47 protein-coding genes and 1 other RNA gene are annotated in these 52,400 nt (G+C 62.5%); 30 read left to right on the top strand and 18 right to left on the bottom strand.

Annotated elements, in window-relative coordinates; genetic code table 11:
- Window positions 1-308: 308 nt before the first annotated feature.
- Together ACTHNE_RS12850 and ACTHNE_RS12845 are read right to left on the bottom strand one after the other, a co-directional pair.
- A complete protein-coding gene (locus ACTHNE_RS12850) occupies window positions 309-1,439 on the bottom strand; it encodes a beta family protein (protein ID WP_440269448.1) in 1,131 nt (376 codons plus the stop codon).
- 2 nt (window positions 1,440-1,441) lie between these two features.
- On the bottom strand, window positions 1,442-2,680 hold the full coding sequence (locus tag ACTHNE_RS12845) for an ImmA/IrrE family metallo-endopeptidase (protein ID WP_440269447.1): 1,239 nt from the start codon (window positions 2,678-2,680) through the stop codon (window positions 1,442-1,444).
- Between the two features lie 1,345 nt (window positions 2,681-4,025).
- Here ACTHNE_RS12845 and ACTHNE_RS12840 point away from each other — a divergent pair.
- A complete protein-coding gene (locus ACTHNE_RS12840; protein WP_440269446.1) occupies window positions 4,026-6,908 on the top strand; it encodes a TonB-dependent receptor domain-containing protein in 2,883 nt (960 codons plus the stop codon).
- A 77-nt stretch (window positions 6,909-6,985) separates the two neighbouring features.
- On the opposite strand, the gene ACTHNE_RS12835 is transcribed toward ACTHNE_RS12840, so the two are convergent.
- The 7 genes from ACTHNE_RS12835 to ACTHNE_RS12805 form a co-directional block, all read right to left on the bottom strand.
- Window positions 6,986-7,129, bottom strand: a complete 144-nt coding sequence (locus ACTHNE_RS12835) for a hypothetical protein (RefSeq protein WP_324943693.1) — start codon at window positions 7,127-7,129, stop codon at window positions 6,986-6,988.
- Window positions 7,130-7,153: 24 nt separating this feature from the next.
- Window positions 7,154-7,795: a ribose-5-phosphate isomerase RpiA gene (gene rpiA, locus ACTHNE_RS12830; RefSeq protein WP_324943696.1), complete on the bottom strand. Its 642-nt coding sequence runs from the start codon at window positions 7,793-7,795 to the stop codon at window positions 7,154-7,156.
- A gap of 173 nt (window positions 7,796-7,968) precedes the next feature.
- A complete protein-coding gene (locus tag ACTHNE_RS12825) occupies window positions 7,969-8,421 on the bottom strand; it encodes an EVE domain-containing protein (RefSeq protein ID WP_440269445.1) in 453 nt (150 codons plus the stop codon).
- The gene (locus ACTHNE_RS12820) at window positions 8,418-9,035 is read right to left on the bottom strand and encodes a 5-formyltetrahydrofolate cyclo-ligase (protein WP_440269444.1); all 618 of its coding nucleotides are present in this window, start codon (window positions 9,033-9,035) and stop codon (window positions 8,418-8,420) included. Before ACTHNE_RS12820 ends, ACTHNE_RS12825 begins: the two co-directional genes overlap by 4 nt.
- 87 nt (window positions 9,036-9,122) lie before the next feature.
- Window positions 9,123-9,308: non-coding RNA, 6S RNA (gene ssrS / locus ACTHNE_RS12815), on the bottom strand.
- Between the two features lie 7 nt (window positions 9,309-9,315).
- Window positions 9,316-9,651 carry a cell division protein ZapA gene (locus ACTHNE_RS12810; RefSeq protein ID WP_324944711.1) on the bottom strand — a complete coding sequence of 112 codons (336 nt, stop codon included), beginning with the start codon at window positions 9,649-9,651 and terminating at the stop codon, window positions 9,316-9,318.
- Complete coding sequence (locus ACTHNE_RS12805; protein WP_324944730.1) at window positions 9,644-9,868, bottom strand: TIGR02449 family protein; 225 nt, start codon at window positions 9,866-9,868, stop codon at window positions 9,644-9,646. Before ACTHNE_RS12805 ends, ACTHNE_RS12810 begins: the two co-directional genes overlap by 8 nt.
- 100 nt (window positions 9,869-9,968) lie before the next feature.
- On the opposite strand from ACTHNE_RS12805, the gene ACTHNE_RS12800 reads away from it, so the two are divergent.
- From ACTHNE_RS12800 to ACTHNE_RS12785, 4 genes are all read left to right on the top strand, one after another.
- Window positions 9,969-10,532, top strand: coding sequence for a UPF0149 family protein (locus ACTHNE_RS12800; RefSeq protein WP_324944715.1), 564 nt, complete (start codon window positions 9,969-9,971; stop codon window positions 10,530-10,532).
- The gene (locus ACTHNE_RS12795) at window positions 10,490-11,839 is read left to right on the top strand and encodes an aminopeptidase P N-terminal domain-containing protein (protein WP_324944718.1); all 1,350 of its coding nucleotides are present in this window, start codon (window positions 10,490-10,492) and stop codon (window positions 11,837-11,839) included. The genes ACTHNE_RS12800 and ACTHNE_RS12795 overlap by 43 nt, the downstream gene beginning before the upstream one ends.
- A gap of 263 nt (window positions 11,840-12,102) precedes the next feature.
- A complete protein-coding gene (locus ACTHNE_RS12790; protein ID WP_440269443.1) occupies window positions 12,103-14,175 on the top strand; it encodes a phosphocholine-specific phospholipase C in 2,073 nt (690 codons plus the stop codon).
- Window positions 14,176-14,268: 93 nt separating this feature from the next.
- A complete protein-coding gene (locus ACTHNE_RS12785) occupies window positions 14,269-15,246 on the top strand; it encodes an alpha/beta fold hydrolase (RefSeq protein ID WP_324944724.1) in 978 nt (325 codons plus the stop codon).
- A 43-nt stretch (window positions 15,247-15,289) separates the two neighbouring features.
- On the opposite strand, the gene pepQ is transcribed toward ACTHNE_RS12785, so the two are convergent.
- The 6 genes from pepQ to rph form a co-directional block, all read right to left on the bottom strand.
- On the bottom strand, window positions 15,290-16,609 hold the full coding sequence (gene pepQ / locus ACTHNE_RS12780) for a Xaa-Pro dipeptidase (protein ID WP_440269442.1): 1,320 nt from the start codon (window positions 16,607-16,609) through the stop codon (window positions 15,290-15,292).
- Window positions 16,610-17,022: 413 nt separating this feature from the next.
- Window positions 17,023-17,355, bottom strand: coding sequence for a PilZ domain-containing protein (locus ACTHNE_RS12775; protein ID WP_324936887.1), 333 nt, complete (start codon window positions 17,353-17,355; stop codon window positions 17,023-17,025).
- Entirely contained in the window at window positions 17,352-19,697 is a 2,346-nt protein-coding gene (locus ACTHNE_RS12770) for a DUF1631 family protein (RefSeq protein ID WP_440269441.1), read from the bottom strand. Before ACTHNE_RS12770 ends, ACTHNE_RS12775 begins: the two co-directional genes overlap by 4 nt.
- A gap of 81 nt (window positions 19,698-19,778) precedes the next feature.
- Window positions 19,779-20,951 carry a radical SAM family heme chaperone HemW gene (hemW, locus tag ACTHNE_RS12765; protein ID WP_324936883.1) on the bottom strand — a complete coding sequence of 391 codons (1,173 nt, stop codon included), beginning with the start codon at window positions 20,949-20,951 and terminating at the stop codon, window positions 19,779-19,781.
- A 1-nt stretch (window position 20,952) separates the two neighbouring features.
- On the bottom strand, window positions 20,953-21,552 hold the full coding sequence (gene rdgB / locus ACTHNE_RS12760) for an RdgB/HAM1 family non-canonical purine NTP pyrophosphatase (protein ID WP_324936881.1): 600 nt from the start codon (window positions 21,550-21,552) through the stop codon (window positions 20,953-20,955).
- An 8-nt stretch (window positions 21,553-21,560) separates the two neighbouring features.
- Window positions 21,561-22,289: a ribonuclease PH gene (gene rph / locus ACTHNE_RS12755; RefSeq protein WP_440269440.1), complete on the bottom strand. Its 729-nt coding sequence runs from the start codon at window positions 22,287-22,289 to the stop codon at window positions 21,561-21,563.
- Between the two features lie 82 nt (window positions 22,290-22,371).
- On the opposite strand from rph, the gene ACTHNE_RS12750 reads away from it, so the two are divergent.
- From ACTHNE_RS12750 to ACTHNE_RS12720, 7 genes are all read left to right on the top strand, one after another.
- Entirely contained in the window at window positions 22,372-23,229 is an 858-nt protein-coding gene (locus ACTHNE_RS12750) for a YicC/YloC family endoribonuclease (RefSeq protein ID WP_324936877.1), read from the top strand.
- Complete coding sequence (gene gmk, locus ACTHNE_RS12745) at window positions 23,226-23,873, top strand: guanylate kinase (protein WP_440269439.1); 648 nt, start codon at window positions 23,226-23,228, stop codon at window positions 23,871-23,873. Before ACTHNE_RS12750 ends, gmk begins: the two co-directional genes overlap by 4 nt.
- Before the next feature lie 88 nt (window positions 23,874-23,961).
- A complete protein-coding gene (locus ACTHNE_RS12740) occupies window positions 23,962-24,798 on the top strand; it encodes an ABC transporter ATP-binding protein (protein ID WP_440269438.1) in 837 nt (278 codons plus the stop codon).
- Window positions 24,795-25,571 carry a lipid asymmetry maintenance ABC transporter permease subunit MlaE gene (mlaE, locus tag ACTHNE_RS12735; RefSeq protein ID WP_324936873.1) on the top strand — a complete coding sequence of 259 codons (777 nt, stop codon included), beginning with the start codon at window positions 24,795-24,797 and terminating at the stop codon, window positions 25,569-25,571. Before ACTHNE_RS12740 ends, mlaE begins: the two co-directional genes overlap by 4 nt.
- A gap of 37 nt (window positions 25,572-25,608) precedes the next feature.
- Window positions 25,609-26,481 carry an outer membrane lipid asymmetry maintenance protein MlaD gene (gene mlaD / locus ACTHNE_RS12730; protein WP_324936870.1) on the top strand — a complete coding sequence of 291 codons (873 nt, stop codon included), beginning with the start codon at window positions 25,609-25,611 and terminating at the stop codon, window positions 26,479-26,481.
- A gap of 23 nt (window positions 26,482-26,504) precedes the next feature.
- Window positions 26,505-27,197, top strand: coding sequence for an MlaC/ttg2D family ABC transporter substrate-binding protein (locus ACTHNE_RS12725; protein ID WP_324936868.1), 693 nt, complete (start codon window positions 26,505-26,507; stop codon window positions 27,195-27,197).
- Window positions 27,184-27,492, top strand: a complete 309-nt coding sequence (locus ACTHNE_RS12720; protein ID WP_324936866.1) for an STAS domain-containing protein — start codon at window positions 27,184-27,186, stop codon at window positions 27,490-27,492. The genes ACTHNE_RS12725 and ACTHNE_RS12720 overlap by 14 nt, the downstream gene beginning before the upstream one ends.
- Window positions 27,493-27,563: 71 nt before the next feature.
- On the opposite strand, the gene ACTHNE_RS12715 is transcribed toward ACTHNE_RS12720, so the two are convergent.
- Complete coding sequence (locus ACTHNE_RS12715; protein WP_324936864.1) at window positions 27,564-28,415, bottom strand: MlaA family lipoprotein; 852 nt, start codon at window positions 28,413-28,415, stop codon at window positions 27,564-27,566.
- Between the two features lie 211 nt (window positions 28,416-28,626).
- On the opposite strand from ACTHNE_RS12715, the gene rpoZ reads away from it, so the two are divergent.
- From rpoZ to ACTHNE_RS12680, 7 genes are all read left to right on the top strand, one after another.
- Window positions 28,627-28,917, top strand: coding sequence for a DNA-directed RNA polymerase subunit omega (rpoZ, locus tag ACTHNE_RS12710; RefSeq protein ID WP_284320151.1), 291 nt, complete (start codon window positions 28,627-28,629; stop codon window positions 28,915-28,917).
- 112 nt (window positions 28,918-29,029) lie between these two features.
- Window positions 29,030-31,219: a RelA/SpoT family protein gene (locus tag ACTHNE_RS12705; protein ID WP_440269449.1), complete on the top strand. Its 2,190-nt coding sequence runs from the start codon at window positions 29,030-29,032 to the stop codon at window positions 31,217-31,219.
- 37 nt (window positions 31,220-31,256) lie between these two features.
- Window positions 31,257-31,640 carry a RidA family protein gene (locus ACTHNE_RS12700; protein ID WP_324936858.1) on the top strand — a complete coding sequence of 128 codons (384 nt, stop codon included), beginning with the start codon at window positions 31,257-31,259 and terminating at the stop codon, window positions 31,638-31,640.
- Between the two features lie 80 nt (window positions 31,641-31,720).
- Window positions 31,721-33,835, top strand: a complete 2,115-nt coding sequence (gene recG, locus ACTHNE_RS12695) for an ATP-dependent DNA helicase RecG (RefSeq protein WP_324936889.1) — start codon at window positions 31,721-31,723, stop codon at window positions 33,833-33,835.
- 102 nt (window positions 33,836-33,937) lie between these two features.
- Window positions 33,938-34,879, top strand: a complete 942-nt coding sequence (locus ACTHNE_RS12690) for a nucleoside hydrolase (protein ID WP_324936856.1) — start codon at window positions 33,938-33,940, stop codon at window positions 34,877-34,879.
- 58 nt (window positions 34,880-34,937) lie between these two features.
- Window positions 34,938-35,183 carry a type B 50S ribosomal protein L31 gene (locus ACTHNE_RS12685; RefSeq protein ID WP_192676870.1) on the top strand — a complete coding sequence of 82 codons (246 nt, stop codon included), beginning with the start codon at window positions 34,938-34,940 and terminating at the stop codon, window positions 35,181-35,183.
- 241 nt (window positions 35,184-35,424) lie between these two features.
- A complete protein-coding gene (locus ACTHNE_RS12680) occupies window positions 35,425-36,720 on the top strand; it encodes a citrate synthase (protein WP_440269437.1) in 1,296 nt (431 codons plus the stop codon).
- A gap of 152 nt (window positions 36,721-36,872) precedes the next feature.
- On the opposite strand, the gene ACTHNE_RS12675 is transcribed toward ACTHNE_RS12680, so the two are convergent.
- Both ACTHNE_RS12675 and ACTHNE_RS12670 read right to left on the bottom strand, forming a co-directional pair.
- On the bottom strand, window positions 36,873-37,550 hold the full coding sequence (locus ACTHNE_RS12675; RefSeq protein ID WP_440269436.1) for a hypothetical protein: 678 nt from the start codon (window positions 37,548-37,550) through the stop codon (window positions 36,873-36,875).
- 48 nt (window positions 37,551-37,598) lie between these two features.
- Entirely contained in the window at window positions 37,599-40,127 is a 2,529-nt protein-coding gene (locus ACTHNE_RS12670) for a penicillin-binding protein 1A (RefSeq protein ID WP_440269435.1), read from the bottom strand.
- A gap of 252 nt (window positions 40,128-40,379) precedes the next feature.
- Here ACTHNE_RS12670 and ACTHNE_RS12665 point away from each other — a divergent pair, with 252 nt between their 5' ends.
- The 11 genes from ACTHNE_RS12665 to ACTHNE_RS12615 form a co-directional block, all read left to right on the top strand.
- Window positions 40,380-41,438 (top strand): pilus assembly protein PilM, encoded by a 1,059-nt coding sequence (locus ACTHNE_RS12665; RefSeq protein ID WP_440269434.1) that lies wholly within the window; start codon window positions 40,380-40,382, stop codon window positions 41,436-41,438.
- Window positions 41,438-42,148, top strand: coding sequence for a PilN domain-containing protein (locus tag ACTHNE_RS12660; RefSeq protein ID WP_324946901.1), 711 nt, complete (start codon window positions 41,438-41,440; stop codon window positions 42,146-42,148). Before ACTHNE_RS12665 ends, ACTHNE_RS12660 begins: the two co-directional genes overlap by 1 nt.
- Window positions 42,145-42,810, top strand: a complete 666-nt coding sequence (locus ACTHNE_RS12655) for a type 4a pilus biogenesis protein PilO (RefSeq protein ID WP_324946903.1) — start codon at window positions 42,145-42,147, stop codon at window positions 42,808-42,810. The genes ACTHNE_RS12660 and ACTHNE_RS12655 overlap by 4 nt, the downstream gene beginning before the upstream one ends.
- Window positions 42,807-43,331 (top strand): pilus assembly protein PilP, encoded by a 525-nt coding sequence (locus ACTHNE_RS12650; protein ID WP_324946905.1) that lies wholly within the window; start codon window positions 42,807-42,809, stop codon window positions 43,329-43,331. Before ACTHNE_RS12655 ends, ACTHNE_RS12650 begins: the two co-directional genes overlap by 4 nt.
- Before the next feature lie 55 nt (window positions 43,332-43,386).
- Entirely contained in the window at window positions 43,387-45,558 is a 2,172-nt protein-coding gene (pilQ, locus tag ACTHNE_RS12645; RefSeq protein WP_440269433.1) for a type IV pilus secretin PilQ, read from the top strand.
- A gap of 413 nt (window positions 45,559-45,971) precedes the next feature.
- Window positions 45,972-46,967, top strand: coding sequence for an AAA family ATPase (locus ACTHNE_RS12640; protein WP_324946909.1), 996 nt, complete (start codon window positions 45,972-45,974; stop codon window positions 46,965-46,967).
- The gene (locus ACTHNE_RS12635) at window positions 46,964-47,896 is read left to right on the top strand and encodes a DUF58 domain-containing protein (RefSeq protein ID WP_440269432.1); all 933 of its coding nucleotides are present in this window, start codon (window positions 46,964-46,966) and stop codon (window positions 47,894-47,896) included. The genes ACTHNE_RS12640 and ACTHNE_RS12635 overlap by 4 nt, the downstream gene beginning before the upstream one ends.
- Window positions 47,893-48,393 carry a DUF4381 family protein gene (locus tag ACTHNE_RS12630; RefSeq protein ID WP_324946913.1) on the top strand — a complete coding sequence of 167 codons (501 nt, stop codon included), beginning with the start codon at window positions 47,893-47,895 and terminating at the stop codon, window positions 48,391-48,393. The genes ACTHNE_RS12635 and ACTHNE_RS12630 overlap by 4 nt, the downstream gene beginning before the upstream one ends.
- Window positions 48,386-49,363 carry a VWA domain-containing protein gene (locus ACTHNE_RS12625; RefSeq protein WP_440269431.1) on the top strand — a complete coding sequence of 326 codons (978 nt, stop codon included), beginning with the start codon at window positions 48,386-48,388 and terminating at the stop codon, window positions 49,361-49,363. Before ACTHNE_RS12630 ends, ACTHNE_RS12625 begins: the two co-directional genes overlap by 8 nt.
- The gene (locus ACTHNE_RS12620) at window positions 49,360-51,291 is read left to right on the top strand and encodes a tetratricopeptide repeat protein (protein WP_440269430.1); all 1,932 of its coding nucleotides are present in this window, start codon (window positions 49,360-49,362) and stop codon (window positions 51,289-51,291) included. Before ACTHNE_RS12625 ends, ACTHNE_RS12620 begins: the two co-directional genes overlap by 4 nt.
- 3 nt (window positions 51,292-51,294) lie before the next feature.
- Window positions 51,295-52,400, top strand: a 1,106-nt coding sequence (locus ACTHNE_RS12615; RefSeq protein ID WP_440269429.1) for a BatD family protein, incomplete at its 3' end; no start/stop codon positions are given.

Below are 52,400 nucleotides of genomic sequence, written 5' to 3'. Positions count from 1 at the left end.
GGCCCACTCTGATGGATGGTCGGGCTGATGCTCGCGCACCATGCGCACGGCACGCTCGCGGACTTCTTTGGAATATTTTTGCTTCGTCATGGCTCCATCTTCTCAAGATTGGGAGCCTCCGATGAAGCCGGGGCGGTTCAGAGGGGCAAAGGGTGGCGGAGGGCGGCCGATTTAGGGCACCTGTTGCCTAACAAACTGGAGCCTGAATGTCGTGAGCTTTTTACCTTTGCCGTTTCAGTTTCAGAGCAAAGGAGCCGGAGTCACCCGACGCCTTTGCTTATGCACCCATAGACTGGCAGGCGTTGCCGTTAGAGCGTTACCGGCACTGCCCTCAGTGCGCGCTCGATTTCTGCGATTTCCAGAATGACCCAGGCTAGATGGTGACTGGTATCGAACATAATCCATTTGTTTGAGTTGCCGGGACCGACGTTCTTCTCGCGGATGGCTCGCCGGTAAAGTTCTGAATCTCCCCAGCTGAACGAAGGACCTTGGTAATGTTCAGAAGATGCAACGGTGTTTGCTAACCGATACATCTGGCTGCCGTCATCGTTCTTGACAGATTGGCCACGCGCAACGAAGAAGGCATTGCTGTAGGTGTAACGAATTTTGCCGTTGGTATGAGGGTTAGGAATGTCTGAACTTGTCGGTCCGCGGACCCCGTAGTCTCCATAGGCAATCGGGAGTGCAGGGTAGGCCGCGCGCAAGCGGCGCCACGCGGTCATTTCCTTCCGGATAACATCGCCTTGCGAGTTAGGTTGTTTCACCGCCAGATTGATAGTCGGCGGCATGGAGCAACCAATGAGCGAATAGAACCGATAACCATTCGGTCCAAGAAGATCTAGGACACGTCGCGCTTCGGCTTCGATTTGATCATCGGTCTTCCCCGTCACGTCTCCGAAGTCCAGCAGGACGCCAGTTTGGCTGGCTGTCAAACCGAGTTCCTGAAGCACTTCGTCCATCCGCTCAAGGAAATGCTCAGGGTCAGCAGCATCTTCGATGTCCGCCGTATCGAGGCGAACAGCCCAGGTTTCGAAGTCGTCTGCATTGAGCCCCTTGAGGGCCAGCCGATATGTTTCGTCTTCCCAGCGGTCTAGGCCGACGACTGGTACTACCTCGCGCTCGCGTTCCACAAGTGCATGTATGGCGAAGCTAACCGGGACTTCGCCAGTTTCTGTCAGTTCGGCAGGAAGCCACGAAAAGGTATCGACCATTACCGGCCCGGATGGAAAGGCATCACAGATGGAGTCAGCCACCCAGTTAAGGTACGCGCACATAGGCGTTTCGTCATTTTTGAAGCGCACCAGCTTACGTCGGCTTTCGGTGAAGCGACCAATTTCGAAGAGGGGCAAGGTGACGGCCCGCTGCTCCGCTTTCGAATGCTGTAATGCAGTGAACTCGCCGTCCTTGGCGTGAAAAAATGGGGTATAGGAGATGCGCATATTCAAACCTCTGCAACGGCAAGGGACGGGGAGAACAACGCTCGGACTTCATGCTGACCAACAAGGTCGCCCAACATCGTGTAGTTGCCCGTCTCCCTGCGAAGCCTGCCAGCGATAATTGCAGGATGAATGCGTAATTCATGGGATAGTTGCAACACGGTTTCCCGGCTTGGCGACTGATACGCCGGGCTCCTTTTCCAAATTAATCTGGGAATGAATGCTTCACGTGCAATACGATTGGCCTCTGCTTCGCGCCGGTCTTCCGAAGACGCATCGAGGTCATCCAAAAAAGCTTCATGCTCGTCCACGTGCTTCCATAGGTGGACCACTTCATGCAGCAGGGTGAACCAGAAATTATCAATACGGTCATGACGAAGCGTTAGCCCCACAATCGGAGTGCCATCGCTATCGCGCAGCGCAGCTCCGTCTAACTGCGTTCCTTTTAGGTGTTCTTCAATGACCACCACAATGCCGTGCTTATTTAGAAACTCCACTGCTAAAAGAGGCCCTCGCTCTGACCAACTCAGCTGAGCCAGTTCACGCAGAAACGAAGTGGAAAAAATGTCGTGGTTGTAGTGCGCGACTTTCTTTCTCAGGGTGCGGGCCTTCTGAACCACCCGGGCCAGCCATGCATAAAGTGAATAGCGTGTCGATGGTGATTGCGCCTCGCCCGATATAGTGCGGCGAAATGCTGCTGCTCCGAATTGTAGGCCGGCGTCCTGTATGAAATGCCGCACGGCATCCTCGGTGGAGACTGTCGACTTATTCATGAACTTTGTTAGCCAGCCGCGCCGATTCATCTCCTTGGCTGGAAATAACGACCAATCCAAGTCGTCTTTCTTGGGCTTGCTCGCCGCACCGATGCCGAGCAGCGTTTCAGCAGAAAGACCAAGACCAACTGCCAGTTCACGCATCATCGGCACTGTCAGCGGCCTTTTTCTATTGAGCACTTCAGAGACGCGGCTGCTTGTGCCGAAGTACTTAATTAGGTCGGCCTTTTTAAGGCCCCTCTCCGCCATCCGAAATAGGATGGCGTCGATGGGATCGGGTGGTTCTACAGGGTAGCGGCTGTTTTCGTAGGCCTCCACAAGAACAGACAGCACTTCTAACCGGTCGGCTTCGTGGCTTGATAGATCCGAGCCGCGGGCCATCAACGACATAATTTCGTGCAGGTACTGTCCGTATTGCTCCTGAGTTCGAATGATTTTGGGTGCTGGCAGGTTGTGATGGTGGGTTGTCATGCGTTTTCGCCCCAGCGGATTAGATGTGTAATGACGGCGATGCCCTGCGGGAACGCAATGCTAAGAACCACGGCTAAGCTCGACTCGGCGACTGGAAAGGTGAATAGGTTTGGGGAGTTCTCTAGAGCCCTCGGGAACTGGCGCCGGACGTCTGCGGCCTGCTTCCAAGTTGCGGCGCCGATTTCTGCCACCCAGCTCCGCGCCCAGGCGTGAGTGCTGGGCTGTTGACTCAGATTCATCAGAAAATGTTTACCGAGAAGGCGCAAAGTTCTTCCTCCCAATTTGGGTGGAAGTGTGAACCTCCCAAATGTGGAATTCAAGTGTATGAATGGTCGGCGACCAGGAATGTAGTTTCGAGTCTGCGGTCCTACAATTTGCGCCGGTATCTGGTTGCACCTTAGGCAAACTGCGTAGCATTTTGTGTAGTAAAAAATTTCTATAAGACAAAAAATATAACTAAATCAAATAGATAAATATGTTGTTGGAATCTTAGTCTCGGCCCGCCAATGGCGGGCCTTTGTGTGTCTGGCTGGGAGACTTCCCAGAAGCGAACCTCGTTGACTGAGCATGTCTCCTGCCTCGCCTTTCAGGCCATCGGCTAGGCCGATGTTTGCGACGGCATCCATGCCTTCGCAGTGACAAATTTGTCTGGAACAAATGTGGACCGCGCGCCGGCGCTGGCCCCCGGAGCGCGCAGCGCGGAGAGGTGAGCCCCATGGAACATCCTGGCCGCACGCACGGAGCGAACGGCCCGCAATCGTATGCGTGGAGGCCATGAAACCGTCCCATGGGAAGGCTGGCGTGTTCCTGCACTTGAAGCGCGCGCAGCCGGAACAGCGTATGGGCAAATTCGCGGGACTGAATCGAGTGCTATCTCCGTATCAATTGTCCATCCCCATTCGGGATTGGAACTTCCATGGAAGGTGGTCGCGAGAGAGATCGAATCTGCGTGGCGTTCGAAAGCACGTGAGCCGGTAGCCGATTCGAGCCTACGGGCGTGACTTCTCCATGTAATTGAAGAGGTCAACCTAGCTAAAACGGAAGATGCGAAGAAATCCCTACCTGCTTCTTCAAAAAAAATGGGCTCATTATTTGTAACCATAAAAAAGTGCATTTTGCGCGGACTTTTCCGCACTTTTATGACGTAAGCCATTTGCACAAGTTTTACATCTCTTGTAAACATGATGCAGTGCAAACCTGCTAGGGGACGCTTGCTGGCTTTGTACTAATTCAATCGCTGTTGTGAGCCTGCTTCGCATGAGGGGGCTGGACGTTTGCGGCGTGTCGGTTGCGGACTCGCCAGGGAAGGTGGTCGCGGAACACCTAAATAAGCAAGGGGAATTCAATGTTGAAGTCGAAACTTGCCGTAGCGGTCGTGGCTGCTTTGGCGTTCGGTTGTGCGAGTACTTATGCAGGTAACGTGCAAGCTGGTGATTCCACCAACGTGGCGCAGGATGCGCCGTCGACCAGTCAGTCCGCATCCGGCACATCGTCGGACGACACGAGCAAGAAAGTCAGGAAGCTGGAAACGGTCAGCGTCACCGGTTCGTTGATTCCGCAGACGCAGGTAGAAACCAGCAAGCCGATCATCACCATCACGGCCAAGCAGCTGAAGGACCGCGGCTTTACCAGCGTCGCCGATGCGTTGCAGGCCGGCACCTTCGCAACCGGCAGCGTGGTGGGGCCCAACTATTCGGGCGGCTTTACCCAGAGCGCAAAAACGCTCAGCTTCTTCGGCCTTGATCCGAGCTACACCAAGTACCTCATCGACGGCCTGCCAATGGGCGACTTCCCCGCGCTGTATAACGGCAGCGAAGCGTTCAACAACCTGGCCAGCATTCCGCTAGAGATGATCGACCACATCGACATTCTGCCGGGTGGCCAGTCGTCGATTTACGGTTCGGACGCGATCGCGGGCGTCGTCAACATCGTGCTCAAGAAGACGCTCGATGCGCCGGTCGTCGATGTGCGCTTTGGCTGGCATACGGGCGGCGGTGGTGCCGATCGGCGCGTCTATGCGGCCGACGGTTTTACCTGGGGCAAGCTCAACGTCGTCGCTGGCATCCAGTATGAAAGCATCGAGCCGATCTGGAATTTCGATCGCAGCCTGACTCGTCAGTACTTCACTCAGGGCACCTCGCCGGCGACGGCGTCGCGTGACTACCTTGTGCTGAGCGAAACGAAGCTGGCGAACGCCTACTACAGCCCCAACGACTTGAATCCAGGCGTTGGATGTTCGGCGGTCACCGGCCAGTTCGGCGGTACGGAACAGCTGCATAACCGTCGGGGTCGCGGCGAATACTGTGGTTCTCTGTATAGCCCGGGTTACGCCACCCAGGCCAACAAGCAGAACACCGTAAACTTCTATACGCACGCGACGTACGATCTGAACAGCAATGTGCAGTTCTACGAAACTTTGCTTTACACCTACGACCAGCAAAAGTATTCGCCAGGTGCCAACTTCCTGTTCTGGAACAGTCCCATTTTTTACGACCCCAAGCTGGATGATTACGTGCTGGCCCAGCACGCCTTCAGTCCGGAAGAGGCGGGCGGCTTCCAGCACATCATGAACAACAACGTCGAGAACTCGGTTTATTTGAGTTTGGGCGCAAAGGGTAACTTCGGCGAATCGAACTGGGGTTACGACGTTACCTTCAATCATTCCGAAGATCACTTGCAGGCGCGCGGCTTTCAGCGTTGGACCACTGCGATCAACAATTATTTCGGCAAGATCCTCGGCCCCAATCAGGGGCTTGATCCCTATGGCGGCGGTTTCCCAACTTACGAGCCGGACTATAAGGCCTTCTTTACGCCCATTTCGAGATCGGACTTCCGCAGTTTTACTGGCTTCACCGAGGCCTACTCCAAGACCTGGGACAACATGCTGCGTACCCAGGTGACCAATGCGTCACTGTTTTCCCTGCCTGGCGGTGACGCCGGTATTGCAGCAGTGATCGAAGGCGGCAACCAAGGTTGGAATTACTCGCCTGACGATCGCACCCTGAGTGGAGAAACGTACCAAGTGACCGATGTCGCGGGTGCGGGCCACCGCTCGCGCTATGCCGGCACCGTGGAATTCAATGCGCCGCTGTTCAAGATGCTTACGGCAGACGTGTCCGGTCGTTACGACGGCTATAACGTTGCGGGCGGCTCGATAGGTCATGCCACATACAACATCGGTCTGGAATTTCGCCCGTTTGGCGACCTGTTGTTGCTGCGCGGTTCGTACGGCACGGCTTTCAAAGCCCCGACCTTGCCGGATGAGTTCCAAGGTCCGAGTGGTTACTACAACAGCGTGACCGACTATTACAACTGCGCCAAGCTGGGATACACCGTCGGCAATATCGCCAACTGCCCTGGCCAGCTGAGCAGCGAGCAATTCTTTGGCCAGCAATCGGGAAATGCGAAGCTGCAACCGATCGTCGCCAAGACTTTCAGCTTGGGCTTCGTCTTGTCGCCATTCGAAGGTTTTAGCCTGAAGTCGGATTACTATCACTACAACATCCGCAACGAAGTCCAGGTGCAGAGCTTCGACTTCCTCGCCCAGACCGAAGCCAATTGCCGTTTGGGTGTTTTCGATGCCACTTCACCCAGCTGCCAGGAGGCCATGGCGAAGGTGATTCGTTCGGGCACGGCGCTTGGGCCGGGCCTACTGCCACCGATCACGCAGATCCTTACTCCGAAGGTCAACGTAGCGCGCGAGTATTTGAATGCGCTGCTCACCGAGGTCGATTACGTCCACGACATCGGTGCCTACGGCAGTATCAGCATGAAGACGTCCTGGAGCGACATCCTCACGCACAGACAGCAATTGCTGCCGGGCGATCCCTTCATCAACCTGCTGCGTTCGCCTTATTACAGTACGGAGTTCAAGAGCAGGGTTGATGGCTCGATCGGCTGGCTGTCGCCCACGCAAGCCTGGGGTGTAACGGTCTACGGTATTCGCGATGGCGCTTCGCCGAATTATCTGGCCACCATCGCCAATAACTACACCACTCCGGGTACGGGCACCTTGCCGCCGTGGATTCGCTACAACATTACGGCCAGCTACAGCCCCATCAAGAATTTGGCGATCACCTTCGAGATCGACAACGTCTTCAACAAGATGCCGCCGCTCGACCGCAGCTATCCCGGCACGGAAGGGGCGCCGTTCAACTCGTTGAACTACGACGTGAACGGTCGTGAGTTCCTTATCGAAGCGACGTACAAGTTCTCCAATAACAAGTAAGCTGAAATACACGCATGACGAAAAAGCCCCGCACATTCGGCGGGGCTTTTTTTATGGCGTGGCGCTATGGTGCTGGCTCAGTGCGCCGCCCAATACAAATAAGCAAGCGCTGCCGCCGTAGCCGCCAGCTTCAATGGCCATGGCAGCATGCGCATTACCTGATAAATGCCGGCGCGTTCCACATTGCGCGCGATATCGCGCGTCACATCATCTTTCTTCACTGCCTGCGTTCCTTAACGGTGCGGTTACATCACTTTATCGCCGATCAACACCACGTCTGCCGGACGCCGCGCGAACAAACCAACAGTGACGATACCGGGAATCTGGTTGAGCTCGGTTTCCAACGCAACAGGGTCGGCGATCTGCCAGCCATGCACGTCGATCACCCAGTTGCCATTGTCGGTGACGACGCCGTCGCGCCACACGGGGTTGCCGCCGCGCTTGACGATTTCGCGGCCGACCAGGCTGCGGGCCATGGGGATGACTTCGATCGGCAGCGGGAATTTGCCCAGCAGGTTGACGCGCTTGCTGGCATCGATGATGCATACGAATTTCTGCGCGGCCTCGGCAATGATTTTCTCGCGGGTGAGCGCGGCGCCGCCGCCCTTGATCAGGCGTTTGTGCGGATCGCATTCGTCGGCGCCGTCGACGTACAGCGCAAGCGGGCCGGTGGCGTTGAGGTCGAACACGGGGATGCCGTGTTTTTTCAGTTGCGCGGTGGATTGCTCGGAACTGGAGACAGCGCCCTGGATGCGATCCTTGATGTGCGCCAGCGCATCGATGAAGTAGGCGACGGTGGAGCCAGTGCCGACGCCGACGATGGCGCCGTCTTCGACATATTTGATCGCGGCTTCGCCGGCTAGGCGCTTTTCTTCATTGTTGCTCATGCGGGTGTCCTAAGAGGCCGAGGCGCAAATGATCGATGATTTGGAGGCTGCGTGCACCTTGCAGCGCTGCACGGTGGTACATGCTTTTATGCAAGTTGCGCGGGCTGGCTTTCTCGCTAGATTGACCCCTCACCCCAACCCTCTCCCCGGAGGGGAGAGGGGGCAGTCGAGAGTCACTCCAGACCGAGAATGTATTTCCACTCTGCCGTATCCACCGGCATCACCGACAGCCGATTGCCTTTGCGCAGCAGCGTCATGCCGGCGATCTTCGGGTGGTTCTTTAGTTCGTCCAGCGTGATCACGCGCGCGAGCTTCTTCACGAACTTTACGTCCACCAGCATCCAGCGCGGATTGTCGCGTGAGCTGCCCGGATCAAAATACTTGCTCTTGGGATCGAACTGGCTGGGATCGGGATAGGCATCGCTGGCCACTTCTGCCAAGCCAGCGATACCGGGCTCGGCGCAATTGGAGTGATAGAAGAACACGCCGTCGCCCACGCGCATGTCGTCGCGCATGAAATTTCGCGCCTGGTAATTGCGCACGCCATCCCACGCCTCGCGTTTCTTGCGCTTGAGGTCGTCGATGGAAAAGGTGTCCGGCTCGGATTTCATCAGCCAGTACTTCATGCGCTCACGTCTCCTGGCGTATTGGCACGGCAATCGATAAGTTCGCGATCGGTGGCGATGAAGTCCAGCGGCACGTCCCAGCGCTCGGGAGCGATTTCCGGCAATTCCTGGAAATCGTAGGCAATGCCCACCAGCAGCGGCTCGGTCGGGCGCAGATGGTCCCTCAGGAAGGCGAAGCTGCGGTCGTAGTAGCCGCCGCCGTAGCCCAGGCGGTTGCCCTGGCGGTCGAACGCGAGCAGGGGGACGAACACCAGGTCGAGCTGGAACGGGGCGAACCATTCGCGCGGCGTCACCGGTTCGGGAATGCCGAACCGGTTGGGTTGCACCGGGTCACCAGCCGACCACGGCGCGAAGCGCAGCAGGTTGTCCTGGCCGATCAGGGGTAGCAGGAACTGCTGGCCACGCGTGGCCAGCGGCGGAATCACCAGGTTCAGCGGCAGCTCGCCGTCGCAGGCCCAGTAGCCGGCGACACGCTGGTCCGTGTGATATTCGGGCAGCAACTCCAGGCTGCGCCGCAGGCCCTGGGCGGCGGCGATGCGCTGGGGAGGGGTGAGGGCGCGGCGGCGATCGGCCAGGCGCTGGCGTAGTTCACGACGTCGTGCGGCGGTATTCACGTCGCGCGTCTCCTCAGGATGGGCGACTTTTCCAGCGCCCCGTTGCCCCTAGGCCGCGCTGGGCGGCCTACGGGCTGGGAATGGGTGGCGTTAACCGCGATGCCGCTGCTCACCAAACGACCTTGATCCAATGGGATCAGGTGGGAGGGAGATTAAGGCCTCGAGGCTTTCCGCACATGGCGGACATGCGCAACAGCCTTAAGTAACCGTCCCGGGTCGTATATAGGAACAAGGCAATATGTAAGAGTGTGCTGGCGCACACCGCAGAAAACGCCGAGGACTATTTTAGTTGCGCATCCAGTGCAGCTTCAAGCTTGCGACGCAATGCCGCCAAGCCTTCCACAACATCAGGTTCAGCCGCGCTGTGATTTGGCGTGTTGGCACGCTTTTGCAATTGCAGGTATTCGTGCGTGATGCTGATCGCCGCCAGCACCGCCAGACGGTCGAAGCCCGGCGTCTTGGCATGCGTGCGCAGCTCGCGCATCTTGCGATCGAGAAAGCTCGCCGCCTCCAGCAGGCCGTCGCGTTCTTCCGGTGGGCAGGCGATGAGGAATTCGCGATCGATCAGCCGCAGCGAAACCGGCTCGTTGATGGGCGTGCTGATGACGTCAGCCATTGTTCTCGAGCGCCTTGAGTCGTTGGATCATGGCTTCAACCCGGCTCCGTGCCTGTTCATTGCGCGCCAGCAAGTTTGCGCGTTCGCTCGCCAGTTGTTCCTGGCTGTGACGCAGACTGCGATTTTCTTCGCTCAACCGGTGCACGTAATCGAGCAAGCGATCAAGCTGCTGATTCAAGGCGGCTAGTTCGTGCTGGGCGGCGTCGGGTGTCTTCATGCGCCAAACTATATCAGGACCTCGGACGAAATCTGCCAGCCGATCGCCCATGTACACCGCTGCATTAAACTTGCCCCGGAAAGGTTTAACGGAGACCGCGATGACCGCCCCCGAGCCCATCGGTTTTGACGAATTGGACGACGTCGTCGTGCACCTGCGATTGTCCATTCCCGCCAGTGAGTTACATGGTTCTTTGTGCGGCTTCCTGGCTGCCAGCGGCAGGCCGGGCAAGCAGTCGGTGCTGAACGCGCTGCATCTCGAAGCCGGCAGCGACAGCGTATCGGCGAAGGACCAGAACGTGCTGGATCAACTGGCTAGCCAGAGCGAGCAGGAGCTGGGCGACCCGGAACTTGGTTTCGAGCCGCTGCTGCCGGCGGACGATCGCCCCTTGCCGGAACGCGCCGACGCCCTGGTGGACTGGTGCCGCGGCTTTCTTGGCGGCTTCGGCCTGGGCGGGCCGGACGCGCACCAGCGGCTTTCCGACGAAGGCAAGGAAATTCTGGGTGACCTTGGCGCGATTGCCTCCTCAACGCTCGATTTCGGTAGCGAGGATGAAGACGAAGACGCCTTGATTGAAGTGCACGAATTCGTACGCATGGGCGCCATGCTGGTGTTCACCGAATGCCACCTGCCCAACCAGTCGTCCAGCGGCACCTTGCATTGAATATTGCGCCTGAAGAATTTGCGCGGCGGCGCCGCCAGTTGATGAAGATGGCCGGGGAAGACGCGGTGGTGCTGATCGCCGCCGCGCCCGAGCGCATGCGCAACGCCGACGCCGCGTGGCCGTATCGCCAGGATTCGGATTTCCATTACCTCAGCGGTTTTCCCGAGCCCGATGCCGTGCTCGCACTGCTGCCGGGCCGCCAGCACGGCGAAATGGTGCTGTTCTGCCGCGAGCGCGATCCGGAACGCGAGCGCTGGCATGGCGAGTTCACCGGTACCGAGCGGGCTGTGTCCGGCTATGGCATGGACGATGCGTTCCCCATCGAGGACATCGACGACATCCTGCCGGGCATGATCGAAGGGCGCGGGCGCGTCTACTGCCATTTCGGGCGGGAGCCGCAGTTCGATGCGCAATTGCTGGGCTGGATGCGCCGCTTGCGGCAATTGCGCGGCGGCGGCGTGGTGCCGAAGGAATTCGTCGCGCTCGGCCATCTGCTGCACGATCTGCGCCTGTACAAATCGCGCGCGGAAATGAAGGTGATGCGCGCCTCGGCCGCCGTCGCCGCCGAAGCGCACGTGGCGGCGATGGCGATGGCGCGCGCCGGCCGGCACGAATACGAAGTGGAAGCGGAGCTCTTGCGCGTCATGCGCAGCCATGGCGCGGTGCCGGCGTTTCCGCCGATCGTCGCCGGCGGCGTGAATGCGTGCACCATGCACTACCAGGCCAATCGTGCACCATTGAAACAGGGCGATCTGCTGCTGATCGATGCCGGTGCCGAAGTGGAATGCTACGCCTCCGACATCAGTCGCAGTTTTCCGGTCGACGGGCGCTTCAGCCGCGAACAGCGCGCGCTGTACGAGATCGTGCTGACCGCGCAGCAAGCCGCCATCGATGAAGTGCAGCCGGGCCGCTCCTACAGCACCGCGCACGATGTGGCGGTGCACGTGATCACCGAAGGCCTGTGCGCGCTCGGTTTGCTCAAGACCGATCCGGCCGACGCCATCGCACATGCCAGCTACAAGCGTTTCTTTCCGGCCAAGACCAGTCATTGGCTGGGTCTGGATGTGCATGACGTGGGCGATTACCGCGTCGATGGTGAACCGCGCATGCTGGAACCAGGCATGGTGTTGACGGTGGAGCCCGGCATCTACATTGCGCCGGACGACTTGTCGGTGCCCGAAGCGTGGCGCGGCATCGGCATCCGCATCGAAGACGACGTGGCGGTGACGCGCGATGGGAACGAGGTGTTGACGGCAGAGGTACCGAAGTTGCCGGAAGAACTCGAGGCGTTGCTGGCTGCGCGGTGATGCCTGGTCTCGCTCGTCATTCTGGCGAACGCCGGAATCCAGTTTGAACATGTCGTGCGAAGCACGCCACGTAGGTTTTTGTGTGCTTCGCACGGCTTATTTGACTGGATTCCGGCTTTCGCCGGAATGACGATAAGGCGATGTCGAATATTGCGGCTTCCTCCACGTCTTCGCCAACCAGACCCATAGATGTCGCACGCTTGCAACGTTCGCCCCGCAGCATCGCGCGGCGTCATCTACGCAAAAACAAAAGGGAACGCAGCATGACCTCGATGAGCCGCCGCCGCTTCCTGCAACTGCTGGGCAGCACCACGCTTGCCTCGGTGCTCCCCGCCAGCATCACGCGCGCATTGGAAATTCCCGCGCATCGGCGCACAGGCACCATCGAGGACGTCGAGCACATCGTCATCCTGATGCAGGAAAACCGCTCCTTCGATCACTACTTCGGGGCGTTGAAAGGCGTGCGCGGCTTCGGCGATCCGCGGCCGGTCAACCTCACTTCCGGCAAGCCGGTGTGGTACCAGCCGAACGGTTCGGGCTACGTGCTGCCGTTTCGTCCCACGGCGCCGGATCTCGGGTTGCAGTTCCTGGAAGATCTTGCGCACGACTGGACCAGCACGCATGCCGCATGGAACGCGGGCCAATACGATCAATGGGTGCCAAGCAAAGGCACCACCACCATGGCCTACCTGACGCGCGAGGATATTCCCTATCACTATGCGCTTGCCGACGCGTTCACCGTGTGCGATGCGTATCACTGCTCGGTGATGGGCCCGACCGATCCGAACCGCTACTACATGTGGTCCGGTTGGGTCGGCAATGATGGCGCCGGCGGCGGTCCGGTGATCGACAATGCGGAAGCCGGCTACGGCTGGTCCACCTATCCGGAAGTGCTGCAGAACGCCGGCGTTTCCTGGAAGATCTACCAGGACGCCGGTAACGGCCTGGATGCGAACGGCGCCTGGGGCTGGACCGACGATGCCTACATCGGCAACTACGGCGACAACTCCTTGCTGTACTTCAACCAGTACCGCAACGCGCAGCCCAACAGCCCGCTGTACCAGGGCGCGCGTACCGGCACGGCGATTTCTGCCGGCGGAGGTCTGTTCGATCAGCTGCGCAGCGACGTGGCGGCCAACAAACTGCCGCAGGTGTCGTGGATCGTTGCGCCCGAAGCCTATACCGAACATCCGAATTGGCCGGCGAACTACGGTGCCTGGTACATCTCGCAGGTGCTGGATGCGCTCACCAGCAATCCGGAGGTCTTCAGCAAGACGGTACTGTTCATCACCTATGATGAAAACGACGGCTTTTTCGATCACGCCGTGCCGCCCTGCGTGCCGCCGTCGGATGCGCAGGGCCAGTCCACCGTTTCCATTGCCAATGAAATTTTTCCGGGCAACGTCTATTACCCGGCCGGGCCGTATGGCTTGGGGCCGCGCGTGCCGATGATCGTGGTGTCGCCGTGGAGCAAGGGCGGTTGGGTGTGTTCGCAGGTGTTCGACCACACCTCGATCATTCAATTCATCGAACGGCGTTACGGATTACCGGAGCCGAACATCACCGCATGGCGTCGCGCGGTGTGTGGCGACCTCACCACGGCCTTCGATTTCGCCAAGCCCAACGGCGCACAAATATCGCTGCCGAGCACGCATGCGTATCTGCCGCCGGATGATTTGCGCCATCCCGATTATTCGCCCACGCCGCCAACGAACCAGGCGCTGCCGTTGCAGGAACCGGGTGTGAAACCTGCGCGCGCGCTGCCGTATGACCTGCAGGCGCTTGGCCGCTGGGAAGAGGGAAAGCTGCGCATCGATTTCCGCAATGAAGGCCGCGCTGGTGCGTGTTTTCACGTGCGTTCGGCCAGCAACGGCAGCGGCCCGTGGTTCTATACGGTCGAGGCGGAAAAGTCGCTGTCGGCCAGCTGGCCGATCCAGGGCGTCTACGAATGGCACGTCCATGCGCCGAACGGTTTTGCTCGCAGCTTCAAGGGCGATGCCAGCGCGCGCAAGACGATGCTGCAGATCGCCAGCCGTTACGAACGCGAACACGCCCGCATCGTGCTGCTGCTGGCGAACGAGGGCCACGACTTTTGCAATGTCTCGGTCGAGAACCTCTACAACGGCGAATCCATCAGCTATCTGCTGAAGCCCGGCGAGCATGCGGAAAAGCAGTGGCATCTGGGCGACAGCTACGGCTGGTACGACCTGATCGTGCACGCGGATGCCGAGGCCGGTTTCGTGCAACGCTTGGCCGGACATGTAGAAACGGGCGAGGCGAGCGTGACGGATCCGGCGATCGGCCAGGCGCGCTGGTTGAATGACCAAAAGCCATGACCTGCCACATCATGCGGCGATGACCTCGCACATCATTGCTTGCATGAAGCACTGCGTGAATGATGGGCGTCATTCATCGCATCGGGAATCGACATGCAACGCAGAGCTTTCCTGCAGCTCACGGCCGGCCTGGTCGTATCGAGCGTTTTGATCGGACGCGCGCCTGGCCTTCTGGCAAAAGGCCACGCAAAAGAAGTCCTGGACGAAAAGCGTTTCCACGCCAGCCGCCGCTTTGTGCAGACTTCGTTCGGCCGCATTGCCTATGTCGAACGCGGTAGCGGAGAAGCGGCGCTGTTCCTGCACGGTTTTCCATTGAACGGCTTCCAGTGGCGCGGCGCGCTCGATCGCCTGTCGCCATATCGCCGTTGCATCGCGCCGGACTTCATGGGATTGGGTTACACCGAAGTGGCACAAGGGCAGAGCGTTGCGCCCGATGCGCAAGTGACCATGCTGATTGCGTTGCTGGATGCACTCGGAATCGCCAGCGTGGATCTGGTCGGAAACGACAGCGGCGGTGCGGTCGCGCAACTTTTTGTAACGCGTCATCCGGAACGCGTCCGCACCTTGCTGCTCACTAATTGCGATACGGAACACGAAAGCCCGCCGGCGGCAATGCAGCCGGTGATCGCGCTGTCGCATAAAGGGAAGTTCGTGGATCAATGGTTGGCGCCATGGCTGGCCGACAAGACGCTGGCGCGTTCGCCGCAAGGTATCGGCGGCATGTGCTTCGCCAATCCGGCCGATCCTACGGACGAGGCGATCGATTGCTACTTCCGGCCGCTGCTGAGTTCGCCTCGCCGCAAGGCGTTGGTGCATGCCTATGCGATCGCGCTGGAACACAATCCGCTGCAGGATATCGGCCCGGCGCTGCGCCAGTGCAAAGTGCCTACGCGCATCGTGTGGGGCGTGGACGATACGATCTTCTCGCTCGCCGGAGCGGAATACCTGGACAAGACGCTGGGACATTCGCTGGGCGTGCGGCGCTTGGCGAATGCGAAGTTGTTTTATCCGGAGGAACGGCCGGAGGTGATCGCGGAAGAGGCGAGGAAGCTTTGGGGTATCGCCGCGTAAGGATCACCGCCATGCCGCTGCGGGGGCATGGCGGTTGGCGAGCTTACGCGTGCGCCGCAAATGCATCGCGCGTGAGGTTCTCCGGTTCGCCATCGGTACACACCACATCGTCCTCGATGCGGATGCCGCCGTAGGGACGGAACGCGTCCACCTTGTTCCAGTCGATGTCGTTGGCGACCGGCTTGGCGCGCAGTTCCTCCAGCAGCATGTCGATGAAATACAGGCCCGGCTCGATGGTGACCACCATGCCCGGTTCCAGTGCACGCGTCATGCGCAGATACGGATGCCCTTCCGGACGTGCAATAAAGCCGCCGCTCTCATTGGCCTGGAAGCCGGCGACATCGTGCACCTGCAAGCCGATCGGATGGCCCAGGCCGTGCGGGAAGAACGCGGAAGTCACGCCCGATTGCACCGCGCTTTCGGCGCTCAGGCGAATCAGGCCATGCTCGCGCAACACCTCGGCCAGTACGTGATGGGCATGGATGTGCAGCTCCGGATAACTCTGCCCGGCTTTGACCTTCGCACCGAAGCCCTGTTGTGCGCGCTCCATGCTATCGATCAATGCCTGGAACTCCTGGTGACCGTCCGCAGCGTAGGTACGCGTGATGTCGCTGGCGTAACCGGACGCGTTTGCGCCGGCGTCGATCAGGAACGTGCGGCGCTGTTTCGGCGGTATGCGATCGAAGTGCGTGTAATGCAGCACAGCAGCATGCTCATTGAGGCACACGATGTTGGAGTAAGGCAGTTCCTTTTCGGTCTGGCGGGCGGCGGCGAGGTAAGCCAGTTGAATACCGAATTCGCTCTCGCCGGCGCGGAACGCTTTTTCGGCAGCGCGATGGGCGCGCGTGCCGATGCGGCTGGCTTCGCGCATCAACGTAAGTTCGTAGGGTGTCTTGTAGCTGCGGTGCCAATGCAGGTAGTTGACGACGGCTTCGGGATTGTTCGCTTCCACGCCTTCGATGCTGGGGCATTCCGGCGCGATCACCGCGCGGCGGCCCTTGGGCAGCAGTGCCACTGCTTCGGCATAAGTGCGTACGATGGTGATGTCGAACTGACCCACCCAGTAACCGCTCGGTGCAGCGGGCACCACGTGCCAGTAGTCGCGCGGTTGCACAAAGATCAGCTTGGGCTTGTCGCCAGGCGTGTACACGACCCAGCTGCCTGGCGCATCGGTAAGCGGCAGCCAGTGGCGGAAATGCGGATTGGCGACGAAGGGATAATCCTGGTCGTCGAGGAAGATGCGCAGCGGCGTGCTGGCGGCAATCAGCAAATGATCGAAACCGCCCAGCGCCAGCGCCTGGTCTGCGCGCTGGCGCAAGGTGGCGACGTGTTGGGCATACAAGGGGGCAAGATCGTGGCTCATGCTGCGGTCCGGGCGTGGTGTCGATCCGGCCAGTTTAAGGCAACACTGAATAAGTATCGCCGTCGTCACCAGCCCTGTCTGTTCGCAGGCCACAGGGCCGTCGGCGAAGGCAGACTGGCCGTCTGTCGAGACGGGTACCTGCGGCATGCGGACAGACAGGGCTGGCCCCACGTATTGAATGTAAATGATGGGGTGATGCCTGGAAGGCCCGCAGGCTGCGCCGCGCGGCTTGGCAAGACGGCCAGTCTTCCCGGCGCCGCGCTACACACCCTGCGAGCCTTCCAGGCATCATGACGCCGGCGATACTTATTCAGTGTTGCCTTAACGCTGCGCGCAGCGGCATCGGCGTGAGCGGTGCAGGTGGAAGAAATTCGTCGGCGTGCACGCGGAAATCCGCACAGGCTCGGGTGTGATCACCCTTGCTGCAACCATCGCTCCAGTTGCGCGGCATCGTTGCTGCCGATGGCGATGATGCGAAAGCCCGACCAGATTTGCCCGGGCGTGGCTGCTGGCTCGTGCCATTGTTCCTGGATGCCGACTTCGATGGTCGGCATGCTGCCATCCAGCGCGGGCAGCGGCACGCTCACCTGATACACCGCTTCGCTGCGCGGCCGATGCGGACTGATCAGCAGCATGCCGTTGCTGGAGAGGTTGCCCAGCTGACCTAGCGATTGGCCGGAGATCGTATCGGTGACGGTCACGACATAGTTGGGACGTTTGCGCGGTGCGCGGCGCTGTTCGTTCATGGGCGTGCCTCCGGCAGCAGCGGCGCGGGGCGCAGCAAGTTGTTGGTCAGCGCGTGCCAGGCGCGATCGATCAGGTTCTCGTCATGCGCAGGCAATTCGCGCACGCGGCCATCCGCGATGGCGCGCGCCAGCTCCTGCAGGTTCATTACGTCGTTGCGCTGGCCGCGGCGATTCACGAACAAGCTGTTTCCCGATATGGGGGAGAACCAGGCCAGTTTTTGCTGCGCGGTCTTGCCGGTGGCCGGATCGGTGAATTCGAACCAAGTGCCGAACGGCAACTGCCGCAGATGATTGTGGATGCGCGCTTCGCGCAGGCCGAGCGGCGGCACCACGGCGGCCTGCGCCGATGGCGGCGCTGTTTCCTCGGCGCGATGTTCGCCCAGGCGCTGGCGCTGTTTGAGGCGGATCGCCAGATCCGTGGCGCTGGGCGGATCGGTCATACGCGGCGCAGGCGTTGCGGGCGCGGTGATCGGCGAAGGTTCGAGCTGCGGCACGGATGCGGGTTTTGGCGCCTCGGCGACCGGTGGCGCACCGTCGGGGGCGGCCGGCTTGGAAACGGCAGGCGATGGTGTGTCCACACTGATCAGGCGTTGCGCGACCTGATCGGCTTCATCCGCGTGCATGCCGATTTGCTGCAAGCCTGCTTCCACTTCCTGGCGCAAGGCGATCGGGTCGTTTACCGGGAATTGGCCGAGCAGCTGATCGGTGATGCGCAACTGATGCAGGAAGGCTTCACTGTGTTCGTCGTGACGCAGCAGCGTCAGCGCAAGCACGTCGGTCCATGCGCGTTCGAGCAGGGTACGCAACAGTCCGCGCGGCGACACGATGGCGAAGCGTTCGGCCATCAGCTCGTCCGCGCGCCGGCGTGCCTGCTCCAGCCGCTCGCGGCCTTGCATGGCTTCCACGTGGCGGCGCTCGGCTGCCTGCGCCTTGCGCACCAGTTGCATCAAGTGATGTTCGATATCCGCCAGCAGGCTGTTGTAGAGCCCGGCGGAGGGTGGTTCCTGTTGCGCGCGTTCGACCAGTTGACCGAGTTTGGCGAGCAGTTGTCGATCGGTTTCGCCGTTTGCACCGTCCACCCAGGTGTCGAGGGTTTCGGCCAGTTTGCCCAGCAACTGGCGCGCGGGATGTTCGCGCTGGTCGAAAAATTCGCGATCGGCGACGGCGAGCCGCAGCATCGGCAATTGCAGGTTGCCCAGCAATGCGCGCGCGTCCGGACCATGATGCAACTGCTGAGCGAGCTGCTCGAACAGCATTGCCACCAGTTCCACCGTATCGCCTTGCTCGGGCGTGAGCTGCGTGCGTGCGGCGCCGGGCGGCAAGCCCAGGTTGAGCTGGTACAGCAATTCTTCCTGCAGGCGTTGCGCACTGCGCAGTTCGCGGGTGGTGCGATCGGTGACTTGCGCCATGTGTTGCTGCAGGGCCGAGAGTGCCGTTTGCAACTCGTCCGGAGAAGCCATGCGTCCGGCGGGCGAGGCCGCTGCGGAAGGATGCGCGCGTTGGCGCGCCAGCAGGTCCCGCAGGGTTTCGAGCACCGCAATCGGCTCATCGCTGCGCGCGGCGGCAGGCGCCGCCGATGCCGACGCGGGCGTGGCATTCGGCGAACCGGTGTAAGCGGGGCCATGCGCGGGCCGCGTCACGGTGAACGCGCGCAACCTGGGAAGAATACCGTCGCCCAGCAATTTGGCGTTGATGCCTTCGTACAGCGATACCAGCGTGCGGCCGACACTGTTCTCGAATTCCTGCAGCAACAGCAGGCGATGCTCGATCGGCAGATTCATCGGCTCGCTGGTGGCGCGCAGGATGCGCGCCAGGTTCTGCGGCCCGACCGGCAGCTGCTTGCCTTCAAGAGGTGGAGCGGCGACGAGCACGGCCAGGCGATAGGAGAGTTCGGACAAGATCGCGCCGTTTTGCGCTTCGCCGCGCGCGGCGAGCTTGTCGAGGGCGGCGGTGAGTTCGTGTTCGGTGCGATCGAGCAGGGTCAGCGATTGCAAGCTCAATGCCTGCGAGGCTCGCTCGGCTTCGTCCTCTTCGCCCACGCGATCGAAGCTTTCCCGCAACTTCGCGCAGAACGATTGGACGAATGCGTTGCGATTTTGCTTTACCAGATGGCGGCTGTCGAAGCAGCGTTGTTGTTCCAGATGGTTGCGCGATTGTTCGGCGTATTCGTACAGGCGCTTGTCGAAGCGGTCCAGGCACAACCGCAGCGTGGGTTCGGCCCAGTGGTCGCACAAGATGCACGCCGTTTCGATCAGCTTGCGTGCGCGCAAGGACATCCTGCTGAGGTCGGCAATGCGACCGCCAGGCGCAGACGATGGATACACCGTTGGCTCGACGTCCATGACCTGAATTCCCCGTGAGTTCCCCGTGCGGCAAGTGTATGCCGGTTCCCGGGCCTCGTCATGGGTTTTGTGATCTGGTTCTCACTTTGCCTGGCCCAGGAAGCTGGCAATGACATCGTTGAGAAAGCGCTGCCCCAGCGGGGTGGTACGCAGGACGTGGGGGTCGTTTTCCAGCCAGCCCCTCTGACGGCCGGCGGCGAGGCGGGCGGCGATGTGTTCGGCCGGAAGGCCGGTGCGGACGGTGAAATCGTCCAGGGGGGCGCCGTCGATCAAGCGCAGGGCATTGAGCATGTATTCGAACGGCAGCTCGTCGGTCGGCACCGCGGCATGGCCACCGATGCGGGCCGGCATGCCGGCGGCTTCCAGGAACGCGTTGGGATGGCGGGTTTTCCAGCGGCGCAGCACCTCGCCGGCAGCGGCATCGGTGAGCTTGCCGTGGGCGCCGGCGCCGATGCCGAGGTAGTCGCCGAAGCGCCAGTAATTGAGGTTGTGCGCGCAGCGCCGGCCGGCTTGGGCGTAGGCGGAAATTTCGTATTGCGCGTAACCGCTTTCGGCGAGCTGCGCTTCGCAGGCTTCCTGCATGGCCCAGGCAGTGTCGTCATCCGGCAGCGGCGGCGGATGCGCGGCGAAGACGGTGTTGGGTTCCAGCGTAAGTTGGTAATGCGAGATGTGCGTGGGCTGCAGCGCCACCGCGCGATCCACGTCGTGCAAGGCGCCGGACACGTTTTGTTCCGGCAGCGCGTACATCAGGTCCAGATTGATGTTTTGCAGGCCCGCATCCTGCGCGGATTTCACCGCCGCCTCCGCTTCCGCAGAAGAATGAATACGGCCGAGGCGCTTGAGCTTGCTGTCATCGAAGCTCTGGATGCCGAAGGAAATGCGATTGACGCCAGCGGCCAGATAGCCATCGAAACGGCCATGCTCGACCGTGCCGGGATTGGTTTCCAGCGTGATTTCGCAATCTTCGGCAAAAGGCAGGCGGGCGCGGGCGCCAGCGAGAAAGCGAGCGATCAGATCCGGCGAGAACAGGCTGGGCGTGCCACCGCCGAAAAACACGCTGATGATCGGTCGGTCGTGCAACGCTTCGCCGAAATCGTTGCGGTCGGCATCCAGGTCGGCCAGCAGCGCATCCACATAGCCGGCATACGGCGGTTCGCCGCGCACGCCGTGCGAGTTGAAGTCGCAGTACGGGCATTTCTTTACGCACCACGGCATGTGGACGTACAGCGCGAGCGGTGGTGCGATCAGCTGCATCTCAGGCGTGCAGCTCGGCGATGCGCGCGTGCAGCTCGGCCATGGCCTGGCCGCGATGGCTGAGGCGGTTCTTTACCTCATGGTCGAGTTCGGCCGCGCTTTGCGATTGGCCGTGCGGCAGGAACAACGGGTCATAGCCGAAACCGCGTTCGCCACGCGGCGCGTCGAGTACGCGGCCATGCCAGCGCCCTTCGGCGATCAAGGGTGCCGGATCTTCCGCATGCCACAACAAGGCCAGCACGCAGATGAAAAAGGCGCCACGTCGTTCCTCCGGCACGCCCTCAAGTTCGCGCAGCAGGCGCGCATTGTTGGCGTCAGCATTGCCATGGCCGCCGCTGTAGCGGGCCGAGTACAGGCCAGGTGCGCCGTGCAGGTGCGGCACGCACAAGCCCGAATCGTCAGCGAGTGCCGGCAGTCCGGTCACCTGCGAAGCATGACGCGCCTTGAGTAGCGCATTTTCGACGAAGGTAAGGCCAGTTTCCTCGGCATCTTCTACACCGAGTTCGGCCTGCGCAATCACTTCGAACGGGCTATCGGCGAGCAGCTTGTTGAACTCGGCAAGCTTGCCGCGGTTGCTGCTGGCCAGGACGATGCGTTGCATGCGCACGCTCAACCAAGATCCAGCGCGGCGCGCTGCAGGCCGATCAACTCGGCGATGCCTTTGCCGGCCAGATCGAGCATGGCGTCCATTTCGCTGCGGCGGAACGCGTGACCTTCGGCCGTACCCTGTACTTCGATGATGCCGCCGCCGTCGTTCATCACCACGTTCATGTCGGTATCGCAGTGGGCGTCTTCGTCGTAGTCGAGGTCGAGCACCGGCATGCCCTGGTAGACGCCCACCGATACCGCCGCCACCGCGCCGATGATCGGATTGCGGCGCAGGTTTTCGCGTTTCATCAAGAGGTTCACCGCATCGGCCAGCGCCACATAGGCGCCGGTGATGGCAGCGGTGCGCGTGCCGCCATCGGCCTGGATCACGTCGCAATCGAGCGTGATCACGCGTTCGCCCAGCGCTTGGCGATCGACGCAGGCGCGCAGGCTGCGGCCGATCAGGCGCTGGATTTCCATGGTGCGGCCACCCTGACTGCCGCGCGTGGCTTCACGCTGCGTGCGGGTGGAAGTGGCGCGAGGCAGCATGCCGTATTCGGCGGTGACCCAGCCTTCGCCCTTGCCGCGCAGCCAGGGCGGCAGGCGGTCTTCGATGCTGGCGGTGCAAAGCACGCGCGTATCGCCAAAGGCGATCAGCACCGAACCCTCGGCGTGGCGGGTGTAGCGGCGCTCGATGGTAACGGTGCGCAACTGGTCGCTGGCGCGACCGCTCGGGCGGGACACTGGCATAGGATTCGTTGGGACAGTCGGGACGAGACAGTTTACCATTGCCCCCTTTGTTGCCCCTTTCCCTGCCGGAACCCGCATCTCCATGATTCGCAGCATGACCGCCTATGCCTCTGCCGAAGCGACCACGTCCGTGGGGGCGCTTACCTGCGAGCTGCGCACGGTCAATCACCGCTATCTGGAGCTCAGCCCGCGCCTGCCGGAAGAGCTGCGCGTGTTCGAATCGGCCTTGCGCGAGCGCATCGCCGGCCGGCTTTCGCGCGGCAAGGTGGATGTGACGGTGCGCCGCGGCGAATCGCGCGGCGAATCCCTGCAGGTCGACAATGCGATGGTGGGCCGCCTGTCCGAACTGGCGCTGGATCTGGAAGCGCGTTTCCCGCGCATGCGCATCGAACTCACCGAGCTGCTGCGTTTCCCCGGAGTACTGCAGCATGCACAAATCGATCAGGAAGCGCAGCAGGCCGCGCTGATCGACGTGCTCGATCGCGCGCTCGATGCACTGACCGCCACGCGCGAGCGCGAAGGCGCCAAGCTGGGCGAGATCCTGCGCGAGCGGCTGGATGCGATCGAACGCATCGTGACCGACGTGCGTGGCTGGATGCCGGAAATCCGCACCGCGCTGCGCGCCCGGCTGGAATCGCGCCTGGCTGATCTGAAACAACCGGTCGACCCCGGCCGGCTGGAACAGGAACTGGTGCTGCAAGTCACGCGCTCCGATGTGGACGAAGAGCTGGATCGCCTGAGCACGCACATCGTCGAAACGCGCCGCGTGCTCGGCTTGAAGGAACCGGTGGGGCGCCGCCTGGATTTCCTGATGCAGGAATTCAATCGCGAGGCCAACACGCTCGGCTCCAAATCAGTAGACGCGCGCACGACCAATGCGGCGGTGGAATTGAAAGTGCTGATCGAGCAGATGCGCGAACAGGTGCAGAACATCGAATGAGTGCGCATACGCCCCGCACCGACGTCACCGAAGGCACGCTTTTCATCGTCGCCGCGCCCTCCGGCGCCGGCAAATCCACGCTGGTGAACGCACTGCTCGAACGCGAGCCTGACATCTCGCTGTCGATTTCCCACACCACGCGCCCGCCGCGCCGGGGCGAGCAGTATGGTCGCCATTACTACTTCGTGGAGCGCGCCGAGTTCGAGCGCGAGGTGGCCGAGGGCATTTTTCTCGAGCACGCCGAAGTGCACGGCAATTTTTACGGAACTTCGCGCACGACCGTGCAGAATCTGCTGCAACAGGGGCGCGACGTGCTGCTGGAGATCGACTGGCAGGGTGCCGCGCAGATCCGCAAGGCCAAGCCCGACTGCGTGAGCGTGTTCATTCTGCCGCCGTCGCGGGCGGAACTGGAACGCCGCCTGCGCGGGCGTGGCTCGGACAGCGAGGACGTGATCGAGCGCCGCTTGGGCAATTCGCGTGGGGAGATCGCCCACGCCCATGAGTTCGACTACATCATCGTCAACGATCGCTTCGAGGATGCGCTCCAGAGCCTGCAGGCGATCGTGCGGGCGGTGCGCCAGCGCAGTGCTTTGCAATGCCAGCGGCACGAGGCCTTGATCCGGGAACTCCTCGGCACAACCTGAACACGAATTCGGACATTACTGTACCGGGTCGCATAGCATTAGGCGCCCAGTTCAGTTAACTTTTGCACTTTCCTCCGGCCCCCTTGCCATGACCGATACTGTCCAAGCCCAACCTGAGGATCGCGCCCTGGTGCGCATTCGTGGCCTGACCACGGTGCTCAACGGCAAGGTCGTGTTCGACAAGCTGGACCTGGATATCCCGCGCGGCAAGGTGACGGCCATCATGGGCCCCAGCGGCACCGGCAAGACCACCTTGCTCAAGCACATCACCGGCCAGATGCGCGCCAATTCCGGCGAGGTCTGGGTGGACGGATTGAACGTGGGTAAGCTTTCACGACAAGCCTTGTTCGATTTGCGCGAGCGCATCGGCTACCTGTTCCAGAACTCCGCGTTGCTCACCGACTTCGACGTGTTCGAAAACGTGGCGTTTCCGCTGCGCCAGCATACGCGGCTGCCGGAAGTGCTGATCCGCAACATCGTGCTCACCAAACTGCAGGCGGTCGGCCTGCGCGGCGCGGCGTCGCTCACGCCTGCGGAGCTGTCCGGCGGCATGGCGCGCCGCGTGGCGCTGGCGCGGGCGATCGTGTTCGACCCCATGCTGATTCTTTATGACGAGCCGTTCGTGGGCCTGGACCCGATCGCGCTCAACCAGGTGCTGAAGCTGATCCGTACGCTCAACGAGACGTTGGGCATCACCAGCGTGCTGGTGGCACACGAGCTGGAAGCGATCAAGCAGGTGGCCGACCACGTCTATCTGATCGCCAACGGCAAGGTGGTGGGGCAGGGCGATCCCAAGTCGATCGAGCACGACGGCTCGCCGTGGACGCGCCAGTTCTTCGGCGGCGAGGCGGACGGCCCGGTGCCATTCCAGTATCCGGCCGGCGATTACGCCGAGGCCCTCGGTTTCAGGCAAGGTGCGGTATGAGTGCGCAGATGCGGCGCGGCGAAAATGTCGTCATTGGTTCGCTGGCCCAGATCGGGCGCTGCGGCTTGTTCTTGCTGCGCATTCTGGCCGCGATCCCACGCAGCCTGCGCCACACGCGCGAAACGGTGCGGCAGTTGTGGTTCGTCGGCGCGATGAGCCTCACCATCATCATGACCTGCGGACTGTTCGTTGGCATGGTGCTGAGCTTGCAGCTCTATCACGTGCTGTCCATTTTCGGCGGTACCTCGGCGACGGGTTCGGTGGTGGCGCTGTCGGTGTATCGCGAGCTCGGGCCGGTGGTGACCGCACTGTTGTTCGCCGGCCGCGCAGGCACCTCGATCACCGCGGAAATCGGCCTGATGCGCGCGACCGACCAGATCGCGGCGATGGAAATGATGGCGGTCGATCCGATCGCCTATGTCGCCGTGCCGCGGTTTCTTTCCGGCCTGATCGCCATGCCGCTGCTGTGCTGCGTGTTCTGCGGGCTGAGCATTTTCGGCGGTCACCTGGTGGCGGTGGACTGGCTGGGGGTCGACAACGGCACGTTCTGGTCGAACATGACTTCCACGGTGAAAGTGTGGGACGACGTGGTCAACGGCGTGATCTGGAAAAGCCTGGCGTTCGGCGGCGTGGTTTCGCTGATCGCGGTATTCCAGGGCTATACCACCGCCCCCACCAGCGAAGGCGTGGCGTATGCCACCACGCGTACGGTGGTGGCTTCCTCGATCGCGATCCTCGCGCTCGACTTCGTGCTCACTGCCTTCTTGATGTGACCCCCATGAATCATCGCTTCTTTCTGAGGACTTCGTCGTGAGCCAGAGAAAATCCTATGCCGTCGGCACCGGCCTGTTCATCGTGTTCGGTTTCGCCGCACTGGCCTATCTCGCTACGCAGACGACCTCGGTCGTCAACAGTCATCAGGGCGCCAGCTACACGGTCGATGCGCAGTTCGCGAACGTCGGGCAGCTCAAGGAACGCGCGCCGGTGAAAGTGGCGGGCGTGCGCGTGGGCCAGGTGCAGTCGATCAACCTGGAGCCGGGCAAGGACGTGGCCGACGTCAAGCTTTCCATCGACAAGAAATTCGGTCAGATCCCCACCGACTCGACCGCGGTGATCTACACCAGCGGCCTGCTCGGCGACCAGTATGTGGGCCTGCAGTTCGGCACGGCCAAGAACTATCTTGCCGATGGCGGCCATCTGGTCTTCACCCGTTCGACCCAGCCGCTGGAAGAAATGCTCGGCAAATTCTTCGGTGCCGGTGGCGTAGCCGATGCGATCGGCGGCAGCTACAAGGTGACGGCGCACTTCACCAACGTCGGCACTTTGTCAGTGGGCGCGCCGGTAAAGATGTCGGGCGTGGCCATCGGCAGTGTGACTGACGTGAAGGCCGATCCGGTGAAGCTGGACGCCACCGTCACGTTGGCCATCGACAACAAATACAACCAGATTCCGGACGATTCGGCCGTCGCCATATTCACCAGTGGTTTGATCGGCAGCCAGTATGTTGCGATCCAGCCCGGTGGCTCGCCCAATTCGCTCAAGGACGGTGACCAGCTCGTGCTGACGCAGTCGGCGATGCAGCTGGAAGATCTGATCGGCAAGTTCCTGGTCAATGGTTCGTCCAGCGGCGGCAACAACGCCGGTGGCAACGGTTCGTCCAATCCGCCCGCCGGCAAACATTGAGCCGGCTTTACGAGGAGTCTTTCATGTTGCGTCATCTGGCTATTGCTACTGCCATTGCCCTGGGCAGCGTCGTTGTTGCCGGGCCGGCATTTGCGCAAGGTGCATCGAGCGCGCAAGCCACCAATGCATCGACCCCGCAGGCAGTGCTGCAGAATGTCATCGAGCAGCTCAATACGCAGATCGCCGATCACAAGGCGGAGCTGCAGAACAACCATTCCAAGCTGGTGTCGTTGATCAACCAGATCTTCCTGCCGCATTTCGACACCGATTGGGCTTCGATCCTGGTGCTCGGCATGCACGCGCGTGAAGCCTCGCCGGACCAGCGTTCGCGTTTCGCCAAGGCCTTCTCTTCGTCGCTGATCAATCGCTACGCGGAAGGCCTGCTGAGTTATTCCAAGGGCGCGATCAAGGTGCTGCCGTTCCAGGGCGAGCTCAACGACAAGTACACGGTGATCAAGACCGTCGCGACCACCGACGACAAGAAGCAGATCGCGGTGAACTTCGTGTTCCACAAGACCGCCGACGGGCAGTGGAAGGCCTATGACGTGATCATCGAAGGCATCTCCTACATCACCAACTACCGCAACCAGGTCGATGCCGAGATCAAGAAGGAAGGCCTCGACCAGCTGATCACCAAGCTGGAAACGCAGGGCGACAAGGCGTTGCAGCAGATGGAACAGAACGACAAAGGCAACAAGGGCAATGGCGCCAAGTAAATCCGGCGATTTTCGGGTTGCTTCCGACCGGCCGGACATGGTCTGCGTGTCCGGCACCTTGAATTTCGCAACCGCGGAAAACGCGCTGATGGCCATGCGCAAGGCGTTCGCGAACAACGATCGCCATACGCTGGATCTTGCCGGCGTGGATAGCTGCGACAGCGCCGGCCTGGCCTGCGTGCTGGCGGCGCTGTCGGAAGCCGATCAAGGCGGACGCCGCGTGCTGGTGCAGCATGTGCCGGCGGGCATGCAGGCGCTGGCGCGGGTTTGCGGTGTGGAATCCTTGTTGCACTGACACCCTGCAGAAAATGCAGGCAAAAAAAAGGGGCTCCGCATGGAGCCCCGTTTTTCGTTCCAGCGCTTCAATCAGGCGCCGCCCGACTTCTGCTGCTTCTGTTGCTGCTCCCATTTCTGCTGCTCCTTGAGCAACTCTTCGGGATCGTAGTTCTGCTGGTTGTTCTGGTTCGAACCGCCCTGCTGCAGTTTCAACATCACGTCCGCCGGCGGGTTGCCGTCGTAGATCTTGTTGAGGCGGTTCTGGCGCCAGGCATCACGCACGAACGCATACGGGTCGTAGGCCTCCTTGAGGAAGGAATCGGCATCGAGCAGCTGCGCGCGCATCTGGATGAAGTAGACCACCTGCGGGATGTAGTACTGGCCCCAGTGGAACTTGTGATTGCTGGAGAAGTAGCTGAGCGGATCGAACAGGTAGCCATCGACCGGATACTGCCACACGTCGCGGAAGGTCGAGGGGCCCAGGAACGGCACCATCAGGAAGTCGCCTTCGGGCAGGCCCCAGCGGGCCAGGGTGATGCCGAAGTCGGTTTCCTTGAGCGGAATCTGCATCTTCGTGGCCGGATCGAAGAAGCCGGCCAGGCCCACCGTCATATTGATCAGGAAGCGGCCGGTGTCGTCCATGGCGGCACTAGGGCGGGCCTGCAGCAGATTGTTGGCGATGCTGATCGGCAGGCGGATATTGGTGAAGAAGTTGCTGATCGAGGTCTGCACCGGCTTGGGCGTGACCTTGGTGTAGCCCACCGCCACCGGGCGCAGCACGTGGGTGTCCAGCGCCATGTTGAAGGCGTAGCTCTTGCGGTTGAACTTCTCCAATGGATCGTCGGTGCGCGGTGGCGCAATGGCGCAGCCAGCGAGCAGCAGCAACATGGCCAGCGCGGGCAGGAGACGGCTAAGCGGGGCAAGACGGGGCAGGGAGGGCATCGAGGGGGAATCCGCTGCAAAGGGTTCGAGGGGTAAAAGTGTACTTGCTGGTTTTATATTGTGCACGCATTGCAACATGTTTCGTGCTGGCGTGCGACGGCCGCGCATGATAGAGCTAGTCCAATCTAGTCGCGAGCCCTTGCGTTGCCAGCCAGGTAACCGGCCGATAAACTGTAAGGCCGCATAAGTTTTTATAGTTCAAGGATTTCCCATGGCCCGTATCACCGTGGAAGACTGCCTCGAGGTAGTCAACAACCGTTTCGAGCTGGTTCTCATGGCGACCAAGCGCGCCCGCCAGCTCGCCAATGGTGCCGAACCGGCAGTCAACCCCGACCACGATAAGCCGACCGTGTTGGCGCTGCGTGAAATCGCCGATCGGCGCATCGACCAGGCCACGATCGACGAGATCGACCGCGCCGAGCGCGAGCGCGCCGAACGCGAGGCCCTGGAATGGGCCGCACAAGAAGTGGACGACGATCTCTCCAAAGGCGGAGACGACTGATGGATAGCGGTGGCTGTCGACAACGTACGCGTCGAACCGGTGGCCCCGGCTCGACGGTCCGTGCGTGGCGCCGCCGCTTGCTTTCCCTCACTTCTTGCCAGGAGGCGGCCGCCTGAACGGGCGTCCGGACTCCATGACGGCGGCCACGCATCCCGCATCTGAGGATACGTCCGCACTGCCCTCGTACGTGCTGGCGTTGAAAGAGCGCCTTGCCTACCTGCCCGAGCCGCAGGTGGCGCGGGTGGTGCGCGCCTACCAGGTGGGCGCCGTGGCGCACGAAGGCCAGACGCGCAAGAGCGGCGAGCCCTACATCACCCATCCGATCGCGGTGGCTGGCATCCTGGCCGAATTCGGCATGGACGCGGAAACCATCATCGCCGCGATCCTGCACGACACGCTGGAAGACACCGCGCTCACCCGCACCGAACTGGCCGGCGAATTCGGCGAGCCGGTAGCGGAACTGGTCGACGGCGTCACCAAGCTGGACAAGATGCGCTTTTCCAGCCGCCAGGAGGCGGACGCCGAAAGCTTCCGCAAGATGCTGCTGGCGATGGCGCGCGACCTGCGCGTGATCCTGATCAAGCTGGCCGATCGCACCCACAACATGCGCACGCTCGGCGCCAAGGATTCCGAATCGCGTCGCCGCATCGCGCGCGAAACGCTGGAAATCTACGCGCCGATCGCACAACGCCTGGGCATGAACAAGATCAAGGCGGAGCTGCAGGATCTGGGATTCCGTGCGCTGCATCCCGACCGCTACCGCGTGATCAGCGAACGCATCCGCGCGGCGCTGGGCAATCGCCGCGAAGCGATGGGTCGCATCGAAGGCGCGCTTACCTCACGCCTGGTCGAGGAGCGCATCCCGGTGCGCGTGGTAGGGCGCATCAAATCGCCGTGGAGCATCTATTCGAAGATGCGCAACGAGCACAAGAGCTTCGCGCAGCTGATGGACGTGTACGGTTTCCGCGTCGTCACCGACAGCGCGATGAGCTGCTACATGGCGCTCGGCGTGGTGCATGCCTTGTACAAGCCGGTCGATCGCCGCTTCAAGGATTTCATCGCCATTCCCAAGGCCAACGGCTATCAGTCGCTGCATACCGTGCTGCTCGGGCCGTTCGGCGCGCCGATCGAAGTGCAGATCCGTACTGAGGAAATGGATTCGGTAGCCGAGCGCGGCGTCGCGGCGCACTGGGCCTATAAAACAGAAAGCGGTCCCGCCAACAGTGCGCAGGCGCGTGCGCGCGAATGGCTGTCCGCGCTGGCCGACAGCCAGGCGCATACACCGTCCGCGGCCGAGTTCATCGAGAATGTCAAGATCGACCTGTTTCCGGATGAAACGTATCTCTTCACCCCGCGCGGCGACATCCTGTCACTGCCGCGCAACGCGACGGCGCTGGATTTTGCCTACGCCGTGCACACCGACGTGGGCGATCACGCGGTAGCCGCGCGCGTCGACAAGAAATTGCTGCCGCTGCGCGCGCGGCTGGAATCGGGACAACTGATCGAGATCATCACCGCGCCTTCCGCCGTGCCCAATCCGGCGTGGCTGGAGTTCGTGGTCACCGGCAAGGCGCGCACGGCGATCCGCCAGTACCTGAAACATCTTCAGCACGAGGACGCGGTGGATTTCGGCCACCGCATGCTCGATCGCGCGCTGGATGCCCTGGGTACCAATCTCGATGCGATCCAGCCGGCGGCGCTGGAAAAATTCCTGCACAAGTCCAAGTTCAAGCGCCTGGAAGAACTGCTGGCCGATATCGCGCTGGGCAATCGCATGCCCGACCAGGTGGCCAGTCAGCTGGTGGCGTCGCGCGGCGGTGCGTCCGGCCGTGGCGCGCCGATGTCGCATCCGGCGGAAAAGATCCACATCACCGGCGCCGAGCGCGGCGTGCTGAGCTTCGCCAATTGCTGCCATCCCTTGCCGGGGGATGAGATCGTCGGCTACCTCTCGCCGGGCAAGGGTATCGTGGTGCATCGCACCGAGTGCCCGAACATGGCGGAGCTGCGCAAATCCTCACCCGAGCGCTGCGTGGACATCGAGTGGGATCGCGACGTGCAGGGCGACTATCGCGCCGAGCTGCGCATCGAGGTCATCAATCGTCCGGGCGTGCTCGCCACGGTGGCGGCCGCGATCGCCGCCGCCGATTCGAATATCGAGAACGTCGAATATGTCGAGCGCGACCTTGCGGCCGCCACGCTGCTGTTCACCATCGAGGTGAAGAACCGCAAGCATCTGGCCGAGGTGATCCGGCGCGTGCGGCGTACGGGCGTGGTGAGCGGGGCTTATCGCTATCCGCTGTAGCGTTACACTTGGGGTTTCATTCCGACGGATGATTCCCATGCCCCGCACCATCATCGCCACCGACAAAGCTCCTGCAGCGATTGGCCCCTATTCGCAAGCCGTGCGCGCCGGCAACACCGTGTATTTTTCTGGCCAGATTCCGCTCGATCCGGCCGCCGGCACGCTGGTGGAAGGCGACATCACCACACAGACCCGCCGCGTGTTCGACAACCTCAAGGCCGTCGCCGAGGCCGCCGGTGGCTCATTCGACAAATTCGTGCGCGTGGGCATCTACGTGACGGACCTGGCGAACTTCGCCGCCGTCAACGCGGTGATGAACGAGTATTGCCAGCCGCCGTATCCGGCGCGCTCCACCATCGAAGTGGCCGGCTTGCCCAAGGGTGCGCAAGTGGAAGTGGACGCGATCATGGTGCTGGACTGATCGAACCGCGCGCAGATGGCTGACAGTTTTCGTCCGCAGCCCGATTCGCCAAGCCGGCGTGCTCGGTTAGTCTTGTGTCGATGGCCGCCCAGAAACTTCAACGTGCTGCTGTAGCCGACGACGACCCTGGCAAGCGACCGGTCACGGCGCTGGCCGGTGTCGGTGCCGCGCTGGTCGAATCGCTGGCGCGGCTGGGGCTGCACCGCGTGCAGGATCTATGGTTCCACCTGCCGCTACGCTACGAGGACCGCACCCATCTGACACCGTTGGCCGACCTGCGCCCTGGCATGCGTGCGCAGGTGGTGGGCACGGTCGACGCGGTGGAGAAGGGTTTTCGTTATCGACCGCAACTGAAGGTGGCGATCGGCGACGGCGCGATGCAAACGTTGCTGCTGCGCTTCTTTCATTTCAATCGCGCGCAGGCCGAACAGTTTCGCGTCGGCACGCGGCTGCTCTGCTACGGCGAAGCGCGGCAGGGCAATGCCAGCCTGGAGATGGTGCATCCGCAATACCGTCGCCTGGAAGACCATGCGTCCGTCGTATTGGATGAGCTGCTCACGCCGGTCTATCCCACCACCGAAGGACTTGGGCAGAAGCGCCTGGGCAACGTCATCGCCAAGGCGCTGCAACAGCTGCCGATCGAAGCGGAACTGGAACTGATTCCACCCGTGCTATGCGGCAAGTTCGGCCTGACTTCGCTGCGCGAGGCGTTGCTGTACGTGCATCGGCCGCCGCCCGATGCACGTATCGATCAATTGATGCAGGGGCGTCATCCCGCACAGCAACGTCTGGCGTTCGAAGAATTGCTCACCCAGCACATGAGCCTGAAGCGTTTGCGCGCGGCGGTACGCGAGCGATGCGCGCCGAAGCTTGGCGGGGGCGACACCTTGCGGCAACGTTGGCTGGCGTCGCTGCCGTTCCAGCTTACGGGCGCGCAGCAGCGCGTCATCGCGGAAATCGCCGTTGACATCGCCCAGCCGCGGCCCATGCTGCGTCTGGTGCAAGGCGATGTCGGCTCCGGCAAGACCGCCGTGGCGTGCGCCACTGCGCTGGCGGCGGTGGAAGCGGGTTATCAGGTGGCCCTGATGGCGCCTACCGAATTGCTCGCGGAGCAGCATCTGCGCAACTTTCGGCATTGGCTGGAGCCGTTGAACATCCATGTCGAATGGCTGGCCGGCAAACAACAAGGCAAGGCGCGCCAGCAAGCCATGCAGCGCGTGGCCGAGGGTGCATCGATCGTGATCGGTACGCATGCCCTGATGCAGGAAGGCGTGGCGTTTGCGCGCCTGGGGCTGGTGATCGTCGACGAGCAGCATCGGTTCGGCGTGCAGCAACGCCTGGCCCTGCGCGACAAGGGCGTGGAAGGCGAACTGGTGCCGCATCAACTGGTGCTCACCGCCACGCCGATTCCACGCACGCTGGCCATGAGCGCCTATGCCGACCTGGACATTTCGGCCATCGACGAATTGCCGCCGGGCCGCACGCCGGTGCAGACGGTAGCGATTTCCAATGCCCGCCGGGCCGAGGTGGTCGAGCGCATTCGCGTCGCCTGCATGGAAGGTCGTCAGGCCTACTGGGTGTGCACCTTGATCGAGGAATCCGAACAACTGCGCGCGCAAGCGGCCGAAGCGGTGCACGCCGAGCTTTCGCATGCGCTGACCGAATGTCCCGTGGGCCTGATCCATGGACGCATGAAGCCAAAAGAAAAGCAGGCGGTGATGGATGCCTTCAAGGCGGGCGAGTTGTCCGTGCTGGTCGCCACCACGGTGATCGAAGTGGGCGTGGACGTGCCCAATGCCAGCCTGATGGTGATCGAAAACAGTGAGCGATTGGGCTTGGCGCAATTGCATCAATTGCGTGGACGCGTAGGACGTGGCGCCGTCGCCTCCAATTGCGTGCTGCTGTATCAACCACCGCTGGGCCAGCTCGCGCGCGAACGCCTGCAAGTGATGCGGGAAACCAACGATGGCTTTCGCATTGCCGAAAAGGATCTGGAATTGCGTGGCCCCGGCGAAGTGCTGGGCACGCGACAAACCGGCCAGCTCAGTTTCCGCATGGCCGACCTGGCGCGTGATGCGCATCTGCTGCCGGCCGTGCAGCAGGTGGGCGAATACATGCTTGCGCATCATCCCGAGCGGGCAGGGCGTTTGATCGAACGCTGGATCGGCGGTGCTGCACGTTATGCCGGCGCGTAACAGGAACGGAAACATCGATCGCAAAAACAAATGCCGCCTGTTGCCCATCTGCCGTACTCTGCGCATATAAATTCCGATTCCTAATTCTCCACTCCCGAACCCATGACCCAACCCCAACTGCTGATTGATACCGATCCGGGTGTCGACGATGCCCTCGCCATTCTGATGGCGCACGCGCATGCCGATGTGCTGGGCTTGAGCATCGCTGCCGGCAATGTCGGCCTGGCACATACCACGCGCAATGCGCGCACGCTGGTGGATGTGGTGGGCGCTTCCACGCCGGTCTTTGCCGGATGTCCCACGCCGCTGGTACGCCTGCCTGAAGAAGACGCAGCATTCGTGCACGGCCTGGATGGCCTGGGCAACGTCGGGTTTCCGGAACCCAAAACGGTGGCTGCGCAAGAGCATGCTGCGCTGGCCTTGCTGCGCATCACGCGCGAGCATCCGGGCGACATCACTTTGGTGGCCTTGGCGCCGCTGACCAACCTCGCCTTGGCGCTGCGGCTGGATCCTTCATTGCCCGAACGCGTCAAGCGCCTGGTGGTAATGGGCGGTGCGGTGACCGGACACGGCAATACCGGCCGCGTGCCCGCGGAATTCAACGTCGGCTTCGATCCCGAAGCGGCGCATGTAGTGTTCGAAGGCTTCCCCGATTTCGATCTGGTCGACTGGGAACTCACCCTGCGGCACGCCTTCGACGAAGACGAATTTGACCAATGGTTGGCGGCTGGCGATCACCGCGCCGAGTTCTTTGGCCGCGTGTTCCAGGTGGCGCGCGAGACCAATCGCGAGCGCGGGCGGCGCGGCATCATCGCGGCGGACGCCTTGGCGATGGCAGTGGCCATCGATCCTTCGGTGGTGGTGCGCAGCGAGCGCCGTCATGTGGGCGTGGAATTGGATGGCCGCCTGACTCGTGGCGCCACCGTGGTGGACTGGGGGCATCGCCTGGGCCTGCCCGCGCAGGCGAACGTGGTACTGGAGCTGGACCAGGCCAAGTTCGCGGCGATGGTGCGGCGGGCGCTGGGTGCGCGCCTGCCGGCTTGACCGCGGCCATGGCTGGTCGATACAATGCCGCTCTTTTCACGCAAGCTTTGAGTCCGTCATGAAGCCCGATATCCATCCGAACTACCGTCAGGTGGTGTTCCAGGATCTCTCGTCCGACTTCGCGTTTCTGACGCGTTCGACGATTGCCACCAAGGAAACCGTCAAGTGGGAAGACGGCAACGAGTACCCGCTGGTCAAGGTGGATATCTCCAGCCACTCGCACCCGTTTTACACCGGCAAACAGAAGACCATCGACGCTGGTGGTCGCGTGGATAAGTTCCGCCGCCGTTACGCGCAGAAATAATTTACGAACCGCCGATCAGCGGCGGGTCCAGTGATCAAGCACAAGGCAGGCCTCGCGCCTGCCTTGTGCTTTTTCACGCGCCGTCAATCCGACCATGCGCCGTCGGATCGTTTGCAATGTGATGTGCGATAATGGATCGGATGCATCGCCGCTTTCCCCCTCGTCGATGCGCCTTTCCCTTTGCCGGGTGGTCACCGTTTTGCGGTTGCCCCGGTGGCGACCCAATGCGTAGGAGGCTTCCGTGTCCGATTCCAAATCCGTCAAGCTGGTTGATGAGTCCAACGGCCGTAGCAGCGAACTCCCGCTGCTGAACGGCACCATTGGTCCGGCCTGCATCGACATTGCCCCGCTCTACAAGGACACCGGGCATTTCACCTACGATCCCGGTTACGGCAGCACCGCCAGCACCAAGAGCGCCATCACCTACATCGATGGCGACCAGGGCGTGCTGATGTATCGCGGTTATCCGATCGAGCAACTGGCCGAGAAATCCAGCTTCCTCGAAGTGGCCTATCTGCTGCTGCACGGCGAGCTGCCGAACAAGACCCAGTTCGCCGGCTTCGAAAACGACATCACGCATCACACGATGATGCACGAGTCGCACAAGAACTTTTTCCAGGGCTTCCACCACGACGCGCATCCGATGGCGATGCTGGCCGCATCGGTGGCCTCGCTCTCGGCCTTCTATCATGAAGACCTGGATGTCGATAATCCGGAAGACCGCAAGCTGGCCGCGATCCGCCTGCTGGCGAAGATGCCGACCATCTCCGCTGCGTGCTATCGCTATTCGATCGGCTGGCCGTTCCGTTATCCGCGCAACAATCTCGAATACGTAACGCGCTTCCTGCACATGATGTTCGAAGTGCCGAGCGAGCCGCTGGAGCTCAGCCCGGTGTGCGCCAGGGCGCTGGACCTGTTGTTCATCCTGCACGCCGACCACGAGCAGAATGCATCCACCTCGACGGTGCGCCTGGTCGGTTCTACCGGCGCCAATCCGTATGCCTCGATCGCCGCCGGCATCACCGCGCTGTGGGGCCCCGCGCACGGCGGTGCCAACGAAGCCGTGCTCAAGATGCTCGAAGAGATCGGTTCGCCCGACAAGGTGGAAACCGCCGTCAAGCGCGCCAAGGACAAGAACGACAACTTCCGCCTGATGGGCTTCGGCCATCGCGTGTACAAGAATTTCGATCCGCGCGCGAAAATCATCCGCGAGATGTGCCACAAGGTGCTGTCCGAACTCGGCGTCAACGATCCGCTGCTCGACGTGGCGATGAAGCTGGAAGAGGCCGCGCTGAAGGACGACTATTTCGTCGAACGCAAGCTGTACCCGAACGTCGACTTCTACTCCGGCATCATCTACAAGGCGCTGGGCATTCCCACCGAGATGTTCACCGTGATGTTCGCCATCGCGCGTACCGCTGGCTGGATTGCGCACTGGATCGAGCAGCACGAAACGCCCGGCTCGCGCATCGGTCGTCCACGCCAGCTCTACGTGGGTGCCGACAAGCGTGACTATGTGGGCATCGACAAGCGCTGATATGGGCGAACCCCTCCCTCTCTTTTGCGGAGGGGTTCAATCTTGTACCGCGGTAGATCGGAACAGCGCTTCGATTGTGATGCGTGGCAAGCCTCGGCCCCTCACCTCAATCCTCTCCCCGACAGGGAGAGGAGGCGAACGCGAATTGCACGTTATTTGATAACTGCGGCCAGCTTGCGTTCGAACTCGTCATCCTCGGCGCCTTCCTCCGCCAGCATGATTTCCACCGAGGCCAGCGATGCGCGGCGCATCGGCTTTTCATCGACGCGATCGAGCGGCGCCTGACGCAACGCGTTGTGCGGAAGCACGGTGATGTCGAACGGAAGATTGTCGGCGGCGAACAGCATCACCGGGTATTCGACCTGTTCGTCACGCGTCATGCGCAGGCGGCGCGTCTGTGTTTCGAACGGCACGCCGTGTTCGCGCAGATAGATGCCGACGGCTTCCGGATCGTCGCTGAAGACATGCAGGCATACCGCCGAGTGCGTATCGGCGGTGCCTTCCAATACCGCCCCGACCAGACGTGGTTCGAAGCGTTGCAGGAAGCGCATCGCTTCGACCGCCGCTTCGCGTCTTTCCCGCAGCAAGTGCGGCTGGCTGTCGGCCTGAAACAGGCGCTGGTGTTCGCGCAGCGCCTGTTCGATCTCGTGATTGCGGGGAAGCGCTTGTTCGTCCAGTACGCCGAGCCGTTCGGCGGCCTTGCGCTTGGCGCGATGGAAATCGCGGATGCCGTGTTCGCTCATCAGGCGCGCCGCCTCCTGGGCGACGCGTAACCGGGTGCGTTGCACACGATCGTGTGCGTGGATGCGATGGTGTTCGCCTCGTGCCATGTCGCGACCCTCGGTTTGCATCGTCCGGGGCAAGCCTACCCCAAATACTCAGAAGATGTCGTTAGTCTGGTCCTGATCCTGGTTCTGCTGTTGTTGTGCTTGGTTGTGCAGGCGATCGATGTCTTCGACCTTGAAGATTTCCTGCATCGCGTTCGGATCGCCCTGCGCGGTCGGCAGGCCGCTGTCGCGATTGATCAGCGCAGTGGTGATGCCTGGCGGCATCGGCAGGCTCTTTTCGGGCAGGCCTTTGAGTACGTCGCCGGTGTAGTTGATCCAGATCGGCAGCGCCGCCTTGGCGCCGAATTCACCTTTGCCCAACGAAGTGAAATCGTCGAAGCCGACCCACACCGCCGTCGACAGGTCGCCATTGAAGCCGACGAACCACGCGTCGCGGTGATCGTTGGTGGAACCGGTCTTGCCGGCAAGGTCTGCACGGTTGAGCGACTTGGCTGCATAACCGGTACCCATCGGCGACTGGATCACGTCCTTCATCAGCGAGGTGACGAGATAGTCGTTGCGGATGTCGATCACGTGCGGCGCCAGCACCGGCGGTGCCTTGCCGCTGTTGTGCACGTCGGCCGGCAGCGCCGTTTCACCGGCCATCGCTACGCTCGCGGCCGGGGCGGGCGCGTTGGACGAACTGGGCGATACGCCATTGGTGAGCATGTTCGTCGGCGGCGGCGCCGGAGGGCTGTTCTGCAGCAGGCGTTCGGAGCAATCGGCGCAGGCGCGTGCGGGATTGGCGACATAGACCGGCTTGCCGTCGCGATCGTCGATCTGGTCGATGAAATACGGCGTGACCAGGTAGCCGCCATTGGCGAACACGGCATAGCCGCGCGCCATGCTCAGCGGCGATACGGAAGCGGTGCCCAGCGCCATGGACAGGTTGTTCGGCAAGGCGTCGAGAGGGAAGCCGAAGCGCGTGACGTAGTCGCGCGTGTAGCGCACGCCGATCGCATCGAGCAGGCGCACCGATACCAGGTTCTTCGACTCGATCAGTGCTTCGCGCAGGCGGATCGGGCCGGAGAATTTGTTGTCGTCGTTGCTCGGCGTCCACAGGCCGTTCGGCTGCGACGGGTCGGGCAGGGCGATCGGCGAGTCGTTGATGATCGAGGCCGGTGTATAGCCGCGCTCGAACGCTGCCGAATAGATGAAGGGCTTGAAGCTGGAGCCCGGCTGGCGGGCGGCCATCACGGCGCGGTTGAACTTGCTGCGCTGGAAGTTGAAACCGCCGACCAGCGACTGGATGGCGCCGTTCTCCGGATCCAGCGACACCAGCGCGGCCTGCGCCTTCGGGATCTGCGTGAGTTGCCATGCGCCCTTGTCGTCACGGACCACGCGGATGATGTCGCCGGGCTTGAGCACCGTATCGACCTTGGTCGGCGCAGCGCCGACGCGGGTCTCATTGATATATGGGCGGGCCCAGTCCATCGCCTTCAGGTCGAGCTTGATCACCTGCTTGCCCGGCAGGAACACCGAGGCCTCGGTGGCGGACGAGGCGATCACCAAGCCGGGCACCAGGCCGGCCACATCCGTATAGCTGGAAAGCAGGTTGCCGTAGTCGGCGTCGCTGGCGTTCGGAGGCAGTTCCTCGTGGGCTTCCGGGCCGCGCCAGCCGTGGCGGTGGTCGTAGATAGCCAGGCCGTCACGCACAGCCGCGACTGCCGCTTGTTGTCGCGTACTGACCAAAGTGGTCTTCACGACGTAGCCTTCGGTGAGCGCATCGTTGCCCAGGCGCTCGAGCGCCTGCAGGCGCGCCATTTCGGCCAGGTAGGGTGCATCCACCTGCACCGGCTGCTCGTGCGGGGCGGCGTCGTCCGGGGCATGGATGGCTTGTTCGTACTGCGCCTGGTTGATGTAGCGGTGCTCCAGCATCTGGCCCAGCACCCAGTTGCGGCGGGCGATCAGCCGCTGGGTATTGGTGAGCGGATTGACCGCCGAGGGCAGCTGGAAGGTGGACGCGATGGCTGCGCACTGGGCCACGGTGAGTTGATCCAGCCGCTTGCCGTAGTAGTACTCGGCTGCAGCCGCGACGCCGTAGGACCGGTGGCCCAGGAACATCTTGTTGATGTAGAGCTCCAGGATCTGATCCTTGGTGAGCGCGCTCTCCATGCGCAAGGCGATGAACATTTCGATCAGCTTGCGCGAATAGAGCTTTTCCGGGCTCAGGAAAAAGTTGCGCGCCACCTGCTGGGTGATGGTGGAGCCGCCCTGGGTCTTGTTGCCGCCGGAGGCCACCACATGCAGGCCGGCGCGCATCACGCCGCGCCAGTCCACGCCCGGATGCGTATAGAAATCAGCATCTTCCGCTGACAGCACCGCATGCTTGAGCATGTCGGGCACCTGCTCGATGGGCACCGGGATGCGCCGCGTTTCGCCGAAGGTGGCGATTAATTTTCCGTCCGAGGTCAGCACTCGGAGCGGAACTTGCATGTGGTAATCCTTGAGTACATCCACCGACGGAATGCGCGGGGAGACCAGCCAGTAAGCCACCCCGATGGCTGCGGTTATCAGCAGGAGGCCACTAAAGCCAAGGATCAGCAGCCAGCGCAGTACAACTTTCAAAAATCGCGTCATGTGGTTGTTGTAGCGAGACTTGAGTCAAAACAGACCAAAGTATAGATGTTGCAGTATGTGGGGCATCAGCAACGGGTTAGCAAAACCTTAATCGGGGCGTCCGGCAGATTGGTCCAAATGTGCAGGCCATCACGCCAAAAGTCTCGAAGAAGTTCACGTAGGCCATTGCTATTGCATTAATTTTTGGTTCTAATGGCCCGGCAATCCTGCCAGTATCTGGCGGAAGCGCCAGGGGTCAAGGGGGAAGTCATCGTGGGGCTCTTTACACCCAAGAAGCCGCCGCTGGTAGGCGTCGACATCAGTTCGACCGCTGTCAAGCTGCTGCAGCTCAGCCAAGCAGGGGGTCGCTATCGCGTGGAGCACTACGCGATCGAGCCGCTGCCCCCGAATGCCGTCGTGGAAAAGAACATCGTCGAGGTCGAGGCGGTGGGCGAGGCGGTGCGCCGTGCGCTCGCGCGCGCCGGCGCCAAGGTCAAGCACGCCGCCGCAGCGGTGGCCGGCTCGGCGGTGATCACCCGTATCGTACCGATGCCGGCCGAACTGTCGGATGAAGATCTGGAAGGACAGATCCAGGTCGAAGCGAACCAGTACATCCCGTACCCGATCGAGGAAGTGAGCCTCGATTTCGAGGTGCTCGGGCCGGTGCGCGACAACCCCGAGATGAACAACGTCCTCCTGGCCGCTTCGCGCACGGAGAACGTGGACATGCGCGTGGCTGCGCTGGACCTGGGCGGGCTCTCCGCGCAGGTGGTCGACGTGGAAGCGTTCGCGATGGAAAACGCCTTCACGCTGATCGCCGACCAGCTGAACGTGGGTCGCGATGCGCTGGTGGCGGTGATCGACATCGGCGCCACCATGACCACGTTGTCGGTGCTCAAGAACCAGCGCACCATCTATTCGCGCGAGCAAGTGTTCGGCGGCAAGCAGCTGACCGATGAGATCATGCGCCGCTACGGGCTTTCGTATGAGGAAGCCGGACGTGCCAAGCGCAAAGGCGGCCTGCCCGAATCCTACGAAACCGAAGCCCTGCAGCCGTTCAAGGAATCGCTGGTGCAGCAGATCAGCCGCCTGCTGCAGTTCTTCTATGCCGGCAGCGAGTTCAGCAAGGTCGACCAGGTGGTGCTGGCCGGCGGCTGCGCGTCGATCGAAGGTATCAGCGCGATGCTGGAAGAGCAGCTCGGCCTGCCCTGCGTGGTGGCCAACCCGCTGGCGCGCATGTCGCTGTCCAGCCGCGTGCAGGCGCAGTCGCTGACGCAAGATGCCCCGGCGCTGATGATCGCGGTCGGACTCGCCATGAGGAGTTTCGACTGATGGCACACATAAACCTACTCCCGTGGCGCGCCGAACGCCGCAAGGTCCGTCAGCGCGAATTCTTCATGCAGCTCGGCGCCGCAGCGCTGGCGGCGATCGGCGTGATGTTCCTGTGGTGGTTCTGGATGGACATGCGCATCGACAACCAGAACGATCGCAACGCCTACCTGCAGGACCAGATCAAGCAGGTGGATGCGCGCCTGGCCAAGATCCAGGACCTGGAAAAAGTCCGCGCGCAGCTGTTGGCGCGCAAGCAGATCATCGAGCAGCTGCAGGCGAACCGTGCCCAGATGGTGCATCTGTTCGACGAACTGGTGAAGACCATTCCGGGCAGCGTGCGCCTGACCTCGATCAAGCAGAACGGCGACCAGATGGTGCTGGGTGGCGTGTCGCAATCCAACGCCAGCGTGGCCGAGTACATGCGCAACATCGAGACCTCGCCCTGGATGGGGCAGTCCGACCTCAGCAAGACCGAAAACAGCCACGACGCCTCGCGCATGCCGTACAGCTTCGGGCTGACCGTGGCGCTGTCCAAGCCCAAGGATGATGGCACTGCGGCGCAGGGCGCCGGCGCGCCGGCCTCGTCGGGTACGAGCGCCGCGCCTGCCGCACCGCTGCAGAACAAGCCTGCCGCCACGACACCCCCTGCAACTGCGCCTGCTCCGGCCAAGCCGGGCGCCGCGCCGGTCAAGGGAGGGGCTCAAGCATGAAACTCTTCGACGATCTGCGCAGTCTCGACCGCAACAACATCGGCGGCTGGCCGAAATCGGTCAAGACGTTTTTCACGGTGCTGCTGTTCGGGGTGATCATCCTGGTCGGCTGGTATGTGGTGATCAGCGATCAGCAGGACCAATTGCAAACGCTGGCCAACAAGGAAGAGCAACTCAAGAAGGAGTTCTCCGAGAAGCAGGCCAAGTCGGTCAATCTCGAAGCGCTGCAGCAGCAGCTCGACGAAATGAAGGACATGCTGCGCCAGTTGCTGCGCCAGCTCCCTAGCAAGACCGAAATGCCCGAATTGCTGGTGGATGTGTCGCAAACGGCGCTGTCGGCCGGCCTGCAGCAAGAGTTGTTCCAGCCAGGTACGGAAATCCCCAAGGATTTCTACGCCGAAAAGCCGATCCAGCTGAAGATGATCGGCACGTATCACCAGTTCGGCGCGTTCATCAGCGGCGTGGCCTCGCTGCCGCGCGTGGTGATCCTGACCATGCATGATGTGTCGCTGACGCCGCTCAATCCGCCGGCCAAGGGTGCCGAGCCCGCTTCCAACCAATTGCTGGTGCTGCAGGGCACGGTGAAGACCTATCGCTACCTCGACGATTCCGAGACCGGCGATACGGGCAGCAAGTCGAAGAAGCCCGGGGGACGGAAATGAGAGCCACGACTGCCATGAAGCTGGCGAAGCTTTCGCTGGTGATCGCCACCGCGCTCGTGCTTGGTGGCTGCACCCGCGGCATGGGCGATCTGCGCGACTGGGTCGCACAGGAAAAGGCCAAGCGCGGCGCGCCGATTCCGCCGCTGCCGGTGATCAAGACCTTCGAGACGTTCACCTACAACGACCAGGACAAGCGCGACCCGTTCAGTCCCAGCCAGGACGAGCTGACGCAGGCCAGCGGTCCGCGGCCGGATGAAGGTCGTCCGCGCCAACCGCTCGAAGCCTACTCGCTGGATAGCTTGAGGATGGTTGGCACGATCGGTGCTGCTGCCAACATGGAAGCCCTGGTCAAGGATCCCGGCGGCGTGATCCATCGCGTGCACATCAATGAATACATAGGCCAGAACTACGGCCGTGTCACCGCCATCACCGGTGACCACGTCGACCTGGTCGAATTGGTTTCCAACGGCAATGGCGGCTGGATGGAACGTCCGGCCAGCATCGCGCTTGAAGCGAAATAGGAATACAGGGGCTGATGCAATGACTAATCCCAATCAAACAGTCCGGAGTCGTGCCATGCACCTGGCCAGCCGTTGCCTGATCACCGTCATGGTGCTGGGCGCCGCCATCTGGGCGAGCGCCGCCGCAGCGGCCACGACGCTGCAGAACATCACCTACAAGACCCTGCCGGGAGGTCGCGTCGAAGTGCGCATGAACTTCGACAGCAGCCAGGTTCCGCAGCCGAACATCTTCACCACCGAGACGCCGCCGCGTATCGCCATCGATTTTCCCGATACCAGCAACGATGCGGCCCGTCACCAGGACATCGGTGTGGGTACCACCACTGGCGTATCGGCGATCGCCGCCGGCGGACGCACGCGCGTGGTGGTCGAGCTGATGCAGCCTTCGTCGTACAAGTCGAGCGTCCAGGGCAACAGCCTGGTGCTGGTGGTCAACAACGGCACGCAATCGCAGCCGGTGACCACGGCAGCCACCATCGATCCCTCCAAAGCACTGCCGTCGGCCACAAATGGCCCGGCCATCAGCAACATCGATTTCCAGCGTGGCGCGAACGGTTCGGGCCGTGTGCTGATCAACTTCAGCGGCACCGGCGCCACGGCCAACATGCATCGCCAGAACGGCAACCTCGCGGTGGACATCACCAACGCGCAGCTGCCGGCCAGCCAGGCACAGCGGCTGAACGTGCTCGACTTCGCCACGCCGGTGCAGTCGATCTCGCCCAAGTCCACGCCGAACGGTGCGCATGTCGACATCGCCATCGCCGGTGACGTGGAGACCTCCTCGTACCAGACGGGCAACCAGTACGTCGTCGAAGTGACGCCGAAGAAGCAGGAGTCGAAGAACACCAATCCTGCCTCGGACGCGCAGCCGGTCTATAGCGGTAGCCGCGTCACCTTCAACTTCCAGGACATCCCGGTGCGCTCGGCCCTGCAATTGCTGGCTGACGTGTCGGGCCTGAACCTGGTGGCCTCCGACACCGTGGGCGGCAGCGTCACGCTGCGCCTGGTCAACGTGCCGTGGGATCAGGCGCTGGACGTGATCCTGCGCGCCAAGGACCTGGACAAGCGCCGCGACGGCAACGTGATCTGGATCGCGCCGCAGAAAGAACTGGCCGACTACGAACAGAACGTCGCCGATGCGCGCTTCAAGGCGCAGGACACCGCGCCGCTGGTCACCACGTATCTGCCGATCAGCTATGGCAAGGCGGCGGATATTGCGAAGTTGTTGACCAGTGGTGCGCAGCAGAGCCAGGGCGGTGCCGGCGGCGGCGCGAGTGGTGCAGCAGGCCAGCACCGCGGGTTCCTTTCGCCGCGCGGCAGCGTGACGTTCGACCAGCGGACTAACACCCTGCTGATCAACGATACGGCGGAAAAGACGGCCGAGCTGCGCGCATTGGTGGCCCAGTTGGATCGCCCGGTGCAGCAGGTGTTGATTGAATCGCGCATCGTGATCGCTTCCGATGACTTCGAGCGCGATCTGGGTGTTCAGTGGGGTATCAACGGCCGACAGGTCAACCCGAGCGGCCAGACGCTAGCGCTGGGTAGCGGCCTGCTGCCGGCGACCTCCAGCGGCACTACCACCACCACCTACAACGGCTTGCAGAACTACCAGCAGGTGAATCTGCCGGCCACGCCGTCCACGGGTACCGCGTCGACCATCGCTGCCGCGATCCTCGGCAAGAACTACGCACTGGACCTGGAGTTGTCCGCGTCACAGGCCGAAGGGCGCAGCCAGCTCGTGTCCAGCCCGCGCGTGATCACCGCCAACCAGCAGGAAGCGGATATCCGCCAGGGTCAGGAAATCGGTTATGTGACGTACCAGAACAGCACCGGTGGCGGTGGCGCCAGCGGCACGGCGACGGTAGCCTTCAAGGACGCCGTGCTGGAACTCAAGGTGACGCCGACGATTACCGCCGACAACCGCGTGTTCCTGGCGATCAACGTGAACAAGGATTCGCTGCACAACTACATCACCGTGCCGGGCAGCGGCCAGGTGCCGGTGATCGATACGCGCTCGCTCAATACGTCGGTGCTGGTCGATAACGGGCAGACGGTGGTGCTGGGCGGCATCTACGAAATCAGTAAGACCGACAACCTGGCGAAAGTGCCGTGGTTGGGCGATATCCCTGGGATCGGCTTCCTGTTCCGCAGCACGCAACGCATCAACGACAAGGCGGAGCTGCTGATCTTCGTGACCCCACGCATCCTCAGCGACAGCCTGCAATAAGGCACGGCGTTCACGAAAAGCAGAAGGGGCGGCCAGCGTGCTGCCCCTTTTGTTTTGCGGAATACAAGACCAAACTTTCCCGTTGCGTTGTGGTCTTAAGGCAGCACTGATCAAGTATCGCCGTCGTCACCAGCCCTGTCTGTTCGCAGGCCATAGGGCTGTCGGCGAAGGCAGACTGGCCGTTTGTAGAGACGGGTACCTGCGGCATGCGGACAGACAGGGCTGGCCCACGGATCGGATTTAAAATGACGGGTGATGTCTGGAAGGCCCGCAGGCTGTGCCGCACGGCTTGGCAAGACGGCCAGTCTTCCCGGCGCCGCGCAACACAGCCTGCGAGCCTTCCAGGCATCATGACGACGGCGATACTTGGTCAGTGTTGCCTTAACGCCCACCAAGCAGTACAGGATTCTCGGATGGACATGCCCCAAAACCTCACACCCGGGCATCTGCAACACGCGTTTTCACGTCTTCGCGATGACCTGCAGCAGCACATCATCGGCCAGCCGCGGCTGATCGACTGCCTGCTCATCGCCCTATTGGCAGACGGTCATCTGCTGGTGGAAGGCGCCCCGGGCCTGGCCAAGACCACGGCCGTCAAAGCCCTGGCCCAGCGCGTCGACGCCGATTTTCATCGCGTGCAATTCACGCCTGACCTGCTGCCCGCCGATCTCACCGGCACCGACGTGTTCCGCCCGCAGTCGGGCAGTTTCGAATTCGAGCGCGGTCCGCTGTTCCACAACATCGTGCTGGCTGACGAGATCAATCGGGCGCCGGCGAAAGTGCAGTCGGCCTTGCTCGAAGCCATGGCCGAACGGCAGATCACGGTAGGGCGCAACACCTGGCATCTGCCGGACCTGTTCATGGTGATGGCGACGCAGAACCCGATCGAGCAGGAAGGGACGTTCGCCCTGCCGGAGGCACAGCTCGATCGATTCGTCATGCATGTGACGATCGGCTATCCGGACGCCGCCGCCGAGCTGGCGATCCTGCGCCTTGCGCGCGAACAAGCTGGCAAATCGCCGAACGCCGTCGCTCCCGCCACCGCCATGTTGTCGCAGGAAGACGTGTTCGCGGCGCGCGCCGCCGTGCTGGGCATCCATGTGGCGCCTGCGCTGGAGCAATACCTGACGCAACTGGTGCTCGCCACGCGTGACGCCGGACGCTACGGACCGGAACTGAAACGCTGGATCGCCTGGGGCGCCAGCCCGCGCGCCACCATCGCCCTGGATCGCTGTGCGCGCGCACACGCCTGGTTGTGCGGCCGCGACTTCGCGCTGCCGGAAGACGTGCATGCGGTCGTCTACGAAGTGCTGCGCCATCGCGTGCTGCTCAGCTACGAAGCGGAAGCCGAAGGCGTGCGCAGCGACAAGGTCATCCATCGTCTGCTGGATCTCGTTCCATTGCCGTGAACGCCGTGCTCGATCATCAAGCCGATGGCGACGGACGCGTCCGCGTATCGCTGTCTGAACTGGTTGCGCTGCGCGGCCGCGTCGCCCGCTTGCGCATGCCGCCACAGGATAGCCGCGCCACGCGCATCGGCGCGCAATCCAGCCGCCTATACGGCCGTGGCATGGACTATGCGGAATCGCGCGCCTATCAACCCGGCGATGACGTGCGCCGCATGGACTGGCGCCTGACCGCCCGCAGCGGCCGCCTGCACACCAAGCTGTTCCAGGAAGAGCGTGAAGGTCAGTTGCTGATCCTGCTCGATCACAACCCAAGCATGCGCTTCGGTACCCGCACACGTTTCAAGTGCGTGCAGGCGGCACGTGCCGCAGCCTTGGCCGCGTGGTACGCGATCAAGGCCGGAGAACGTATAGGCCTGGTGGCGTTTGGTGAAAACCAATATTTGCAGCGTCCACGTGGCGGCGTACGTGGCGCACTGGATGTGTGCGGCATGCTGGCGAAATGCGATGCCGTGCCGTCCAACCAAAGCCAGCCGCTGTCGCAGGCGCTGCAGCATGTGATCAAGCTCCAGCACGGCGCCAATCGTGCATTGCTTATCAGCGATGGACAAAGCAGCGATGCGCCCGCGCGCGATCGCCTGCTCGAAATGATGCGGCATACCGCGGTGCGCCTGCTGATCGTCGCCGACGTGATGGAACTGCAGGCGGTTCCGCCCGGCAGCTATCCCATCGAATACGATGGCGAACGTCGTCAGCTTGCGCTGCACTCATTGCCGCAGCGCGAAGCATTCCAGCACAGCCTGGGCGAAGGCCAGGCGCGGCTGGCCGCCATGGCCGCGTCGCTGGGCATTCCTTATCGCATCATCGATACCGCCGCCGATCCGCTGGATGCGGTATCCGCGCTGCTGCACAACGGCGGGAGGTCGCGATGAACGGCCATTTTCCTGCGACGAACGAGCTGCCGTTGCGCGACATCCACCTTCCGCCCAATCCACCGTGGTGGCCGCCTGCGCCAGGTTGGTGGGTGCTGGCGGCCGTAGTTTGCGTAGCCGCGGTGTTGGGGTGGCTGCTCTATCGCCGTGTGCGTCGCGCGCGCCTCTGGCGGGAACGCGTGCTGGCCGAGATGCGGCAGCTCGCCGACCGTCATGCGCGCGACGATGCGGCTTATGCCGCGGCCTTGCATCAGCTGCTGCGCCGCGCCGCATGGCGATACGCTGCGGACGCGCACCATTTGCAAGGCGACGCGTGGCGCGACGTGCTGGCGCAGGTGCCGATCGATACCGCGACGCTCGACACGTTGATGACGCTGGAAGCACGCATGTATCAACCGCACGCCGCATTCGATCGCGCTGCGGTAGAAGACGCGCTGCATCGCTGGCTGCACGCCGCATGGCGACGCATCCAGCCCATGGAGGCCGGTCGTGCCTGAATTCGCATGGCCCTGGGTATTCGTGCTGCTGCCGCTGCCGTGGCTGGCGTGGCGATGGTTGAAGCCCGCTTCGCCCGGGCAGGCGTTGCGCTTGCCGCATAGTTCCCTGTCGTGGGACGTGAGCCAGCACGTTTCCGCGACCAGCGCAGCGTCATGGCTGTTGGCGCTGGGTTGGCTGAGCCTGCTGATCGCCGCTGCGCGGCCGCAATTGCTGGGGCCGCCGCAGGCGCAGACCCACAGCGGGCGCGCGATGATGCTGGCCGTGGATCTTTCCGGCAGCATGCAGACGCCGGACATGGTGTTGGGCGGACAGCAGCTCAGCCGCTTCGGCGCGGTGGAAGCCATCGCGGGCGATTTCATTTCCCGCCGCAGCGGCGACGAACTCGGCCTGGTGCTGTTCGGCACGCGCGCGTTCCTGGTCACGCCGCTCACCTATGACTTGAATGCGGTGCGCACGCAGCTGCGCAGCGCGACCGTTGGCTTGCCGGGTACGGAAACCGCGATCGGTGACGCGGTCGCGGTGGCGGTAAAACGTCTGGCTGCATTACCCGTACAAGCGCGGGTACTGATCCTGCTCACCGATGGCGTGAACAATTCCGGCAGCATTTCGCCGCAGGACGCCGCGCGCGCCGCCAAGGCCACCGGTGTGCGCATCTACACCATCGGCATCGGCGCGACGCGCATGGTGGTGCCGGGCCTGTTCGGCGACAGTGTAGTGAATCCATCGGCGGATCTGGATGCAGACATGCTCACCTACATCGCGCATGAAACCGGCGGCCAGTTCTATCGTGCGACCGATGGCAACCAGCTCGCCGATGCCTATCGCGCAATCGATGCGCTGGAACCCATGCCGCAGCACGGCCCCAGCTTCCGCTTGCATCACGAACTGTTCCGCTTGCCGCTAGCCATCGCCGGTGCCTGCCTGCTGCTGGGCCTGCTTTGGCCGCGCTGGAAAGGGATGGGCGCATGAGCGAGGCGCTGCATCAATTTCATTTCTTGCAGCCTGCCTGGTTGCTGGGCCTGCTGGCCTTGCCGCTGTTGTTGTGGCTCAGCATGCGCGGCGATGCATCACAGCGTGCGCTGCATCGCCTGGTCGATGCGGAGTTGTTGCCGCATCTGGTCAGCGGCGGCGCGCGGCATGCGCGCTGGCCATCGGGCTTGCTCGCGCTGGGATGGACCTTGGGCGTGCTGGCGCTGGCGGGACCCGCCTGGAGCCGTATCGCCGAGCCGATGTTCGCCGATCGCGCGGCTCAGGTCGTCGCCATATCGCTGTCGCAACGCATGCTGGCGCGCGATGTGCCGCCCAGTCGCATGGAGCGCGCACGCTACAAGGCGCGCGATCTGCTGATGGCCAACAAAGATGGACTGAATGCGCTGATCGGTTACGCCGGGCAGTCGTTCGTGGTGGCCCCGCTCACTTCCGATGCGCATAGCCTGGATGCCTTGCTCGACGCGATGTCGCCCGATGTCATGCCGGTCGACGGCGACAATGCGGCGCAGGCCATCGAGCAAGGCGTAAAGCTGATTCATGACGCCAAGCTGGGCAATGGCTCGATCGTGCTGCTGACCGATGACGCCGATACCGCTGCGCAAGCGGCAGCGCGTGCCGCGTGGTCCGCGGGCGTGCGGGTTTCCGTGCTGGGTATCGGCACGCCGCAGGGTGTACCGGTTTCGCAAGCCAGCGGCGGTTTTGCGCATGACGACCAGGGCAACATACTCGTGGCCCGGCGCGATGACCAACACCTGCGCGCGCTGGCCGACGCAGGTCACGGCCGTTACGTGGCCATGAGCGCCAATGGCGATGACATCGCCGCCTTGCATGTCCTGTTGCAACCGACGCAACACGCATCGCGCGCGGATGGCCAAAGCAGCGACGTATGGGAAGACCGCGGCCCGTGGCTGCTGCTGCCGCTGTTGCTGGTGGCCGCGACGGCCTTCCGTCGTGGCTGGGTGTTGCTGTTGCCCCTGGTATTGCTGCCGATGTTGCCCACCACCGCGAACGCGTCCGGCTGGCAGGACTGGTGGCGGCGTCCCGATCAGCAGGCAGCGAGCGCGTTACGCCAAGGCGATGCGGCCAAGGCGCAGCAACTGGCGCAGGATCCGGCGTGGCGCGGCGCGGCGGCCTATCGCGGCAAGGATTACGCCGTCGCGGCGCAAGCGCTACAGCAGGCCAAGGGCGCCGATGCGCAGTACAACCTTGGCAATGCGCTGGCCAAGCTCGGTCGCTACCAGGATGCGCTAAAGGCCTACGATCGCGCCTTGCAGCTCGATCCACACAACGACGATGCGCGCGCCAATCGCAAAATCGTTGAAGAGGCGATGCGCAAGCAGCAGCAAAACCCATCCTCGCAGCAGCCGCAGAAGCAACCGTCCGGCGGACAGAGCGGGCAGCAACACCAGGCCGGCCAGAACGGGCAATCGTCAGGCCAGCAAGGTCAACCAGGCCAACAACAAAACGCCGGCCAAGGCGCGCAAGACAAGTCGAGCCAAAACCAGAACGGGCAGCAGCCATCGCAAGGCGCACAGCAGAACGGCAGCGAGCGATCCTCGGCGAACGATCGCTCGACGCAGCAGAACGCAGGCCAGGCCCCCACGCAGGAGGAACCCAAGACCTCGCCGGCACCCGCCTCCAGCAGCGAACGCGCGCAAGCAGCCAAGGCGCAACAAGGCCTGCAAACGCAAATGGATCAGGCGCTCGCCGGCAAGCAGGCCAAGGCGTCCGCACAGCAAGCGCACGAACTGGGCGTGATCGAGAGCGACGATCCGCTCGCCAAGCTGCCCAACGACGTGCGCCGCGATCTGCAGCGCGTGCCCGACGATCCTGGCGCGCTGCTGCGCCGCAAGTTCGAGCTTGAATACCGCGAGCGCATGGGTGCGCAACCCTCCGGGGGAGATTAAGTGATGCGTTGGTTGCTGCTGTTCTGCTTGCTGCTGTTGCCGTGCGCCGCCATGGCGGCAAGCGTGCAGGCGACGCTGGACCGCAACGACGTGCACCTGGGCGAAACCGTCACGCTCAATCTGCGCATCGACGGCACGATGAATGCGAACACGCCGGACCTGAGCGCGCTGGATCGCGATTTCGAAGTGCTCGGCACGTCCACCAACAGTTCGCTCAACATCGTCAATGGCCAGCAGACCGCGGAACTGATCATCGGCGTGGCCTTGCGCCCGAAGCACACGGGCGATCTGCAGATTCCGTCGCTCAGCGTGGCCGGCAACCAGACGCAGCCGTTGACGTTGCACGTGGGCGCGCCGGATGCATCGGCCAGCGCGAATGCCAGCAAGCATGTGTTCGTCGAAGTCACGCCCAGTTCGAATCATGCCTATGTCGGGCAGCAATTGCTCTACACCGTGCGTTTGTTCTTTGACCTCAATCTCAACAGCGGCAGCCTGGCCGATCCGCATGTCGATGGCGCGGAGTTGCGCAAGCTGGGCAACGACGCCGATTACCAGGCCGTGCGCAACGGCCATCGTTATCAGGTGATCGAGCGGCGCTATGCGTTGACGCCGCAACGCGCCGGTAGCCTGACCATTCCTTCGATCGAGTTCCAGGGCGAAGCGGTCGAGCCCGGCAATCCGAACGATCCGGGCGGTTTCTTCAATCCCGGCGGCTTGTTTGGCAACACCACGCCGGTGACGGCCAACTCGCCGGAAGCGAAGATCGACGTGCAGGCGCCGCCCGCGAATTGGGGCAAGACGGCCTGGCTGCCCGCACGTTCGCTGACGCTCAGCCTCGGGGGCTTGCCGAGCGACGACAAGATCACCGTGGGCCAGCCATTGAACCTGCGCATGCGCGTGGAAGCGCAGGGCGTGCCCGGCGATGCCTTGCCGGAGTTGAGCCTGCCGCCGATCGATGGCGCCACGGTGTATCCCGACCAGCCCAGCACGACCACGCGCGACGATGGCGAATGGCTGACGGGGCGGCGCGAACGCAATTTCGCTATCTTTCCGCAGCATGCCGGCACGCTGACCATTCCGGAAATCACGCTCACCTGGTTCGACGTGCA

The sequence above is a fragment of the Dyella sp. genome (genome assembly GCF_051954575.1).
Classification (GTDB): Bacteria; Pseudomonadota; Gammaproteobacteria; order Xanthomonadales; family Rhodanobacteraceae; genus Dyella_B.
This window is presented reverse-complemented; position numbering and strand designations above follow the sequence as displayed.

Bases quoted from the DNA above. Each gene is read 5' to 3' on its own strand.
- ACTHNE_RS12785 (WP_324944724.1), top strand. From the start codon at position 14,269: ATGCAACGCAGAGCTTTCCTGCAGCTCACGGCCGGCCTGGTCGTATCG.
- gmk (WP_440269439.1), top strand. From the start codon at position 23,226: ATGAGTGCGCATACGCCCCGCACCGACGTCACCGAAGGCACGCTTTTC.
- ACTHNE_RS12720 (WP_324936866.1), top strand. From the start codon at position 27,184: ATGGCGCCAAGTAAATCCGGCGATTTTCGGGTTGCTTCCGACCGGCCG.
- rph (WP_440269440.1), bottom strand. From the start codon at position 22,289: ATGCCAGTGTCCCGCCCGAGCGGTCGCGCCAGCGACCAGTTGCGCACC.
- rpoZ (WP_284320151.1), top strand. From the start codon at position 28,627: ATGGCCCGTATCACCGTGGAAGACTGCCTCGAGGTAGTCAACAACCGT.
- rpiA (WP_324943696.1), bottom strand. From the start codon at position 7,795: ATGAGCAACAATGAAGAAAAGCGCCTAGCCGGCGAAGCCGCGATCAAA.
- ACTHNE_RS12750 (WP_324936877.1), top strand. From the start codon at position 22,372: ATGATTCGCAGCATGACCGCCTATGCCTCTGCCGAAGCGACCACGTCC.
- pepQ (WP_440269442.1), bottom strand. From the start codon at position 16,609: ATGAGCCACGATCTTGCCCCCTTGTATGCCCAACACGTCGCCACCTTG.
- pilQ (WP_440269433.1), top strand. From the start codon at position 43,387: ATGCACCTGGCCAGCCGTTGCCTGATCACCGTCATGGTGCTGGGCGCC.
- ACTHNE_RS12685 (WP_192676870.1), top strand. From the start codon at position 34,938: ATGAAGCCCGATATCCATCCGAACTACCGTCAGGTGGTGTTCCAGGAT.
- ACTHNE_RS12795 (WP_324944718.1), top strand. From the start codon at position 10,490: ATGCCACCTGCCCAACCAGTCGTCCAGCGGCACCTTGCATTGAATATT.
- ACTHNE_RS12650 (WP_324946905.1), top strand. From the start codon at position 42,807: ATGAGAGCCACGACTGCCATGAAGCTGGCGAAGCTTTCGCTGGTGATC.
- recG (WP_324936889.1), top strand. From the start codon at position 31,721: ATGGCCGCCCAGAAACTTCAACGTGCTGCTGTAGCCGACGACGACCCT.
- ACTHNE_RS12740 (WP_440269438.1), top strand. From the start codon at position 23,962: ATGACCGATACTGTCCAAGCCCAACCTGAGGATCGCGCCCTGGTGCGC.
- ACTHNE_RS12840 (WP_440269446.1), top strand. From the start codon at position 4,026: ATGTTGAAGTCGAAACTTGCCGTAGCGGTCGTGGCTGCTTTGGCGTTC.
- ACTHNE_RS12655 (WP_324946903.1), top strand. From the start codon at position 42,145: ATGAAACTCTTCGACGATCTGCGCAGTCTCGACCGCAACAACATCGGC.
- ACTHNE_RS12715 (WP_324936864.1), bottom strand. From the start codon at position 28,415: ATGCCCTCCCTGCCCCGTCTTGCCCCGCTTAGCCGTCTCCTGCCCGCG.
- ACTHNE_RS12775 (WP_324936887.1), bottom strand. From the start codon at position 17,355: ATGAACGAACAGCGCCGCGCACCGCGCAAACGTCCCAACTATGTCGTG.
- ACTHNE_RS12810 (WP_324944711.1), bottom strand. From the start codon at position 9,651: ATGGCTGACGTCATCAGCACGCCCATCAACGAGCCGGTTTCGCTGCGG.
- ACTHNE_RS12670 (WP_440269435.1), bottom strand. From the start codon at position 40,127: ATGACGCGATTTTTGAAAGTTGTACTGCGCTGGCTGCTGATCCTTGGC.
- ACTHNE_RS12700 (WP_324936858.1), top strand. From the start codon at position 31,257: ATGCCCCGCACCATCATCGCCACCGACAAAGCTCCTGCAGCGATTGGC.
- mlaE (WP_324936873.1), top strand. From the start codon at position 24,795: ATGAGTGCGCAGATGCGGCGCGGCGAAAATGTCGTCATTGGTTCGCTG.
- ACTHNE_RS12805 (WP_324944730.1), bottom strand. From the start codon at position 9,868: ATGAAGACACCCGACGCCGCCCAGCACGAACTAGCCGCCTTGAATCAG.
- ACTHNE_RS12725 (WP_324936868.1), top strand. From the start codon at position 26,505: ATGTTGCGTCATCTGGCTATTGCTACTGCCATTGCCCTGGGCAGCGTC.
- ACTHNE_RS12630 (WP_324946913.1), top strand. From the start codon at position 47,893: ATGAACGGCCATTTTCCTGCGACGAACGAGCTGCCGTTGCGCGACATC.
- ACTHNE_RS12770 (WP_440269441.1), bottom strand. From the start codon at position 19,697: ATGGACGTCGAGCCAACGGTGTATCCATCGTCTGCGCCTGGCGGTCGC.
- ACTHNE_RS12850 (WP_440269448.1), bottom strand. From the start codon at position 1,439: ATGCGCATCTCCTATACCCCATTTTTTCACGCCAAGGACGGCGAGTTC.
- ACTHNE_RS12675 (WP_440269436.1), bottom strand. From the start codon at position 37,550: ATGGCACGAGGCGAACACCATCGCATCCACGCACACGATCGTGTGCAA.
- ACTHNE_RS12690 (WP_324936856.1), top strand. From the start codon at position 33,938: ATGACCCAACCCCAACTGCTGATTGATACCGATCCGGGTGTCGACGAT.
- ACTHNE_RS12620 (WP_440269430.1), top strand. From the start codon at position 49,360: ATGAGCGAGGCGCTGCATCAATTTCATTTCTTGCAGCCTGCCTGGTTG.
- ACTHNE_RS12825 (WP_440269445.1), bottom strand. From the start codon at position 8,421: ATGAAGTACTGGCTGATGAAATCCGAGCCGGACACCTTTTCCATCGAC.
- hemW (WP_324936883.1), bottom strand. From the start codon at position 20,951: ATGCAGCTGATCGCACCACCGCTCGCGCTGTACGTCCACATGCCGTGG.
- rdgB (WP_324936881.1), bottom strand. From the start codon at position 21,552: ATGCAACGCATCGTCCTGGCCAGCAGCAACCGCGGCAAGCTTGCCGAG.
- ACTHNE_RS12790 (WP_440269443.1), top strand. From the start codon at position 12,103: ATGACCTCGATGAGCCGCCGCCGCTTCCTGCAACTGCTGGGCAGCACC.
- ACTHNE_RS12660 (WP_324946901.1), top strand. From the start codon at position 41,438: ATGGCACACATAAACCTACTCCCGTGGCGCGCCGAACGCCGCAAGGTC.
- ACTHNE_RS12640 (WP_324946909.1), top strand. From the start codon at position 45,972: ATGGACATGCCCCAAAACCTCACACCCGGGCATCTGCAACACGCGTTT.
- ACTHNE_RS12800 (WP_324944715.1), top strand. From the start codon at position 9,969: ATGACCGCCCCCGAGCCCATCGGTTTTGACGAATTGGACGACGTCGTC.
- ACTHNE_RS12845 (WP_440269447.1), bottom strand. From the start codon at position 2,680: ATGACAACCCACCATCACAACCTGCCAGCACCCAAAATCATTCGAACT.